This window comes from Pseudoselenomonas ruminantium (genome assembly GCF_900142515.1).
GTDB classification, from domain to species: domain Bacteria; phylum Bacillota; class Negativicutes; order Selenomonadales; family Selenomonadaceae; genus Selenomonas_A; species Selenomonas_A ruminantium_D.
On sequence record NZ_FRBC01000013.1, the window covers coordinates 1 to 57,671 of the forward strand.

General features: G+C 42.2%; 44 protein-coding genes. 1 reads left to right on the forward strand and 43 read right to left on the reverse strand.

Going from position 1 to position 57,671, the window contains the following annotated elements; all coding sequences use genetic code 11:
- Window positions 1–183: 183 nt before the first annotated feature.
- Complete coding sequence (locus BUB68_RS07735) at window positions 184–1,572, forward strand: IS3 family transposase (protein WP_073089751.1); 1,389 nt, start codon at window positions 184–186, stop codon at window positions 1,570–1,572.
- Window positions 1,573–2,281: 709 nt separating this feature from the next.
- Here the strand turns inward: BUB68_RS07735 and BUB68_RS07740 are convergent.
- The 43 genes from BUB68_RS07740 to BUB68_RS07950 form a co-directional block, all read right to left on the reverse strand.
- Window positions 2,282–2,797: a GNAT family N-acetyltransferase gene (locus BUB68_RS07740; protein WP_073089752.1), complete on the reverse strand. Its 516-nt coding sequence runs from the start codon at window positions 2,795–2,797 to the stop codon at window positions 2,282–2,284.
- A gap of 269 nt (window positions 2,798–3,066) precedes the next feature.
- The gene (locus tag BUB68_RS15805) at window positions 3,067–3,297 is read right to left on the reverse strand and encodes a transposase (RefSeq protein ID WP_081371908.1); all 231 of its coding nucleotides are present in this window, start codon (window positions 3,295–3,297) and stop codon (window positions 3,067–3,069) included.
- Between the two features lie 134 nt (window positions 3,298–3,431).
- Window positions 3,432–5,195 (reverse strand): sulfatase-like hydrolase/transferase, encoded by a 1,764-nt coding sequence (locus BUB68_RS07750; RefSeq protein ID WP_073089753.1) that lies wholly within the window; start codon window positions 5,193–5,195, stop codon window positions 3,432–3,434.
- Between the two features lie 591 nt (window positions 5,196–5,786).
- Entirely contained in the window at window positions 5,787–7,358 is a 1,572-nt protein-coding gene (locus BUB68_RS07755; protein WP_073089754.1) for a glycosyltransferase WbsX family protein, read from the reverse strand.
- A 23-nt stretch (window positions 7,359–7,381) separates the two neighbouring features.
- Window positions 7,382–8,314, reverse strand: a complete 933-nt coding sequence (locus BUB68_RS07760) for a TRM11 family methyltransferase (protein WP_073089755.1) — start codon at window positions 8,312–8,314, stop codon at window positions 7,382–7,384.
- A 90-nt stretch (window positions 8,315–8,404) separates the two neighbouring features.
- On the reverse strand, window positions 8,405–8,668 hold the full coding sequence (locus tag BUB68_RS07765) for a transposase (RefSeq protein ID WP_081371909.1): 264 nt from the start codon (window positions 8,666–8,668) through the stop codon (window positions 8,405–8,407).
- Between the two features lie 6 nt (window positions 8,669–8,674).
- Window positions 8,675–9,817: a DegT/DnrJ/EryC1/StrS family aminotransferase gene (locus BUB68_RS07770; protein ID WP_073089757.1), complete on the reverse strand. Its 1,143-nt coding sequence runs from the start codon at window positions 9,815–9,817 to the stop codon at window positions 8,675–8,677.
- The gene (locus BUB68_RS07775; protein ID WP_073089758.1) at window positions 9,795–10,826 is read right to left on the reverse strand and encodes a glycosyltransferase family 2 protein; all 1,032 of its coding nucleotides are present in this window, start codon (window positions 10,824–10,826) and stop codon (window positions 9,795–9,797) included. The genes BUB68_RS07770 and BUB68_RS07775 overlap by 23 nt, the downstream gene beginning before the upstream one ends.
- A gap of 2 nt (window positions 10,827–10,828) precedes the next feature.
- Window positions 10,829–11,938, reverse strand: a complete 1,110-nt coding sequence (locus tag BUB68_RS07780; protein ID WP_073089761.1) for a glycosyltransferase family 32 protein — start codon at window positions 11,936–11,938, stop codon at window positions 10,829–10,831.
- Between the two features lie 239 nt (window positions 11,939–12,177).
- Window positions 12,178–13,518, reverse strand: a complete 1,341-nt coding sequence (locus BUB68_RS07785; protein WP_073089762.1) for a glycosyltransferase family 2 protein — start codon at window positions 13,516–13,518, stop codon at window positions 12,178–12,180.
- Window positions 13,519–13,840: 322 nt separating this feature from the next.
- Window positions 13,841–14,665 carry a hypothetical protein gene (locus BUB68_RS07790; protein ID WP_073089764.1) on the reverse strand — a complete coding sequence of 275 codons (825 nt, stop codon included), beginning with the start codon at window positions 14,663–14,665 and terminating at the stop codon, window positions 13,841–13,843.
- 17 nt (window positions 14,666–14,682) lie between these two features.
- Window positions 14,683–15,117, reverse strand: a complete 435-nt coding sequence (locus BUB68_RS07795) for an SPASM domain-containing protein (RefSeq protein WP_073089767.1) — start codon at window positions 15,115–15,117, stop codon at window positions 14,683–14,685.
- Window positions 15,102–15,512 (reverse strand): radical SAM protein, encoded by a 411-nt coding sequence (locus BUB68_RS07800; protein WP_073089768.1) that lies wholly within the window; start codon window positions 15,510–15,512, stop codon window positions 15,102–15,104. Before BUB68_RS07800 ends, BUB68_RS07795 begins: the two co-directional genes overlap by 16 nt.
- Window positions 15,513–15,515: 3 nt before the next feature.
- Window positions 15,516–15,701, reverse strand: a complete 186-nt coding sequence (locus BUB68_RS15015; protein WP_143188118.1) for a hypothetical protein — start codon at window positions 15,699–15,701, stop codon at window positions 15,516–15,518.
- A gap of 506 nt (window positions 15,702–16,207) precedes the next feature.
- Window positions 16,208–16,489 (reverse strand): hypothetical protein, encoded by a 282-nt coding sequence (locus BUB68_RS07810; RefSeq protein WP_073089775.1) that lies wholly within the window; start codon window positions 16,487–16,489, stop codon window positions 16,208–16,210.
- 81 nt (window positions 16,490–16,570) lie between these two features.
- Window positions 16,571–17,713, reverse strand: coding sequence for an iron-containing alcohol dehydrogenase (locus BUB68_RS07815; protein WP_073089778.1), 1,143 nt, complete (start codon window positions 17,711–17,713; stop codon window positions 16,571–16,573).
- Between the two features lies 1 nt (window position 17,714).
- Window positions 17,715–18,551: a class II fructose-bisphosphate aldolase gene (locus tag BUB68_RS07820; protein ID WP_073089780.1), complete on the reverse strand. Its 837-nt coding sequence runs from the start codon at window positions 18,549–18,551 to the stop codon at window positions 17,715–17,717.
- Window positions 18,544–19,275, reverse strand: a complete 732-nt coding sequence (locus BUB68_RS07825) for a phosphocholine cytidylyltransferase family protein (RefSeq protein WP_218587682.1) — start codon at window positions 19,273–19,275, stop codon at window positions 18,544–18,546. Before BUB68_RS07825 ends, BUB68_RS07820 begins: the two co-directional genes overlap by 8 nt.
- A 29-nt stretch (window positions 19,276–19,304) precedes the next feature.
- Entirely contained in the window at window positions 19,305–20,840 is a 1,536-nt protein-coding gene (locus BUB68_RS07830) for a xylulokinase (protein ID WP_073089784.1), read from the reverse strand.
- A gap of 6 nt (window positions 20,841–20,846) precedes the next feature.
- Window positions 20,847–22,052, reverse strand: coding sequence for a CDP-glycerol glycerophosphotransferase family protein (locus BUB68_RS07835; protein ID WP_073089787.1), 1,206 nt, complete (start codon window positions 22,050–22,052; stop codon window positions 20,847–20,849).
- A 6-nt stretch (window positions 22,053–22,058) separates the two neighbouring features.
- On the reverse strand, window positions 22,059–22,793 hold the full coding sequence (locus BUB68_RS07840) for a glycerophosphodiester phosphodiesterase (protein ID WP_073089788.1): 735 nt from the start codon (window positions 22,791–22,793) through the stop codon (window positions 22,059–22,061).
- The gene (locus BUB68_RS07845) at window positions 22,786–24,156 is read right to left on the reverse strand and encodes a Gfo/Idh/MocA family oxidoreductase (protein ID WP_073089790.1); all 1,371 of its coding nucleotides are present in this window, start codon (window positions 24,154–24,156) and stop codon (window positions 22,786–22,788) included. Before BUB68_RS07845 ends, BUB68_RS07840 begins: the two co-directional genes overlap by 8 nt.
- Window positions 24,153–26,546 (reverse strand): hypothetical protein, encoded by a 2,394-nt coding sequence (locus BUB68_RS07850; RefSeq protein WP_073089791.1) that lies wholly within the window; start codon window positions 26,544–26,546, stop codon window positions 24,153–24,155. The genes BUB68_RS07845 and BUB68_RS07850 overlap by 4 nt, the downstream gene beginning before the upstream one ends.
- Before the next feature lie 95 nt (window positions 26,547–26,641).
- Window positions 26,642–27,760: a phosphonopyruvate decarboxylase gene (aepY, locus tag BUB68_RS07855; RefSeq protein ID WP_073089793.1), complete on the reverse strand. Its 1,119-nt coding sequence runs from the start codon at window positions 27,758–27,760 to the stop codon at window positions 26,642–26,644.
- Window positions 27,761–27,787: 27 nt separating this feature from the next.
- Window positions 27,788–29,227 carry a hypothetical protein gene (locus tag BUB68_RS14880; protein WP_081371912.1) on the reverse strand — a complete coding sequence of 480 codons (1,440 nt, stop codon included), beginning with the start codon at window positions 29,225–29,227 and terminating at the stop codon, window positions 27,788–27,790.
- A gap of 27 nt (window positions 29,228–29,254) precedes the next feature.
- Entirely contained in the window at window positions 29,255–30,346 is a 1,092-nt protein-coding gene (locus BUB68_RS07865) for a 2-aminoethylphosphonate aminotransferase (RefSeq protein ID WP_073089796.1), read from the reverse strand.
- Between the two features lie 42 nt (window positions 30,347–30,388).
- Complete coding sequence (locus tag BUB68_RS07870) at window positions 30,389–31,087, reverse strand: NTP transferase domain-containing protein (protein WP_073089799.1); 699 nt, start codon at window positions 31,085–31,087, stop codon at window positions 30,389–30,391.
- 9 nt (window positions 31,088–31,096) lie between these two features.
- A complete protein-coding gene (locus tag BUB68_RS07875) occupies window positions 31,097–33,151 on the reverse strand; it encodes a sulfatase-like hydrolase/transferase (protein WP_178139491.1) in 2,055 nt (684 codons plus the stop codon).
- Window positions 33,152–33,227: 76 nt separating this feature from the next.
- Window positions 33,228–35,321 carry a sulfatase-like hydrolase/transferase gene (locus BUB68_RS07880; RefSeq protein WP_073089804.1) on the reverse strand — a complete coding sequence of 698 codons (2,094 nt, stop codon included), beginning with the start codon at window positions 35,319–35,321 and terminating at the stop codon, window positions 33,228–33,230.
- A gap of 21 nt (window positions 35,322–35,342) precedes the next feature.
- Window positions 35,343–36,638, reverse strand: a complete 1,296-nt coding sequence (gene aepX, locus BUB68_RS07885; protein WP_073089807.1) for a phosphoenolpyruvate mutase — start codon at window positions 36,636–36,638, stop codon at window positions 35,343–35,345.
- Between the two features lie 12 nt (window positions 36,639–36,650).
- The gene (locus BUB68_RS07890) at window positions 36,651–38,690 is read right to left on the reverse strand and encodes a sulfatase-like hydrolase/transferase (protein WP_073089810.1); all 2,040 of its coding nucleotides are present in this window, start codon (window positions 38,688–38,690) and stop codon (window positions 36,651–36,653) included.
- Complete coding sequence (locus tag BUB68_RS07895; RefSeq protein ID WP_073089813.1) at window positions 38,683–39,669, reverse strand: tetratricopeptide repeat protein; 987 nt, start codon at window positions 39,667–39,669, stop codon at window positions 38,683–38,685. The genes BUB68_RS07890 and BUB68_RS07895 overlap by 8 nt, the downstream gene beginning before the upstream one ends.
- Window positions 39,670–39,716: 47 nt before the next feature.
- The gene (locus BUB68_RS07900; RefSeq protein WP_178139492.1) at window positions 39,717–40,910 is read right to left on the reverse strand and encodes a glycosyltransferase family protein; all 1,194 of its coding nucleotides are present in this window, start codon (window positions 40,908–40,910) and stop codon (window positions 39,717–39,719) included.
- A 48-nt stretch (window positions 40,911–40,958) separates the two neighbouring features.
- On the reverse strand, window positions 40,959–42,293 hold the full coding sequence (locus BUB68_RS07905) for a hypothetical protein (RefSeq protein WP_143188119.1): 1,335 nt from the start codon (window positions 42,291–42,293) through the stop codon (window positions 40,959–40,961).
- Window positions 42,294–42,310: 17 nt separating this feature from the next.
- Window positions 42,311–43,783: an O-linked N-acetylglucosamine transferase, SPINDLY family protein gene (locus tag BUB68_RS07910; protein WP_081371913.1), complete on the reverse strand. Its 1,473-nt coding sequence runs from the start codon at window positions 43,781–43,783 to the stop codon at window positions 42,311–42,313.
- Window positions 43,780–45,417, reverse strand: coding sequence for an O-linked N-acetylglucosamine transferase, SPINDLY family protein (locus BUB68_RS07915; RefSeq protein ID WP_073089820.1), 1,638 nt, complete (start codon window positions 45,415–45,417; stop codon window positions 43,780–43,782). The genes BUB68_RS07910 and BUB68_RS07915 overlap by 4 nt, the downstream gene beginning before the upstream one ends.
- Entirely contained in the window at window positions 45,410–47,971 is a 2,562-nt protein-coding gene (locus BUB68_RS07920; RefSeq protein ID WP_073089823.1) for a glycosyltransferase family 2 protein, read from the reverse strand. Before BUB68_RS07920 ends, BUB68_RS07915 begins: the two co-directional genes overlap by 8 nt.
- Before the next feature lie 36 nt (window positions 47,972–48,007).
- Entirely contained in the window at window positions 48,008–48,667 is a 660-nt protein-coding gene (locus tag BUB68_RS07925) for a glycosyltransferase family protein (RefSeq protein ID WP_218587683.1), read from the reverse strand.
- Window positions 48,667–50,397, reverse strand: a complete 1,731-nt coding sequence (locus BUB68_RS07930; RefSeq protein WP_073089829.1) for a glycosyltransferase family 2 protein — start codon at window positions 50,395–50,397, stop codon at window positions 48,667–48,669. The genes BUB68_RS07925 and BUB68_RS07930 overlap by 1 nt, the downstream gene beginning before the upstream one ends.
- A gap of 118 nt (window positions 50,398–50,515) precedes the next feature.
- Window positions 50,516–51,838, reverse strand: coding sequence for a flagellin N-terminal helical domain-containing protein (locus tag BUB68_RS07935; protein WP_073089832.1), 1,323 nt, complete (start codon window positions 51,836–51,838; stop codon window positions 50,516–50,518).
- A gap of 187 nt (window positions 51,839–52,025) precedes the next feature.
- A complete protein-coding gene (locus BUB68_RS07940; protein ID WP_073089836.1) occupies window positions 52,026–54,857 on the reverse strand; it encodes a glycosyltransferase family 2 protein in 2,832 nt (943 codons plus the stop codon).
- Entirely contained in the window at window positions 54,854–55,990 is a 1,137-nt protein-coding gene (locus BUB68_RS07945) for a glycosyltransferase family 2 protein (protein WP_073089839.1), read from the reverse strand. The genes BUB68_RS07940 and BUB68_RS07945 overlap by 4 nt, the downstream gene beginning before the upstream one ends.
- 167 nt (window positions 55,991–56,157) lie before the next feature.
- Complete coding sequence (locus BUB68_RS07950) at window positions 56,158–57,480, reverse strand: flagellin N-terminal helical domain-containing protein (RefSeq protein WP_073089842.1); 1,323 nt, start codon at window positions 57,478–57,480, stop codon at window positions 56,158–56,160.
- Window positions 57,481–57,671 lie beyond the last annotated feature (191 nt).

Sequence of the window (57,671 nt, forward strand, 5' to 3'; positions counted from 1 at the left end):
CCAAGAAATGGTCCATGCCCATCCGAAACTGGGGCAAAGTAAGGGGCGAACTGACCATTATGTACCCTGATAGATTACAACCGTAAAATACATCCATGCTGAAATCATAGAAGACCTTTTACAGACTTTTATTCACACCCGGGGCTGCGGACAAAAAGTTGGACTCTGATGGAGGAGATTAAGATGTCATTTTCATTAGAGCAGAAACAAAAAGCCTTGCAACTGTATGATGAAACGAAATCAGTAACCATGGTAATTGTTCGATTGGGATATCCAACACGTCAATGCCTGTATCGCTGGTTAAGAGAGAGAAACGCGCCTATAAAGTCTTTAAAAGTACGGAAGAAATTCATCAATACGGTAGAGCATCCTTTACATCCATCCGTGGAGACAAAATTAAATATCCTTCATCGTTGCTTTGAACTTGGAGAGAATGTACAATTAGTATCAGAAGAAACAGGTTATTCAAGAACCGCTATATACACATGGCGAAGACGATACATCAAGGAAGGACGATTGTCACTAATGAATTCGAAAGATATTCCCAGAGACAGCTTAAAAGAAAGCTCCCTAGAGACATCACAAAACGAATTGGATGCTTTGAAGCAAAAAATGCATGATATGCAACTGGAAATGGATATCTTAAAAGAAACGATTGCTGTATTAAAAAAAGACCCAGGCATCAATCTGGAACCGTTGAAAAATCGGGAAAAGGTAGTGATAATTGATGCCTTACAACAAAAATATTCACTACCAGAGCTTCTGCTAAAACTTGGCTTATCTAGAAGCAGTTATTATTACCAAAAGAAGATACAGAAACGTATTGACAAATATGCCAGCTTGAAAGAGAAAATTCGGAAAATATTTTTTGAGAACCGACAATGCTATGGATATCGTCGTATTTATGGAATCCTTCGCCGCGATGGGATTATCCTTTCCGAAAAGGTGATTCGGCGAATTATGTCCGAAGAAGGATTGAGAGTACCTGTTAAATCGCACAAAAGGTACTCTTCTTATCAAGGTGAAATAACTCCTTCCGTTGAAAATCTGCTAAATCGAGATTTTCATGCAGATGCACCGAATAAAAAATGGCTCACTGATATAACGGAATTATCCATAGCTGCCGGTAAGGTTTATTTGTCTGCTTTGGTAGATTGCTTTGATGGAATGATCGTTGCCTGGAAGTTGGGTACAAGTCCCAATGCCAATCTGGTGAACAGTATGTTGGAAGACGGTATTCGTCAACTTGGTCCTGGAGAACATCCTATTGTCCATACGGATCGAGGATGCCACTATCGCTGGCCCGGCTGGATTGAATGTATGGAAGCAGCCCATCTGACAAGGTCCATGTCAAAGAAGGGCTGCTCTCCTGATAATGCTGCTTGTGAAGGCTTTTGGGGCAGATTGAAAAACGAAATGTTTTATCCTGGATGTTGGACTGAAATCAGCATTGAAGAATTCATGAATGAGGTTGACTGCTATATTCGGTGGTATAATCAAGAGAGAATAAAAGAATCCCTTGGATATTTGAGTCCAAGGGAATATCGACAGAAATTAGGAATTATCGCATAATGATAGTCCAACTTTTTGTCCGCAGCCCCCCCTCGACTACTCTGCTCTCTTGCTTTGCCGTTTCCATACGTATATAATCAGCATTAAAGGTTAAATACGAAAACGGGAGGCGCAAAAAAAGCAACGCTGCAGAACCTTCAAACTCCCTGCAACGTGGCTGCCAAAATTAATCAGCATGGTTAGCATAACACGTTACAGGATTATTTTCAACAGATTTACACATATTGGTATTGGTATGTATAAAGAAGTTCTCGGTAAATTTTACCTGTATACAAACTCTTGTAATTCCATGGCCGTTTTCTTTTGCTTCATCATAATGCACATCCCGCCAAGAAAATTATTCCTTACTTGTATTATATCATACATAACTGGTTAGGATTTGTATACATTACGGTTTTGTACGGAAGAACCATTCGAGCCCGGAATATTCATGAGCCTAAGACATGGCCTTCCATACTGATGAATGATGAAGTTTCTTCCAACTCAATGATTGAGCGAAAATTAACGGATTAACTCTGGCCGTTGAGCTCCGCCGAGTGGCCGCTGGCAAACGCACCAGTGGCCGTTCGGCGACGCAAAGCGCAGAAAATCCATTTTTTAGAGATTGATTTTCAAAAAAGTCTACTCAACAAGCTGAAAATTGCAGATTAGTTAGCTGGATGAATAAACTGGAGTTAGATAATATATTAATTCACACCACAAACGTAACTTATTTCAACAACGCTAATCTAACAATACTGCGTAGCTTTCCATCAGCCATACATAATTCATCCTTAAAATAACCTTCCTGAATAAAACCAACGCTTACAAACAAAGCCAATTCATCTATACAATCAGCAAAAATATAGGCATATACTTTACGAAAGCCATGCTTCGAAAAAGCTTTTTCCACCAATAGCTTAACAGCATTTCTTTCCATGTTACCATTCCATTCGCTATCATAAGTAGGGAAAAAACCTAATTCACACTTCTTATTTATATAATCAAGATTTTTTAAATATCCTGTCGCAATCGGATACACACATTGTGGGAAATCATCATCATTTTTCTCTACCATGTATTGAAAACATTTCTTTGTTAATACATTATTTTCATAAAACACCAAATTAGATTCCATAGTTACCAAACTATCATCCATACAATGCCTACGAATATTATCATTATTACGCCAATCAACGATAAATTTTCCATCATCATATGTAATTTCTCTCAACCAGATAGACATAGCACATTCTCCTCATCATATATAATCATATATTATTCATCCAGCCGGCTAACCTGCAAATTTCAGCTTTTTGAGTAGACTTTTTTAAAATCATCTCTAAGAAACGGCTTTTCCGTTCAATCAGCACTTATGCATCATTAAAATAGGACAAACTTATTGTGTTGAATCTATTTTCCGCATTTTTTCAGATGTTAAAAAGTATTTTCAGTTGCACACTAAGCTACCGAACTCAACTGTAATATCCGCTTATGTATCAAATGGAATTCCTGCTAGTATGGGTAGGTGCTACAAAGACGGAAGCTTACACTGCCAACATGTTTTGTCAATCTGCCTGCTATCCTCATCAGACGTAAACGTAATTCATACGCTCGGAAAAACTGCCACTTCTGGCTCAAGCAGAGACGATAGAACAGGTTAAGAATACTGTAGGCCAGCAAGGCAATCTGTAGCCTATTGACATTCGTTCTGAATATTCCAGGCTCGAGTGATATATTCAGAATTCATATTGGAAACTCTCCTAACTAGATTTTTTAGGGCGCTTCGACGCCCTGGTATGTAATTCTAGTTTAGGGGAGTTTTCGTTATTTCTAAAACTTGGAATTTGTTCTTAACAGGAATGCTCCGTTTTTCTACACTACACCACTAATTTTCCGTATTCAATTACAGTTATCTCTCTTCTTACTACCATCATTAAATCTTTAATTTTATTATTGTCAAATAATTCATTGTCATTTAAATCATAAAGTTCTATATGTCCATCTGCATAAACAATCAATTTATATCCTTCAGGAAAAATAAACCCTTCAAAAGATTGTAATCTCTTTTCTTCGCCCAGTAGTTTATACAATCTTTGAAAATTCGGATTATATATTTGTGACCGACCAATTTTTATATAAGCCTTATCAAGTGGCTTGTATTCATTATTCTCCAAAAGAGAAATAATAACATCATTTATTGACATAATCGAATGAAGTATGTTGCAACTACCATTATTATGATATGACGATTTAACATAAAATGGAATGCGTATCCATTCCTCCCCACACTGTAAGTACTCTTTTTTTATATCTGTTAAAGTACTATTCACACTCATCAACAAGTTACCATGATCCGCATAAAATACAGCACTACATTTTATTTCTTTCAATAATGGGGCAATTACATCATCAATATACCGTAAAGCATCATCATGCTGTCTGACATAGTCCGTTCTTAACTTCCCCCCTCTCACCGGAAGCATATCAAATAGCAGTGCCGTACCTTCCGCTATCAAATTTCCCTTCGTATAAGGATTCGGAAAAGCAAAATGCGTTTCATACAAACCATGAATATAAAAAAGCCCATTTTTTACATTTTGTGCATCTAATATAAAATCCCAAAACTTCTGCGTAATAGTTCTAGATATTTCTGAATAGTGTATATTATTATGCTCAATATAATGAGCACCATCTGTGTAAAAAAATATATCTCTTTCTTGCCCCAATGCCGTTTGTATAAACCTGCAGTCATTTCCATCAACAAAACATTTGTCATAATATTTTGTCCGCATATCAGTGTTTTCGCTATAAGCGGGTATAAGGCTTTCATAGGTAGATGTAGAATACGAATATGTACTACTATAATTCATCCAATTATCAGCAAGATGTTTGCTTAATTTAGGTAACAAATCATTATTAACATCTCGAAATCTAAGGCCATCCATACACAGCATAAGCACGTTGTTTGGAGATATATTACTTGCACATTCTAACTCTAGGTTATATATCTCCTCAAAATCAATCATCATATATTTATAAGTCAGTTTTCCCGTAAAAGCGAAAGCCTCCTGACTATATTTGATGGCAGACTTAAAATCCTTAATATCCAAATATTTATTGATTATCTTAAAAAATATTTTATCTTTATCATCACTTATCTCCAATTCCTTCTGTAACCGATTTAATAAATGATAGTTATGAAAAGGGTGCGTTCCATAATAATAATTAGAGTGCAAATATATTCCTTGTTCACGAAGTTTTTCATATATATTTAACACCTTGATATCAGGATGATCTCTGTTAAGTTCATTAACTATCTGTTCCATATAATTATAGGATGATACCACGATAGCATCTATATTCTCTGACTTAATATCATCTTTATTTATAATCTTATAACCACTATCCATACCATCAATAAAATTATCAATAATAATGTTAATCTTTTTTAATTCAAAGACAAAATCTGATAACATTTTTTGGGTATGCGCACCATTACAATATATGGCTGGTTTTTTTACATCAACAAGAAACTTTTCTAATGAATCGCGAATTATTCTATTAATATTTCCCGATTCCAAGTTTTTTTTAAAACTATATTTGTTTAATATATAATAATAGTACTCTTCTAATTTGGTCATTAGATATCATCCTCCTACAATAGAATTATGAATTGGAAACGGATAGCTACCGTTCCTATCCACTTTATTGTCTAAGGTGGTAAAATAGTAAGTTAATGATAAACGGCATCACCATATAACTTACACGTCCCCGTGTCCCCCACAAAATATTGAATTAGCAATGAAGAGTATGGTCAATCATTGCAATTATATATTAAGGAGCTATGCAGATGTACACATTAAGAATTGATGTCTCTAAAAGCAGAAGTAAAGCAGCCGTGTTGGAACCGTTTGGTAAGACTGTACCCCCAATTTTACCAAGAACAGCTTGAACGACCTCGTAAACTATATAAATACATTATACAGCAAATGCCGCATTGTCTTGGAACACATAGCCAGTCCTATATAAAAGCATTTCAAATCACCACGTTATTGATAACATAGCATTATCATTTAGCCTGATTAGTTTTCTAATTTCCTTCCTAAATAAGTCATCTAACTTCCTTTTCTCGAGGGCAAATATCTGAGAACACCTAAGCATACTTAGTTGTATCTGTTATAGTTGATGGACCTAAATTAAGAAGTATATTTCTTTTATTGCTACCATTTAAATTAATGCTCCTTTACCGTTTCAAGTGCACTGCGTATAGCATTTAACCAAGCATAACCGTATCTCATATCTGGTTCAAGGTGTGATCCTTCTGCCCATTCATTCCAAGAACTGATAAAAATAAAGTCTTCTTCCATAGTGTGAATTTTTTTACTTTCTACCATTATATCCACGAGCCATACCTTTAAAATATCGGGCGTAATCCCCCAAATAATTCTAGCCCCTGTTTTTCCCTTTCGAGCTGTGTTGTCCCAACTAGTACAAGCACCACGAAAAAATTTTTTTGATATATGTTTGACAAAATATCTTTTTTCTGCAAAAAATTCCCTAGTATCAAGTATCGTTCCTCTGAAATGCGGATTGATATATCCTTTAGGATACAGCTTGTCAAAATAATTGAATTGGCACATATAATTAGGCTGATACTCAACCAATGCATCCCCCCCCCATTCATTAACATCTCCATCATAATAATTAGAACCTGTCGTAATAATAATATATAAGCCTTTATACCCCCTTTTAATTGCTTCTTTCTTCAACTTATCAATAAAAATCTTGAAAGCCGTACTGTCAAATATATTACAATTATATATTGATAAAACTGGCATATTATGAATCCTGATATATCTTTCATCTTCAAAGTATGGCTTAATCATATCAAAAAACGCACTGACATCTTTGGGTAAATCTTGTTTTATATGTGATTCAGCAAAGTCCCAATTACTAAAACTATCATCCCAAGTCATTCCCCAATCTTCAGTAGCCCAGTTGATAAAATAGTTAATCTCAATGTCCTTATGTTCCAGTATCAGCTTTATAGGTGTGTCTAGCATTTGTGTTTTTTCATTAAACCAATAGTAATGTATAGCAAAACCGTATATGCCATAAAATTTCGCAATTTCCGCCTGCCTTTTAATTGATTGATAATTTGATAAGTCATAATACCCCATATGATAAGGTATATGTGGTTGATAGTGACCGCAAAACTGAGGTAGAGCTTTACTGGAATTAGTCCATTCTGTAAACCCCATCCCGTGAAAACGATTATTGTAGTCTGTAACATAGTATTGAGGCAAATACCACGCAATTACCTTAGTATCTATATCAGTCCTTTTATAACCTTCTTGCAAAATACCAACATATTCTTTTTTTTCACCATATTGTATTTTGTCAATATATGAAACATATTCCTCATAGTCCTTGCTATCATATATTTTTTCATACATATCCATAATCAATATGGAATCATCACATAGTAAATCATTTATTCTACTTACAATTTCCTTATGATGCCATTCAGAGGCTACCAGTATTACATTCGTTTCTTTTACCACTTTATCCAGTTTTTCGACTATAATCCCATATTTTATTTTTCCAATCATCGGACTATCGTCTCTATCTACAAAAGAAACTAAATTATTTACGAGAGATCTATCAACTAGATATTCATATACCTTTTCTCCACATTCTCCAGTACCATATATTGATATTTTTTTTTCGTGAATTTGAGATACCATTCCCCATCTGTCTAAAATGTAATCAAAGTGTTCAAATTCAGTGTATAGATATTTCATAGTGAATCTCCAATAGAACCAAGTTATTCCATAGCGTAAATATTAATCCCTGGATATTCCATACAATTCGCTTCGATTTTTTTTATTAGAATAAACTTCCCATTTTTTCGGATAATATCATCACATTGTGGAGAGGCATAAATAATAATTATTTTTCTACTTCTTCTATTGTAACTATTCACTATATTATCTAGTACCATCTCAAACTGCTTACCCACAAATGGGTCGTAAAAGAAAAAATAATTATAGTCGTCAATTTCATATTTCAATTTGGTTGCATCGTCGTGGATTATCCTCGTAACATCCAAACCCATTTTTTCACAGTTTCTAACAGCTACGGAATATAAAACTTCATCATATTCTACACCACCAATTACATTAAACCCCACAAGAAACTTTAATAACAACAATACCCCCCCTTTTCCACAGCCATAATCAAATACAGCATCATCTTTTTTTATTAATAAAGAATCAAATGCTTCCATAAATTTATAATCATGGGAGCCCCAATGGAAATTATGGGACTCCTCACTAATTTTATTTGTCCCAGCTGTTGGTACGCTGGTAATATCTAACTCATAGGTATATTCAAGCCAGTTTTCAAATCCTAATACCTTTTGCTCTTTCCGCCCAAACCAAGTACCAATTTCATCATATTCTAGTCCACGTCTAAAACCATAAGATTCCAAAAATTTTTTCACATTTTCATCTGGAGGAAAAGACACTATAACTCTGGTATATCGGGGATTTAATGAACGAATAATATATGGTCTATAGGTGTATACACTATGATTCTTATCAACATTATAATCTACAATTTTGTTATTTCTTCTAAACACATAATTTATAAATTGTCCTGCAATACCTCCTCCCCAAACAACTACTGTATATCCATTACAAAAATCAAACATTTTTTCTGCTGCTTTGCAAAAATCATTTTTTATCTGATTATCCATTTCTGTACTCCTGCTCATGCTAAACCAGTGTCAAAAAAAACTATTTTTTACTAAAATACAGCTTTCATGAATATTCCAGGACCGAGTGGTTCATCCGCAAAAATCCGTTAGAAACGTAATTTCATCCCACCAATCTCCAATAAGCTTTTCCTTTAAGAGCGGCAATTTGCAGCGACCGTACATTACTCGCTTTACCATCTTAATCTTGTTATTGATCTCTTCAACAAAACCATTACTCAAATCGCTTACTATGGCATTGATCACAGCTTCTAAGTCTTGACTTAGGCCATCAGCCATAAAGTCCCCACTAAGCACATCTAAAAACACATTCTCCCGCTTAATGGTTAATAACAATATTTTTTACCCATATTTACGCACTAAATTAATAAGTGACTCAGCGATATATTCTCTATCCTCATCCGATACCCACCATCCAACAGGAATACATAAGTGGGTAGAATTAAATTTTTCCGCATTAGGTAATTCTGCCATAAAATCCGCAAACATTGAATGAGTATCATTTCTGGCGTGAACCTTCGAACTCATAATTCCAAGCTCATTAAGTTCATTCATAATCTTATCTCTATTATTAACATGAAGCGTATATAACCAATATGATGATTCACCCTTTTCATTTTCTGGCACTACTGTTATTTTATCATTTCCGGAGAATGCCCGATCGTAGAAATGCGCATTATCTCTTTGCCTGCCAACAATTTCATCTATGTGTGTAAAATTAGTCATCCCTATTACAGCCACGACATCATTCATGTGGAACTTATATCCAGCTTCAGCCACATCAATTTCACATCTTAAATCTATGCCTTCTCTTATAGTTCTATCGATTCCATACCATCTCAAAAGACATGCACGTTTATAATCGGCTTCACTCTTCATCATCAGAATACCACCATCTACACTTGTTATGCTCTTGATGGCCTGCAATGATATCGCGGTAAAATCACTATGATTTCCCACTCTTAACCCATCATATTTCATTCCCACTGCATGGGCAGCATCTTCAATTACTTTTATTCCATACTTTTTTCCTATTGTGTTAATTTCATTGACTTTGCAAGGATTTCCCCCCCAATGAACCATTACGATTGCTTTTGTCTTTTCTGTAATCTTATTTTCAATATCATGTGGATCAATATTTCCTGTTATTGGATCAACATCAGCCCACACTATCTTCGCACCATTTGCAATAATAGGAGTATTGGTCGCAGTACAAGTTATCGGTGTACTAATTACTTCATAATCACTACAAGTATCATAGCCCTTAGGCTCATTAGAATACAAACTCATATGATACGCCAAATGAAGTGCAGAAGTTCCATTGTTAAGGGTTGATACATACGGATTTCCGAAAAAATCTTTTAGTTTTTTCTCAAAAGCTTCAACTTTCGGACCTTCGCCTATCCAGCCGCTATGAATAACATCCAATAAAGGCTTATCTACTTCACTAGCCATATAAACTTTAAATAATGGAATCTTTTTCATTGTTATTACCCCCTAATACAAAATCATCCGTAAATATATTCATTCTATTCATTGCTCTATCTGCCAAAATTCTGGTGAGCGCAAACCGCAACTCTGGCAAGTAATCTATCTGCATCGCCTCACCTTGTACCATCATCTCCCTAAAGACTTTGTATAAATTGTTAACCTCATCTAGCGTACACTGTTCTCTAGGTAATTCTGTGACCACCTTACGTATTATATCAAATTGCAGTCCACTTAATTTAAAGCCACTACCTTTTATTGAATCCCGTTGAAATTCAGCATATCTTTGTGCTCTTTTTTCAGAGTTTTCCCGTCTCTGCACCTGGGTTACTTGTCCTTTATGTATTCTTTTTTTTATGAGAATTTCATCAATTCCCTTAATTGTGCCTTTTTTGGATGCATCCATATAAAATTTCATATCATGTATTCCATAACAATCTTCAAGATATCGTATTTTGTTTTTTATAACGAAATCTCGTTTATACATAACTGTGCAATCTGTAAAACATTTTTTTTGGAATAATTGGTACGCCTTTATCAATTTGGGATTTCTAAGCGGAGGTCCACTACACTGTATATAATCACTATTTTCATCTATTTCAATATCCGCACCACCCAAAACATCTATTTCAGGATGATGTTCAAGATAATCAACTTGAATCTTAAATCTATCCTTTAGAGCAACATCATCATCATCCAAAAGTGCAATATATTTTCCAGTACTTTTTTCTATACCTAAATTTGTGTTATAAGCTATCCCCCTGTTTCTAGTGTTTTGAATGAAATTTATCCTTTCATCGTTAAATGCATTTATAACCTCAACCGTTTTATCGGTAGAACAATCGTCTATTACAAACAACTCCCAGCAAGTATGTGTTTGGTCAATTATTGATTGTATTGCCTCTCCAATAAACCTTTCTCCATTATATGCTGGCATAATAACACTGACTTTTATATCATCATACATACCAATCACCCCAATCACCCCAATATTAATAATCAACACTTCTACAATTTCAAAAAACCATCCAAACGTGTTAAAATAATTTCTTTTACTCTCATAAAACTTTTTTCCTCTTCACTTGTTTTCCAAGTTCCACTTTCCCAATGAATAGATACTGTTTTATCAGAATAAAAGTCAGGTAATCCCTCTATTGTTTTAGGTGACATAACTTCACAAGGATATAAAACTACGCCCCCTTTCTTTTGATAATAATTTTCGATTTTAAATCCGTATTTTTTCATAACCGGATTAACAACTATGTTAAATGGTTTCTTTTCGGGCCTACCACTTGGCAATAAAAAGTGATTTTGGGACAGTGCGACCATCATATCTTTTACGACTGTACTTCCAGCAATAGCCCCAAAACCGCAACCTATATTTATTCTATCAGTACATCCCATATTAAAAAAAGCTTCATCATTTAAAAGTTTATCAAAACTAGCTATACATTCTACATCAGTATCAAGATATATACCTCCATGTTCAAAAACAATATCTAATCTCGCATAATTACTGGCAAAACTGTAGCACTTACTTTCATAAGCCTCTCTTACATAATCGCATTTCAAAAAATCATAATTACTTTCATTCCAACATATAATTTTGTAATCTGGATTATACTTTTTCCAGGTCTCAATATTGTCTTTAAATTCTTGAGGTAAAGGATTACCACCAATCCAGATATAATGGATTTTTTTAGGAATAATATGCTTACCATCAGAAAAAGAATAATTAGGAATATTTTCCTTAGTAGAACGAATAATAATTTGAAGAAAGCATTCCAAGCCATCTAATTCAGAATTTTTATCTAAATCAGCTACTATATCAGGACCATAAAATGATGAAGTGATCATCAGCAAGCTATTATCTACACCATACTTTGTCATATGCTGCAAAAGTAAATCCTTGCCTCCGATAAAAACCTCTTTATTATTATGCTGAATACTCTTCCCCCACAATCTCCTATTATTATCCAAAATTAGTTGTACATCTTGTCCCTCAAAATAAATATCCAAACAGCTTTCCAGTGCGCGACCTGCTCCCCATATATATATTTTTTTACCTCGGGCATATTTTCTAAATTCAACTGATCCAAAATTTTTTATACTTAACATATATCATAATCCCTCAACTTGATAACCTTTCACTTATATACGCCATTAATTTTAACAAAAAACTAAATCATCTTCGCTTTATTTCTTTGTCTACTTATTTATCACGACTATTTCTTTTTCCGTACAACATCTTATTTTACATATCTTGAGACATAGCACATCATTCAATATGTAATCATTCAACCGAGAATTATAAATATATTTGCAAGTACACAAACCTTTGCGTAAATATGCCCTTCCTACCAAAAGGCCACTATACTTTCCTCCCTCCATCCTAATTTTTTTAATTGCTTAACTATAGTATCTTCAGAATCTCTTATTGCAATGATAATCAAGACATTGTCATTAATAGATATACTCGCAGGCTGTTTAATCGGAACCCCCTGATAGTTATCTCCCCATTTATTTTTATCATTATCCAAAAAAGTATGTACTTTTATACCATTGTCTTTTAAAAATACGTATGCCCTCTTCCCTCTTGCTCCACCACCAAAAATCATACATAATTTATCGCAACATTGCTGGAGTAAATATTTTTTTTTACGTTCTTTATCATTATATTTAACCTTTACGTAATCTCTATACGATTCCAAAGAATGTATCGAGAGCAATAAAGCCCCCCACCATTCTTTTGGAAAAACACGTTCTGAAATCATATTTTTTTCTATAAACCTTCTTATCACCAGCCTAATTTTTTTATAGTAATCTATCCATGATGTATTAGTTATATCAAACCTTGTATTAACCAAAGACCGTTCCAATTCTGTTATAAATACATACGATATTCTATTTGCCACGTAATTCCGATACAATTTCCACTCTAATTTCCTTGATAATTCACTCATATGAAATAAAAACTCATATTCTTGATATATATTACGTAGCCAACTTGATTGATTTGATGACGACTCCATCCGGTCAGTACGATAATAATATAGCATAGCATCACTATATACTACACGCTTTGCCAAAAGATGTACCTGTTGTATAAATCCAATATCCTGATATGCCGCGCCTAGAGATTCATTCATAACTATGTTATTTTTAAGTAAAAATTCACGTTTATAAATTGCCCCCCACAAATATGAATCATATAAATGGATGTAGTTAGGTAAAGTATCATTACTCAAGCACATATGATATAGTTTATGTTCTTCATCATCAAATAAATGATTATCATAAAATACTTTTTCTCCACATTCATCGACCCAAAAGCCTTTATTATCAGCTTTATAAACATCTGCTCCGAATTTCTCAGCCTGACCATATAAATACGATAGCATTGAAGGATGTGTATAATCATCTGTTTCAACAATACTTATATATTTCCCAACAGCCTCACGAATACCACAATTAACTTGGTATCCATAACTTTTAATAGGTGAGTTAATAATTCTAATTCGTTTATCATTTTTTGCACATTCAAAAAGAATTTCTCGTGTTCCATCTGTCGAACCAGCATCGATACATATTATTTCAATATTCTTCATATCTTGATCGATTACAGACTTAATACATTCATAAATATAATCTGCAACATTAAATGACGGCATTACAACACTAACACTAATATTGGCCATATCCATCCTCACTCTTTTTCTATAAAGCACAACAGTCATCAATTGTAACAGATAATTCTTTTGTCAAATCACGACTAAAAATCTCCATACCAATTTACTCTACTTATATTTATTGTTTGAAATACAATTCATTTACTAAATCATCCTTATCTTTATTTTCAAAAACACACCATTAGGTAACATTCGAAATAAACTACTCCAAGAGCCTTACATACCGTTTCCCCGCCCCCCACATTCACTTCAAACATATATCAGTAATACTTAAATATTGTGAAAGAAATTAAATGAAATTTCGCAGAAGAAATGAACAGTTACAAATAAGTCATGTGTTTTTTAACTCATTTTCTATTTCTCTTATCATTTCTATTTCTTTTTGTTTATAATATCGAGGTAAATCTTCTTCTTGTATGAACACATTACCGCCTATACCTTCAATAGAATAAAAGCTCCCATTACCACGATAAACATCCGCATATAAGTACTTCTCCCCAAAATATTTAGCAAGCGTTAATCTGTGCATACCATCTATCAAGTTATTATTTTCAAATACTTTTATATTACAATCTTGACAAAAGCCTTTTTCTTGACATTCTTCAATCTTTCTACGAAAAATCTCCCACCTTTTCTTTGCTGTATCCCCTGTAGTATAATGGCTAGTCATTTTTATATATAAACTACCATCATATATATGATCTCGACAATACTCCTTTATTGTCAAATAATATATCGCTGCAGCGTATGATTTTGATAAATTATCAATTAAGTCTTTTATCGTCACTTTCCTATTTCTCTCTATTGGTGCTCCCAACTCTAATTCTATCAGATAAGGATATATCCATACATAGTTAGAAACCCCTATGCTCTCCAGCACTTTTCTCATTTCTGTTGCAACCGATTCATGCGCAGCAATAAAGACGAAGCTATTCTTAGATATTTCATATATAGATTTTAATCCATCTTTTCTCGAATTGCTATTCTCTTCCAAGTTTGTTACAACAACTGAAGAAATCTGATTTTTACAGTTCATTCGTTCAATTTGTTTTATAAAGCGCTTCCCAATGAATCCATTTCCATAAATCACATATTCCTTTGTTTTTATTAAATTTATAACATCTTTTATTTGGATTGTATCTTGTATGTCATACATATGCTAACAACCCCCATTTAAATACCAGATTCAAATCTTCTCAAAATATCCTCAGCCCATGGATACAACAAATCCGCTCCATTAGTAATATCATTAGCTAGCACACAGTCTTTACAAACCGGATGATTAAAACGTTTTCCTTGCAACTGTATTTTTAGAAACCCAATTCGCTTAATGCCATTCCACAACTCCACCAATCCCTGCTCCATAATATTGCCATAACGTATATCATGAGACTGATCACAGCAATTCGCCGTTACTTCACCATTGGCGGTTACACGCAAACGATAAACCGGACGATGACATACTTTGTGGATTTCATTTTGCACTACATTACCACGACCATTCATTGCATTATCCAATATCGTCTGATCAAGGCTAGCGTAATCAACATCATGATAAATAGGCAAAATATGTTCCACAAACAAACTATCTGCTATATTTCCAAACATTTCTCAAATCTTTTTTCCCCATCTGGGATATCCTTCAAAGCAACATCTGCGATTTTCATGCGAATCTTACACTTCCCCCTATGTTCGTACAGGTAACAAAGGTTATTCAAGAATTTCTCGAATCTAACATTCACACCACACATCTCATCATACATTTCCGCACTTAGCCCCTGCAAGGATATACGAATAGTATCCACACCTGCCACCATCAACGCATCTACACGCTTTGGCGTAAAAAGCAAACCATTAGTGGTAAAATTGATTTTCTCCGCTATTTCTTCCTGTCGAATAATGGCAATCATTTCCTCCAAATGCGGATTACAAAGAGGCTCACCAAAGGAATAGGTCTCTATAAGCCGAATTTTCCTAGGAAAACGATGAATTTCCTCGATCACTTTTTAAAAAAGATCCATAGTCATATTGCCTTCATAAACACCATGGTCGTTTCTTGAGTGGGCGCAATAGACACATCTCGCATTGCAAAGTGAGGACACCTCTATGCCAATGTTATATGGTGTATCTAAGGGAATAACATCTTTAAGCGCCGTTCTATTTTCTTCTCTCCAATATCTACGCTCTGCCATAAATATATCTCCCATTAGTTGCTTTCACTGTACAGCGTTAATCGATTCATCAATAAAACATCTAGCTACTTCAATATACTATTCTTTTTTGAAATAAAATCCAAAATACTAAAACCAATTTACTAACGCCTAATCCATGTATATCACTTAATTTATTAATATTATATTTATATAAACCAGTCCATATCTAATAAGTCCATAAACCGCTCTAAGCTGAATAGTAAGAGCTTCTGCTCTCCTGTCAGCCCCTCTGCGCATTTTGGTAAGAATTCCCCTCTATGCGACCCTTTCCAATCTTTCATCCATGCATCTGCCGGACGGGACATGAGGAGTTTTTCTGGGACTTCCATATTTGGGTAGCGCATCCGGAATAGTTCACGGATTAGGTATTTGCTGTCACCGCTTCTAACTCTTACGAGGTCAAGCATCTCTTCTATTTATATACTGTAACTGAGGCTATGAATAACTGATAAAATACAAATTTATATATGAAATATATATTTTTATCAATCCATAATCTCTATTATATATTCTTTCCCATCTTCGCTTATTGAGCATTCCACCAATCTAGCACAAAGGTTGTCACTCGTTCCGAACTCTTTGATTCTCGCTTTAATATAAACCATTTCTTCTTTATTTTCTCCGACTAATTCACGCCACGCATCTATAAACAGCTTAGATGAAACACCTAAATTATCAGAAGTTATTTCATATCTTTTTTCTTTATTTTCAACTTCATGTTTATAAATTTCATATAACATCCGCTCAGCTAAATTACTTAATTTCATAGTCATCATCTCTATTACACAAAATCATATTTTGCTTATCATTAGGTAGATTTTCCCTTATTAAATAATCTTATTTAAAATTCAAGTTAATGATTCTAAATAAATATATTCTGTTATATCCGTCTTCACTGCTATAGCATCGCTACTTAAATCACCTTTAATTTTTTGTATCATTAAACCGATATCTTTAGTTTCTACCCCCATTCCACTTAATGGCTCATAGATCTGTATTCTCATTATGAAATCCTTAATTATTTTTTTTACATCATTCGCATCTTTAGGCTTATTCAACTCTAATAATTCAAACAAACGAATAATCTTTTCACTACATACCTTATATTCTTCTTTCATCCAACTTGGATATAATGCAGCCAATCCTGCCGCATGACTTGTGCCCGTCAAAGCTCCTATGGGATATTGCATTCTATGTGGCAGGCAGTTCCCTACATTATACAGATTCATGCCCATCAACATACTGGCATAACTCATTTTTTCTCTAGCTTCATGATCATCCAGATTTTCATTAAGCTTACGAAGATTTTCGCCTATAATTTTTATTGCCTGCAAGGACAGGTTTTCGCTGTGCCTATTTGCCTTTAGGCTGATATAGCTTTCTATCGCATGGGCCAATGCATCAAAACCGGTTTCCATTGTTAATTGCTTTGGCATACTCCAAGTAAAGGCAGCATCCACTATGGCTACTTTAGGTGCCTGACTTTTTCCTCTTATACCGCTTTTAATTGCCAAATTTTTATCGGAAAGGATTGCACCTTTACTAAGCTCACTGCCAGTTCCTGCTGTTGTAGGCATGGCGATTATAGGCAACAGATTCTCTGGTGCTGGTATTCCTTTAACCAAATAATCACTAAGGCTTATGTCACTAGCTGCCGCTACTGCAGCACCTTTTGCCAGGTCAATAGCACTGCCGCCACCGAACCCCACAATCAAGTTAAGCTTGTTTTCCCGGACAATCCTGCCAGCTTCCTCGGCTTCACATATTTCCGGATTAGAGCCATGACCACCATAAGTAGTAACCATAGCACAACCGTTTTCTTCCAATAATCCCTTGACCTTGTCTAATGTCCCATTATCCTGCAAGGTATGTCCTGTAAAAACCAGTAAGGCTCGACGATTAAAAAGTATTTCCTTTTCCTTGCTTAATGCCTCTGCACATATATTAGTACCAAAATGTATGCGTGTAGGGACTTCCCATGTAAAGTTCATCTTATCTGTCACCCTCTAACATCAGCATTTTTTCCTCTGCTTTTTGCTTAACTGCCATATATATGCATTGCTGAACTCTGACTGGCTGAAATCCATTTTTTTCCATCCAGCCCTTGCTTGCCGCCTCTTGATATCCCTGATGCGCAGCCAGTTTTAGTTCCGTCGATATGTTTATCTTACGAACACCGTCAATACTTGCCAGTTTTTTTACATCCTGTCCCGTTAAGCCACTAGCACCATGTACTACAAAAGGTTTTCCCGATTTTTTTACTGCATACTCTACTAACTCATAATGAAGCTGCGGCTTGGTTTTATAATTTCCATGTGCATTGCCAAAGGATACTGCCAAGGCATCAAAATGCGCTTTTTTTATAAATTCATCTATATCTGCCTGCGAAGCAATCTTACTTTCAATCGCTTCAATATCATCCTCTGCCCCTTGTAATACGCCAACTTCAGCTTCTATATATGTAGGATACTTTTTTATATTTACATAATCATTTAAACGATTCACTGCCTCAATATTTTGAGACAGTCCCATCTGCGACATATCAAGCATCACAGAATCCCAACCTTTATCCACAGCATCTCTAACCAGTTCTTCATTTCGACAATGATCCAAATTAAGCCATGCGGTAATGCCTAATCTTTTTGCATAGCTGGTTACAAAACGCCTTAATTCACACGGTGGCAGACTTTGGTATATATTGGTAGATGTCTGCAGAATAACATTTTCCCCCACATTTTTCGCAGCATCCATCACTGCTTGTGCAGAAGAAAAATCCCAAATATTAAATGCAAAGTGAACGCTAGTCCCATCATACATTTTTTCAAGCATCTTTATGTTTCTCCGCTATCTGCCATAATGTATCCGGCAAATTATCTTGTACATATTGGTAATCTTCAGCAAAATCTACTTCACCCCAGAAGCGATTATGTGTCGGCATAGCTGACACATAGTATTTGCCTTCATGAATCACTTCCTGAATTGCGCCTTCAAAGTACGATTTCAAGCAACCATCACGCATCAGCTTTTTACTGGCACTCTTGATTGCCGGCATGACCTTGCTGCTTAACTTTGCCATACCGATAAATTCCCCTTCCGAATCTTCCTCTACTATTTCTTTACTGACCTTGATGATCTGCCCAGCCCTAGTTGTCACTTTCATTGCCTCTCTATCGCATGGCTTAAAATCCACTGGCATTACAATGTCACCCTTGCCCTGTATCATATCCTGGAAAATCCCTGTATCACAAAGAGTATCTGCATGAAGATAAATCGTATCTTCATCGGATAGTTTATCCTGTGCCATAAAGAATGAACCAAGTACATTGCAATATTCATAAAAAGGATTATATATACAAGTTACTCCTGCATGCGTTTGGGCTAGTTCTTCATAAAGGCCTGCTTTATACCCTGTAACAATCTTTATATCTTTAATTCCGTATTCACGCAACAAAGCTACGTTATAATCTATCAGCCTGTATCCTCTAGCCTTCAAAAATGCCTTGGGTATATCATCTGTTAAATTTCCTAACCTGCTGCCCCTGCCTGCTGCCATTATAATTGCCTGCACCTTTGATTCCCCCATTAAAGGTTTTCTATCTTTACTTCCCTATTATTGCGAATTGCTTCCAGCATTTGAATTCTTTTCTTATATTGCGGTTTTAACACTTCATAAGTCGACTTATACAAATTGTAAATATACCTGTACTTGCGATGATTATCCATATCCGGCTTTATAATCATACGCACCTTAACAAAATCATTCGCTGCCTCACGTACATTTTGGAAATGGCCTAAACCTATCAACGCCAACATTGCAGCCCCTGTAGATGTGGTTTCAAATTCGCTCAATACGAGTACATCAAGACCTAATATATCGGCTTTAATCTGTGCAATAAGGTTCAGCCTGGCTAATCCGCCTGAAAATCTAATCCTTTTCACCTCAATACCAGTATCTTCTATAGCTGATTTCATATCCATATCAATAAAACCCGTACTTTCAAAAACAGCTCTGGTCATATCCTTACGCGTATGCATTCTTTCCAGCCCAAAGAAAACACCTCTAGCCTCATCGTTCCATATAGGAGCCCTCTCACCAAGCAGATAAGGCAGAAAAATAAGTCCATTCGCACCAATCTCCGATTCAGCAGCTTCTTTTTCCATCACTTCATAAGGATAGGCCTCATTTTGATAATAACACTGTTTAGCCCACTCAATGAGTCCTCCGCCAAGATTGTTAGATCCTCCAACAATACGTGCGCCTTCCGGCTCATAAAGGTTTTCATAAACTTTCGCATTTTGACCAATCGTATTGTTCCTATAACTCATCGTCCGAAATACCGTTACTGTACCGGAAACATCACTGGCTTCGCCTTCCTCTACTGCTCCACTGCCGAAGAATGAACAAATTGCATCATACGATGATACAACAACATCTGCCCTCCTCGAGAGGACAAGTCTTTTAGATAAAGGCTCTGACAAAACTCCGATTTTACTGCCTATATCCACTACTTGAGGAAGAGCATTTAATTCTATCCCCAAAGCTTGCAATAATTTTTCCGGATATTTTCGTGTATCCTGATAATAATGAAATTTACTTGCATCCAATACATCTGTCACTGGACGTCCACACAGCCGATACAATAGATACGCATTGGGCGAAAGAAAATATACTGTTTTACGAAAAACTTTCTCTGCGTGATTCTTTATCCATAAAATTTTGGGTAGCAACAAGCTGGAAGACATCTCTAACCTTGTTTGTTCCCTAACTTCTACAAACCCCGGCATTTTGGAAATGTTTTCGGCTTCCTCCTGTGCTCTCTTATCAGACACCATCATGACAGGCAGTAATGGTTTTCCATCCTTGTCCAAACAAACCAGGCAAGACGCTGATGAAGTAACCGTGATTGCTGCCAAATGGGTAATTCTGGCATCATGTATTGATTTTTGCATGACAGCTACAGCCTTTTCCCACCACTCGGAAGCATCCTGTTCCACACACTTTTCGTTAATAGCGGAAGTCAAGGGCAAGGCAGCTTGAGCAATCTTTCTTCCATCTTCGCCAAAAATGATACTTCTTATGCTTTTCATCCCCATATTCAGCACCAAAACTGCCTTCATTCTGTCTCACCTACTTCCCATGTGTAATTCAATAATATCTGCTACACGCTTTGAAGCGTTGCCATCTTCCAAAATTTCCAAGTCTGATAAAAATTTAGAAACGTCCTTTTCATATAACTCTGCATTAAACTGCGAAATAGCACTAAACAGCGCATCATCATTCTTTGCCTTGATAAATGGCAAATCTTCCAAATTCCACATCAGACCGCCACGTTCAGCAATATATTCACGAAGATCATCCACATACAGAAAAACAGGCAAATGCATATAAGCTGCATCAAAACTCATTGCCGAATAATCGGTAAGCAAGATATCACAAGCCCCTAATACCTCGCTCATATCATCTTCCTTACTGGCATCGATAATAAAACTGCTCTTTTCTGATATACTAGCTTCAATATGCCGAGCTGTCAGCTGCGGATGCAGGCGTAACACAATAGTCCAATTACCGCCAAATTTCTTTATCAAGGAGTCCTTTAATCTAAAAAAATCAGGCATTTTATTTTGCTTATCCACGCTTCTTTTTGTTCCCTGACTTCCATTTCTAAACGTAGGAGCATAAAGCAGTAATTTACTATCCGCAGATAGGCCATATTTCGTTCTAAATTTCTCCCTGCATGCTTGTCGATCTTTCAACAGTACATCTACTCTAGGCGACCCCGTTCTGCAAGTTTGCCCAGTATATACCACGTTTCTTGGCGCATTTTTCTCCATCCATGGCGAATTGGTAATAAGAATATTCACCATGTTGGAATCGTGGCAACTCACCAAATTGGCAATCTTCGAAAAAGATGCTCCTCTATCAAGACCTGTTGGTTTAATATGCAAGCTCGCGTGCCATGTCTGCAAGTAAAACTGCCCCGGTCTTTTCCGGCATTCCAGCTGCTTGCGGCTGTTATCTACCCAAACGGCTGCTGTAGAAAGTTCATAGGCCCGATTTTTCAGGGTATTTTTCACTTTGCGGATGCCTGCCGGAAATTCCTTGCTCATGTCATCCACGAGCCATACAAGATCTAAATTCTGTCTGCGCCGCAACAGTTCCAGAGCAATATATTTCGGATTGCAGGAAAATCCTGTTGTGCCTTCAATCGTGGTAAAGACAATTTTCTTAGGGTTGATAGGATATTTACGGCAGTAGTAAAATTCCCGTGCCTGTTTTCTGGCCTGCCGCAAGCGGCGGCGTATGTAGCGATCTTCTTTTGTCAAGTGCATGGTGAATCATCCTTCTACAGCTTTTCTTCCTCTGTCTGGGCAATCTGTAATAAATGCATCTATTCCCATAGCGATAAGTTCTCTTATTCTTTCCGGTCTGTTCACAGCCCATGTATTGACCTTTACTCCCCAGTCATGCCATTTTTTTACGTTTTCTGCTGTTACCAGTTGTTCCCACGGGTGAATGGCTATGGCTTGCAGGGCCTCGATATCTTCCTGCAGGACAAAATCTGTGCTGCAGAGAATGGCAATTTGCGCGTCCTTGTCACACTGCCGGAGTTTTTTTAGGGAGGCATAGCCAAATGATGAGTAGATTACCCGGTCATTGAGGCCGTATTCCTTAACCAGTTTGCTTGCAGCTTCTTCCAAGCCCGGGTAGTCGTAGTTGCTGGTCTTTAGCTCGATATTCAGCTGGAAGTCTTTGTCTTGCATAAAATCCAGCACTTCCCGCAAGGTGGGGATTTCCACAAAGCCGAATTCCGAGTGAACGCTGCAGAAGTTGAATTGCTTCAGTTCCTTTAGCGTGTATGCCCGGACGGCGCCAACGCCGTTACTGGTTCTATCGATGGTTTCATCATGGCAGATGACGATTTCGCCGTCTTTGGAGAACTGTACATCCAGTTCTATGCCATCCGCGCCCATTTCGATGGCCTTTTCAAAGGCCATCATGGTGTTTTCCGGAGCGTACTGCTTATCCCAGCCACCGGCCCCTCTATGTGCCCATATTTTTACGTCAGACAATGACCATCCCCTCCTTTATTGGAGTATTCTTTCGCCACTCCAGAAATTTTTCCATAATTTCGGCACAGGCGATGGATTCATTGCGAGTCAGTTTGAAATCGCCCCGGGGATTACCATTGATAGCAGAAATGAAATCACTAAGTTCGTAGCGCAGACCGTCACCTAAATATTTGGTAAAAAACTTTTCGTTTTGGTTGAAATCCTCGTAACAAATTTCAAATTCTGTGGTTTTCCACCATGGAGCTGCCACCATAATATAGCCTTTGGTGCCAGAGATAAGCAGGTGTCCGTCGGATTTGACCTTCAAGCCTGTTTTTGCGGTGGCCATGCTGTGCTGATAATTGAAATATACCTTGGTATACAGGTCAATGCCATTGCCAGCCTTGAAGCATTCGAAGCGGATATCCGTATAGTTGCTGCCCAAAAGCTTGATTATGGGCAGCAACGTGTAACTGCCATATTCGGTGAAGCAACCACCATATTCTGCATCGGTCATTTCACGGAAAGAATCGTTGGGAAATATCCTCGTAAAACAGGACTCTACATCGCGAATTTCGCCAATAACACCGCTTTGCACCATAGACAGGAGCCGGATGAATCCAGGTGTATAGGCAGTTTTAATCGCCTCCATCAAGATCAAGCCCTTTTCCTTGGCTAGATTGAAGAGTTCCTCCGCTTGCGCTTTTTGAAGGGCCATCGGTTTCTCACAAAGCACATGCTTGCCGTGTTCCAAGGCCCGCTTAGTGTACTCATAGTGATATTGATGAGGCGTGCAGATATCCACGGCATCCACATGCTGGTAAAATTCTTCCTCATTATCGGTGAAGAATTCCAAATCCTGCTGATGAGCAAATTTCTCAGCGCTTTCCCGACGAGGATTGTAAACGCCGGTCAGTTCCATACCGCTGACAAAGTGAGATTCGGGTATAAAGCGTTTGGCAATGCGGCCATTGCCGATAAGTCCTATGCGGACGATTTTGTGGTTGCTGGCACGTTTCAATGTGGAGGATATCCCCCGTGTTCGTTCCAGATATCTTACCTCGCAGAAATCTTTGAGGTAATCGAATTTTCCTTCCCAATCGGATCCCAAAACGAAGATATCTACACCGTATTTTTGAATATCTTCCACCTTTTGGCCGATATGGTCTTCCACGATAACTTCATCGGCAAAGCCAGTTTTTTTGACATTTTCAACACGGGTCATAAGGCTGTCCACTACATTGAGCTTGCCACGAGCCTGGTCGAAGCTTTCGGTAGTAACCCCCACGATTAAGTAATCGCCCAATGCTTTAGCTCTCTCCAGCAAGCGGTAGTGACCTTCGTGGAACAAATCGTATGTACCGTAGGTAATAACTTTCTTCAAGGGTCATTGCCTCCTTTGCGACTTAGCTGCTCACAGGCAAAGAGATGGATTTTCTCCCCGGCTGAGCCGTCATTATTGGCGGCGATTTCGCCAAAGGCCTTTAAATTTTCCTTATAATCAAAATCATGTCCGTGAATTTCACCTTTGATAAAACCATCAAGTGTATTAAAGACGTCCTCACAGCAGCCATAGCGCAGCCATGGTGACAAGCGGGCAAATCCTGCGGAAATCTGATCAATTGCTTCACCACTGAATTCGATATTGATCCGCTTCGCTTTGCCAGTAGCTAATTCTATGGCATATATACATCTTTCCGGAGTGTACAGATAGTGCCATATCCCCGGGCTTGCCTCTTGGAGGAAATATCCAGGATAATTGGTGCTGTAATACCCCCCAAAAATCTGCTTTGTTTCCGGGATATCCAACTGCCAGCTGATTATTTCCCCTGTGGCCTTATTTAGGCGCAGGAACTGATTACCCCAAGCGGGTGAAAGATACAGAAATTGTTCCGTAATAGCGGCGTTGCTGAAGGGAAAGTCTTCACAAGGAACGCCATTGACAATATTGCAACAAACAAAATCAGCAGGAAATTCTGTATATTCCTGCAATATATTGCTCTTAGGCTGCCAGCGCAGGATACATTTTCCAATCATGGGCAGGAGCCATATATCTTCGCCATCCGGCAGCATGGTCATACAACCTTGCTGCTGATGTTTTGGCAACTCTGCTATGGTATTTTCCAAAGTCTCGCAGTCAATCATCAGCACCTGCCTGCCGTTGGCCGCCACAGTCAATAACTTCCCTCGCCAAATGCAGGCACCGCCCCGCCGCCAGCAAGTCTGTACACGGCTGAGGAATGCCTCCATATTGCCTTCCACATAAGCCACATTATCCGTAACGGTATCATAGCGGACAATGGCGGGATATAATGTGGGCAACAGGAATAGATATCTGCCAGCCTGCAATGCGCCAGCAAAAGCTTCTGGTTTGCTGATAAATTCTTTCAGTTGAATACGACGTTCCAATTTCTTTTCTGCCTTATCCAGTACCAGAATTTCCTGTGCATTATGGGGCGTTATGTAGACTTTATCTCCTATAGAAAAAGCTTGCCAATAATAGCCGCTGCCAATATATTCATGCAACTCCCCTGCATATTCATATTTGTAATCATCATTAGCACTGTAAAAAAGCCTGTTTGAGCCTAAAACCATCCATGAAAGAATCTGCGGTGACATTGTACAGGAAATAAATGAGCTGTCCAGGATCATTGAATGCCAATCTTCAGGCTTTGGCAAACTATGCAAGGTATTATTGAACAAGAATAACGGCTTGCCAGCCACGCCAAACAGCGCTGTAACACTTGTCCCGCTATCACCGAGATAAACATCACTGTAAGCAATAGACGGCTCAATCTCTGGCGTATCGTCATAGATACCCAGATCATGCTCAATAAAGTAATCCCGCAGGGCCTCATACTCAGCCACAAAAGGCTTCCTTATGGAATCCAACGTGGCCATGGTCAGCGGGTGAGGGCGCCAAAGCAGGCATACTTCCGGGTGCTGGGCGAAGGTGCGGAACACATAGCGCATCTTTTGGAAAAATACTGCTGTGTTTTCCAGCATGCCAGCCAGGCTGGTGTTGTAGAAATACACCTTTTTCCCGGCCATTTTCTCCTGCCAGTCCTTCGGGATTGGCGGGGGATTCTTGCACATGTTAATTACTTTGTCAGCTTTGGGCGAGCCAAGGCCCACGATTTTGCTCAAGGGCACCCGTTTATCAAAGAAATGCCGCAGGCTCTCGGACTGCACGACAATGTAATCGGCATGTTCGTAAACCGGGCACATAGCTTGGCCTTCGCCCATGGCGCCCGAGGTAATATAATATGGTATATATACTAAAAGTTTGCAAAAAGATTTCAACTTATCGGAATAATAAGCTGGGTCTATGCTGGTTACATAGTTGGCATAGTCATAGGGATTATGAATGTAGATAATATCCGGGCACACCGCCTGCAAATCCACTTGTCGATAGTCGGTGATAGGAATGTCCTTGGGGAACTGGCCCCCCTCGTAGTGCATTGTGCCCAAAGAGGTATCCGGATTCCGATCATAGTAAGGTATCGGCATCACATAGGGTTCACAGGCCGGGTCGTCTTTAGCAGCCAGATAGACGCTTTCCAGACTATCCCACATGGAAGATTTATAAGGGAGGAAGTAGATGACTGTCTTGCGGCCCGATTCTTCCTGCAAGGTCTTTGCCAAAGCCTGCAGCTGTGGCAGGATGGACTGCACTATATTCATTTGCTGAGGCTGGTCCCATTTCGTTTGCGATAAGACCATCTGCACATCGCCCAACATTTCAGCCAGGTCTTTTTGGATGTCGCGCTCCACTTTGCTCCCCTCCCCACGATAAACATTCACTTGCTATTGTTTATAGATATTCCACAAAAGTTTCTTTTATCCTCTATATTTATCGATAGATTCGCTTATTCCTTAAGATTTGTCATAAAATCCGTTTTATTTGCCTTTGGTGTCGTGGTCGGACGGCCTAGGTCTTTGCGGGCACCAATGGCGGATTGGGCAATCAGAATGCGTAATCCATGATCTTTTGTCATCGCAACCAGAGATTTTTTCAGTTCGTCCATGGTGGTGGCAGTGTAGATATGGTCGTAGCCGCAGCCTTGGGCGATTTGAGCGAAATCGATATTCTTTGCCGCTGTTGGCATGCCGCCTACGGATTCGTGGGCGTGGTTGTCGATAATGACGTGGATAAGATTTTTGGGATGCACACTGCCGATAACGGCCATGGCGCCCATATGCATCAGGGTGGCACCGTCGCCATCGATGCACCAGATTGTCTGCCCGGGCTTTTGCAGGGCAATGCCTAAGGCAATGGATGAGCTATGGCCCATGGAGCCTACGGTCAGGAAGTCATGGGCGTGCCCCTGCCCTTTTGCTTCGCGATACTCAAAAAGTTCCCGGCTAGCTTTGCCAGTGGTGGAGATGATGGGACTGTTGCCTGCGGCGTCGGCAATAGCCTGAATGATCTCCTCCCGAGTCAGGAAATTTTCGTTGGCGTGCTTTACTTTTTCTGCATTCTCCAAGGCATCCTTGCGGATGACCAAAGCGGCCTGCCTGCCTGCATGGATGGCCTGCCACAAAGACTGCATCTGGACTTGCAATTCTGCGGCGGTCATTTCCTTGTCTACCACTACATAGGGCATGCCCATCGTTTCCAACAGGCTCAAAGTAACTTTTCCCTGATGGACATGCTGAGGCTCATCATGGATGCCAGGTTCGCCACGCCAGCCGATGATGAACAAGGACGGTATGGCATAAACGTCCTCGCTAAGCAAAGACAGCAGCGGATTGATGATATTGCCTTCGCCGCTGTTTTGCAGATAAATGACAGGGATTTTGCCCGTGGCCAGATGATAGCCGGCCCCTATCGCAACAGCATTACCTTCATTGGCAGCAACGATATGGTGTTTAGGATCTAAGCCGTATTGCATATAGATATAGTCACACAGCGGGCGCAATAGGGAATCCGGGACACCTGTGTAGAAATCAGCGTTTAGAAGTTTTGTGAATTCCTGTATTTGCATCGGTTATTCTCCCTCGTATTCAAAAAATCATTGGAAAGCGTTGTTTTTCTTTTTCAGCGCGGTGATCAGGCTGGCCGATGCGTTAGCATGCTGCGCATAGTAAAGCTCATCGGGTGGCAAATTCGTATAGTCATAATGCCATGGAAGATGCCATGCCATCAATTTACCTGTGGTGCGGGCAGCTACATATAAATGGTAGTGACGATAATTGCGGTAAAGGGCAAAGGTCGTATCCACCGGGCTAAAATAAAGATTTGGTTCCATTTCATGGATATAGTAACGCCGTTCCACGTTCAGTACCTCTTCTGCATTATCGCAGGTAATGCCATCGGTCTTCAGTCCCAGTCCCACCTTTTTCAGGAGCGGATAACGCCAGAGAATATCCATAAACTGCTGCAGGAAATCCTTGGGGCATTCAGCCACTGGCATGACATCTGAATCGGTATAAACATAAGGGCTTTCCACTGACAGACTTTCCAGTATGCCGCTTTTCCACAGTGCCGTATGGCCAAAATTTCTCCCTAATCGCAAAACCTGCACCGCCGATTCCCGTATCTCCAGCTGACGATAGTATTCCAGCAGCGGCGGATAAGATGAGTCATTGTCCAGAATATAGATATTCCGATACCCCGCTTCTACCAGCCAGTTTACCAACTTCTGCAGGCAGCTCAGGCGATTGAAATTGTTGATAAAAATGGGAATTGTCCATATATCCACCTCAGCCGGTAAGGCCAATGTTTGCACAAAAGGACTGTCCTGCCATTTCAGGCATATTTTATCCGCAGGGAGCAATACCGTGCCGGTAATTTTATACTCCAAAATACTGGTATTATCCTTTACTTCCTGAAAATTCGCATGTCCTTGGAGGGCCGTAATATATTCATCCACTGTTTCCGGATATCTGCCTAGATAATAAAGTGTATTCCCCCTATAAAAATGAGCAATTTCATCCTCAGGCACTGCGGAAATATAGGTATGGAAATCGCCTTCCGCTTTTTCATAATCCTGCAATCCATACCACGCAAGCCCTCGATAAAAATAAAGATGCGGATATGATGAAAAGATGATATCGCTGAAGCTATCGTAAATCAAAAGGCTGCGGAGTGCCTCCCGCCAATCATGATTTTGCAGGGCGATAAGCGCCCGCAAAAAGTAACGATTCAACTCATCTGTGGAAGTCTGCGGAAGAGGAAGGTTCCGCTCTTCCATCATCCGCAAACAGGCTTCCACGCCCAGATCAGCAATCTGCTGAATTTTTGTCTGTGAATGCAACGCATCCTCACTTTGATAAAAAGGAACTTCTTTCAGATCATTCAGCGTCTGCATGATTTCTGCCGGACTGCAGGCAGGATTATAAAAAGCAGGCAAAGAAAAATGTTTCTCGGCGTATCGATTGAGAAAATCTCCTGCCAGCGAAAAGTGTTCCCGCTCCCCCGTATTCAGTATCCTGACAATCTCATTCCACATAATTTCCCCCTGAGTATGGAACAGCATTTATGCACGCAAAGCCTGTTGAAATACCGCAAAGAAAGCCTTGATATCGTCCGCAGTGATGGCTCCTAACACACAGAGTCGGAAGGTTCCCTGATTCTGCATTTTGCCGGGGTAGATGGTAAAGCCGCGCTCGTAGCAATAGTCATGGACTCTGTCGAAGTCCCATTGCGGGGTATCTGGATAGGCTACAGCAGCTACCAGACCGGATTGGATTTCCAAGGGAATCACTTCCCGCAAGCCTAATTCCTGCAGGCCTTTGTGGATTTCGGCCATGGCCGCTTGATGGCGCTGCCATTTAACCTGCTCACCTTCAGCAAAATATTCCTTTAACGCCTGCTGCACGGAATAAATCGTCTGCACCGGCGGAGTAAAGTGCATTTGTCCGTTTTTACGAAAGTAGTCATATTGCAAATAAAGATTGCAATAATAGGAACGGACAGGATAGTCCCTGGACTCTTCAATAATCGCCGTACGTCCGATTACATAGGACAGACCGGTCATGGCCTGTATACCCTTTTGCGCCGAAGCCATGCAGAAATCGATATTCTCCGATTCGATATCTATGGGAAGCATAGCCAGCGTGGAAGTGGTATCTACAATAAAGACAGCCCCGTGATTATGAGCTAAAGCACCGATTTCCCGGATGGGATTCAGAATGCCTGTGCCGGTTTCCTGATGGGTGGTGTAGACCACGGCAATATCCGACTCACGCTCCAGCACATCTGCCACTTTCGCTAAATCCGGCAAGCCATCTACCGGAAAATTCAGGTCGATATAATCCAGCCCATAGGCTTTGGCGATATCCACGGCTCTTGAGGAATAGGCACCATTATTGACGAACAAGATTTTCTTTCCCTGAGGTACCAGGGAATTTACACAGACATCCATGCAGAGGGTCCCTGAACCACAGAAAAGAACTGCAGAATATTCTTTGGGGTCGGCATGGACGATTTTCAGCAGATCATGGGAGATATCGGCCATAATTTGACCGAATTCCTGTTCCCGTGGGCAGATATCCGGCACCACCTGGGCTTGTTTGACCGTGTCTGTGGTAGTGGCGGGGCCGGGGTTCAATAGGATATTTCGCTTCATGTTGACACCTCTCGCTTCCAAAGGGTAAGGCTTTTCGACTTCTTATCGATAAGAACTATCTATAAGCTGCAACTCTGCTAATGTATCGATTTCGATAACGTCTTCCTGTTGACATTGACGCACCCGGATCGTAAATTCTGGCAGATATCGGGACAGAGCAATCTCATCCCAGTACAGCTGGTGGTTGGCAGGATCGGCATAGAGCTCTTTTGCCCGTCGGGCAAGCCGTGCGCCATCTTCAGCTGTCCAATAGGATATCCCCACCATCTGCTGACAATTTTCGCCACCTACGGCCATTTTTCTGATACAACCTGCTTCATCGGTGTAAAAACACCAATCATCAGACTTCTCCTTGGGAATGGCAAGATAATTGCTTTCCTCCTGTTCTGCCGGTATCAATGCCGGATTACTCAGCAACAGATCACTTTCGATGATATAGGCATTCTCCAGATAATCCGCTGCAGCTACAATGGAGGAAATATTATTGGCCTTTTCATAGTCGGGATTATCGATAAATCTTATTTGCGGATAATCCGCTAGCAAACAATCAAATTTTTCACCTAAATAGCCACGCACGATATATATTTCTTCAATGCCTGCCGCCTGCACGGCCTCCAGCAAAGTCAAGATAATCGGCTTGCCATGCACTTTTACCAACGGCTTGGGAAGGATATCGGTCAACGGGGCCATCCGAGTACCTTTACCGGCAGCCAGGAATACTGCTCTTTTTACTTTTAGCATAATACGTTCTTACTCCTTCTGTTCAAACCATTCTGGCCTTGCTGCTTTCATATCCGGCCATTGCGTGCCATTATTGTCAATCTCCTTGCATTCCTGTTGCAGGATATACATAAAATAATCTTTTATCGAGGAACTTTCCACCTTGGCACCATTATCCCGCCGATAGATATCCATCTTCATTTCCGTCAGATCTGCTCTGCCATCTTCATCAATACACCCATATGATGCAGCCTGACACTCATACTCCTCCGTTCTTAGGCAAATCGTATAAGGAGACGGCGGATACATGGACATACTGACTGTATAATCCCGCTTTTGACCGCCCAATACCTCTGGCAGATTACCATCCACTTTATCAAATTCAAAGCCCAGGCATGCACCAATGGCTGGATATAGATCCACTGCACTGGTCAATTCTTCCACCAACCCCAGCTGGGGCACATTATGCCCCCGCATCATGAATGCCGCACTATTCTGATGCTCACTGAGCAGGTAGCCTGAATTCCCATAAATAGGACTGCCATGATCTGAATACAAGGTCAGCAGATATTCGTCTTCTGCATAGTTTTGTTTCAAATAAGCAAGCAAACGCGCTATATTCGTATCACAGTTCTTGATTCCCTGCTCATTCCAATGACGATATATATCCCTTTGCTGCAAGTGCACACTGGTATTCTCTTTTTCATCCCGCAACGAACGCTGCTGCAGATCAAGTTTGACCTGTGTAGCCAAAGGCAACTGATAATTATGCGCTGACCACAGATGCGTATCCGAGGCATGCAAGAAAATAAATTGATCGGTTTCGGAAAAGGCCTCCAAATGATTGATTATCCTCTCTATCCCAACATATAAAGGAGTCCCTCCACAACAGTTCACAATCATCCTGTCGTATCCCCGCATAGTTCCATTATAGCCACCGGCACTATCCCCCATAATATTGACACAATAATACCCCAAATCATGCATCCGTTCCGAAATTGTTTTGACCTCCCTATTCAAGGTATGGTAGACCTTATCATTGAAAATCTGGGAATGCTGAGGGTATAAACCGGTTTCAATCGTTGCCAAAGATGGATAAGTATACTCTGACACAGAATAATGATTGTTGAAAATTATCCCCTGACGAAAGAATTCCATAAGGTTGGGGACCAGTTCATAATCCCGCTCCTGTACAGCCCGCCAGCATAAACCATCCAATAATACGTTGATCACGGCCTTGCAGCGTTTAGGACTATGCTGCAGGCGGATAGGGGCCGTACATAATAACGGCTTTGTAGAAGAAACCTCCGTTGTTTCCTCACACCGGAAGAAACTATTGGCCCACAAGCCTAAATAGGTTGTCGCCGTTCCCTGTTTACAGGAAAAATCAACCTGCTGATGTTCTTCACTGCCTACTAAGCCGATGACTACCGGTACATCCTCAATATCTACTTGGAAAGAATTGCCTCTATCAGCCAGCTTTATAAGGTCATAAGTGAAATCGCCGCCACTGATAAAGGACATTTCCGGACTGTCCTTCATAAAGGATAAAAGTTTTCCTTTATCATCCTGCAATTCTGTCTCAACATAAGCTGCCGAAAACAAATGGTATTCATCGTCAGTGCCTAAAGTCGGCAAAAACTCGCCAGCAAAAATAGCCCGGTCTCCGGTCATCCCCTGCGACGTGATACGCATTCTCGTATAAGCCACAGGTGCATAAATACCACGCCCCATCCCTAAGGACAACGCATTCAACGCTTTATCCAGCCGATCTTGTGGTATATCCAGATTCACAGGCTCATTGTAAAGTTTGTCTGCCTTAGCCGCGAAAAGTGCGGCCATCTCTATATTCCCTGATGCATAATAGCAATCACGCAAAAGACACCACAACGTCCAATTTATCTTCCGTTTGGCATAGGCTTTCAATGCATATTCCAATGCTACTTCATAATTGCCATGAGCTTTCGCATACATTGCATAGAATATATTGCCTTCTGTTTCATTCTCAGGCAAGAGCTGCCAAAATTCGATCAACAACTGCAAAAAATCGTCATCATATTTATTGCCCGCTGCATAATCTAACAAGCTACAGAATATCTCCCTGTTTTTCTTTCGCAGTGCCATATCCATCTGTAAAATCCTCTTTTGTCTCAATCGTCCTTTATTTTTCAGCAAACCAAGCCTTTCTGGCCTGCCGCATTTGCGGCCATTGTGTCCCCCAATTATCTATCATCCGCGTTTCCCTGCGTAAAATATCGCGAAAATACCGCTCTAAGGTCTCTTGCTGAATGGTTTCCCCTGTATCCCGACGGCATATTGAGATTTTCATATCCGCCAGATCCACGCGACCATCTTCATCCGTGATTTCCCGCGACTCTGCCCGGCATTCATATTCGGAAGTACGTATACAGATCATATACGGACTGCGGGGAAATATTGACATGCTGACTACATATTCGCGCTCTTTTCCTCCCAAAACTGCGGGCAAGTTGCCATCAATACCATCACAGGAAAAATCCAGGCACTTCCCCAAGGAAGAATAGATATCCAGAGCACTGGTAAGTTCATACACTGCCCCCACAGACGGTACACCATGCCCACGCATCATAAAAGCAGCCCCAGTCTGATGCTCGCTTAGGATATAATTTTTTTCATCATATATGGGAACGCCATGATCAGAATATACCGAAACCAGGAATTCATCATCATTGTAATTTTCCTCAAGGAAAGCAAAGAGTGTTTCCAACGCCCTGTCGCAATCTTTGATGCCCTGACTATTCCAATGATGATATATAGGGCGGCTGGGCAGATATACACTTGTTCTGGGCTTTTCCTCCTTCATGGAACGCTCTGCCAGCGCAAATGCGGTTTGAGTTGTAAGCGGTAATTGGAATTTATGTGCGCCCCAAGGGTGTGTATCCGCAGCATGCAAGAAAATGAATTGGTCTGTACCGCTAAAAGCCTCTATATGATGAATCGTTCTCTCCACACCCTGATAGACACGATTATCGTAAGCATTGACAATCAACCGGTCATAGCCGCGCATGGTGCCATTATAAACACCCGTACCATCCCCCATGATATTCACACAATAATAGCCCAGCTCGTGCATACGCTCCGAAATACTCAAATATTCTCTATTCAATGAATGGGATGCCTTCGCATTGAATATCTGGGAATGATATGGATAAAGCCCTGTTTCTATTGTAGCCAATGAAGGGAACGTATATTCAGATACAGAATAATGATTGTTGAATATTACCCCTTTGCTGAAAAAGCGCAGGATATTCGGCACAAGTTCAAAATCCTTCTCCTGTACCGCCCGCCAGCAAAAACCATCCAGCAAAATGTTCAGAACCACTTTGCATCTTCGGGCATCATGCTTCAAAAATACTGGTGCCGTGCAAAGCAGGCGATTTTCCGACACCAATGTCGTTGCATCCTCAAGCGCAAAAAAGCTGACCGCCCACTTGCCAAGATAATCCAGTGTACTCTCATTCTTGTTATAAAATTCCACGCGCTGATGTTCCCTGCTGCCCACCAATCCTATCAAAGCCTGTTCTCCGTTCAAATAAACTTCATGCTGTTTTCCACAATCCGCAACTTTTACCAGATCATAAACAAAATCTGCACCGCTGATCATGGCCATATCCGGCACATCTTTGATAAACTCCAGTAAACGCCCTTTATTATCCAGCATTTCCTGTTCCACATAAGCACCTGCGAATAAACGATACTTATCGTCTGGAATCTCCTGCGGCAGAAATTCACCGGCAAAGATTGACTCTTGCGCTTCAATCCCTTTTTCTGTCATACGCATACGCGATGTAGCTACCGGGGCATAATTGCCGACTCCCATTGCCAATGAAAAAATATCCAAGGCTTTCTCCAGTCTGTATCTTGGTATGTCAAACAGCACAGGTTCTTTATAAAACTTATCCGCACACCCTGCATAAAATAACGCTTCTTCCCACTTCCCCAATCCATAGCAGACATCACGTAATATCTGCCATAATCTCCAATTTATCTTCCGTTTGGCATAGGCCTTGTACGCATACTCATAAGCAACAGCATGATTTTTATAATGCAGTGCATATTGGGCATAAAAAATATTGCCTTCTGTTTCATTCTCCGGCAGAAGCTGCCAAAACTCAATCAAGGTCTGCAGATAGTCATCGGTAAACTCGTTTCTGGCAGCATAGGACAACAATCTATGGAACAGTACCTTATTCTTTTCTCTTATTTCCCGTTCCATAAATCGACCCCTCCCTTTGGCTTATAAAGTATCAATCAAGGAAATAATGTTCCTGATTGGCATGAGATGCTGATCAGCCTCATAAGCCCGATGATGTGTCAGAATGCTTTTGGCGGTTGCTTCCATAGCCGGAAAAGCACTTCGCGTCAACTGATTCGCATAAATGACCACGTTTACCCCATGTCCGGCAAGTTCAGCCTCTGTTACCTGATTATAGGAAGTTGGCACCGCCACCAAAGGAACACGTTCAAAATCCAACCGGAATCTGTCACAAAAAGCAAAAACCTCGGCTGGATCCTGCTTACGAGAATGGATCATGATAGCATCTGCTCCGGCCTCAACATAGGCCTGCGCTCTTGCTATAGCATCTTCCATGCCCTTTTCCAGTATCAGGCTCTCTATACGGGCAATGATCATGAAATCATCTGTACGCTGCGCCTTCTTGCCCGCCCTCAATTTGGCACAGAAATGTTCCACCGAGTCCTGTTTTTGCTCAACCTCCGTACCAAAAAGAGAATTCTTTTTTAGACCAGTCTTGTCCTCCACGATAATAGCCGATACCCCCATGCGCTCCAAAGTGCGGACATTATAGACAAAATGTTCGATAAGGCCACCGGTATCCGCATCCAGAATAATCGGCTTCGTGGTGACATCCAGGACATCATCAATGGTTCGAATACGCGAAGACATATCTACCAGCTCTATATCCGGCTTGCCCTTGGCGGTAGAATCGCACAGACTGGAAATCCACATCGCATCGAACTGATCCAGACCACCATCATGCTCCACTACGGTTTTTTCTGCAATAAGCCCTGTCAGTCCGCTATGTACTTCAATGGTTTTGACAATGGGAACAATCCCCAACAACTTCTTCAATCTCCCCCGGCGGAATTCTGGCATAGCCAGCTTATCCCGCATACGGTCATCGATTTTCTTGATTTCATCATTATAAGTATAGGGGACTTCAATAAGCTTGCCGCCATATTTTGCCAGATTGATTGCCACATTGGCACGGATAGCAGATTCCGGCCCCCCCTGCCAATTATCTCCATGAATAACATAATCCGGCTGCAATTCCGTCAGAATATTATCATACATGATGTCCTCTTGCACTACGACCCGGGAAATCTCCGGAACCGCTTCGAGCATCGCTATCCTTTGCTCGATACTGACCGTAGGGAAGCGGTTATAACGCACCATCTCCCGGTCACATAGGACACCGGCAATAACATCACCGTATTCCGCTGCTTTTTTTATGAGATTGTAATGTCCTTCATGGATGACATCTGTACAAAAGCAAGCATATACTGTGCTCATTAAGCACCCCTCCTAGTCAAACAACACAAACGATTTTATCTGGTTCCACGCCTCTGACAGAAATCGCTCTCTTATCCCCTGGTCAAATATTTCCTGACCATCCGTGCGCCGATAAATATGGACATAATAATCCCGCATATCTACCAGACCTTCCAGCTGGGTAAGCGCTGCACTTTCCAAGCGGAATTCATACTCTCTATCCCGCAGGCACAACTTGAAGGTCTGCCCCGGATAAATAGACATACTCACAGCATACTTGCGTCCCGGACCGCCGAAAGCCACCGGCAGACAGCCATCAATTTCATAAGGCAGCGAAAATCCTAAAACCTCAGCTAATACAGGATAAAAATCCACCACACTGGTAAGTTCCTCCACCAGCCCTGCTGATGGGATTCCCGCGCCTCTCAGCATCATAGCTGCTCCACTCTGATTTTCACTTAAAAGATATGGCTCATCATCATAAATGGAAACACCATGATCAGAATACAGGCTGACTACGTATTCATCTTTGCGATAATGCGCTTCGATATATTCAAACAACTGCCCCAAAACCCGATCCATATGTCTTATATCATATTGATTGCTGCTCATATTCAATACGCTTTTTTTCTTAAAGACCGAATTGCTATACTCCTCCAAGATCCTGTCTTTCCATGAAAGCCTGGTCTGGCTTGGCGCAGCTATTTGAATATACGAATTGAAGGGATGGGCATCGGATATATGCATATAGAGGTAGTTATCCGTTTCACCAAAGGCATCCAAGTGTTCCATACAGCGATTCACCGCCTCATAGCAAGGATTGGTGAAATTATGTATGATATTTCTGTCAAAGCCTCTCAGCACACCATTATATATTCCGGCAGCATCACTCATCACATTGACACAATAATACCCCAAGGCTTTCATCTGTTCCGATATAACTGGCATTTTCTTGGACAGTTGGGTCTGTACCAGATCATGAAAGACCTGCGTATGATAGGTATAACATCCTGTTTCGATAGTAGGCAAGGATGGATATGTATGCTCAGCCACTGAAAAATTATTGTCAAAGATGATTCCTTTTGAAAAAAAGCGCATGATATTGGGTACATCCTTGTATCCTTGTTTTTTCAAGACCTGCCAGGCAAGACCATCCGCCAAAATGTTCAACACCAACTTTTTCCGTTTTTTGCTATGCCGTAATAAAACAGGCTCCGCAACTTGAAAAGGTGCAGAAGAGCGAATCATTGTGCTGCCCTTCTCCAGACGATAATACGAAAATTCCCAGCGTCCACAGCTTATCTGACGTTTTGTATCCGCATCGCAAAACTCGATAACCTGATTCCTCTCCTGCGGAGCTATGGGCAAAATGCAGTCATGTTCCGTCACATCTACCTTCATTTCTGTTCTGGTAATGCATTTCATGATTTCAAAAGGCATATCACAATATATTTGCGGCGCATGATGCTGTCCATCCAGACAAACGGCCATATCACTGCGCATATTGATCCACCCATAGGGATTGTACACGCCACAATAATCCTGATAATCCCCATCATCATCATAACGCAGATATTGGCCTGCTACATTGCCATAATCCCCCTTCAGCCGCCCTTCCTCAAAATAATATTTTTTGCTGAAGGGGGCCTGGCCAGGATTGACCATGGCCTGACCAATGGCCCGCATAAGTTTCTCATCATCCAGCGGAATGACAAACTCAGACTTATTTTTTTTATGTGCCCAGAGCAACGCCTCATAATAATACTTACCGGCAAGATTCCCTTTTTTCTCCTGAACCATGCCCATCAATTCCCAATATCGGAAGTCAATGGCCCGGAAGTCAATGGCCTCCTGTATCTCCTTTTCTGCCAGATCATACTGCTCTCTGGCATAATACATCCTTGCCTTCAGATAAGATAACAAGGATTTGTCAGCCGCCAGCTGCTGCAAAGCAGTCAGACCCTGCATAAAATCATGGTCATAAAGCTCTGCCTCTGCCAGTTCCAACAATACACCATACAATTCTCGGGCCGTTCTCTGTTCCTGAACCGATTGTTTCCAGCACTCATCCATTGGCCTGCTGCTCCTTCAGTATATACAACAGTGCCAGATCTGCCTGTGGCAGTTTGGCGGCAAAAGCCTGTGCCCGGCTCAAATCTCCCATGGCTGCCTGAATCACCGCCATATTCCGCAGACTCTGCGCATCCTCTGCATCAATCTGCAGCGCAGCTTTAAGATATTTTTCGGCACATTCATAGTCATCGGCAGCATATTGGCCCGCAGCAAACTGATTCAGGATGCGTATCTTATCCCGCAGGGAACACTGCTGCGCTCTAACTTCAGCAATCTGTTGTTCTGCCTGAGCTGTTATTTCGGTCGCCTCTGCTGCCTTATCCTGTGTCTCCTCTGTTGCAGCTTCAGTTTTTGCAGGCTCTGTACAGCTACCATCTACCTGCGCAGCCTTCAGTTTTGCCTTTAACCGCTGCAATGCAGACAAAGCATCCTGCCCCTTCATCTTATTGTCTGCACCAGCAGCTTGTACCGGGATATTTTCTGCCGCCGGCATTACCTGCAGGAAATCTGCCAACGCAGGATAAGCCTGTCGTATTTTTTCGCCCTCACGGCGCACACAGTATTCCGTGCTATCCATGATCTGATCCTTTTGTTCCTGACTCATAGCTGCACGATAATTCTTTACCAGAAAATCATACAGTGCCAACCCTTCATCATGACGATCCTGAATAAAGCACAACCTTGCCAGCAAAATACGGGCATCCACATGATGGTTATCATAGCTCAACGTATTATTGATCCACTGAGCTGCCCGTTCATAGTCTCCCAACATAAAATAGCTGTAAGCGCCCTTATATAACAGATCTGGCTTGATATAACCTGCCTGTATCAGTTCTGCCAATATTTCCAATACCTTGGAATAATCTTCATGCACGAAGCATTCTTCCAGTTCAGCTACCTTAGGTTGGCACTGTTGCAAATTACGCTCTGCAGCATTCTTCTGTGCCTGTCGTTTCATTTTCTTGCTAGCTTTCCCCATCGCAATTGCCTCCTTTTATTCCCAATATATAAAGTATTCGCTAAATACTAAATTTTACCTGCCCGCATATCTCGACTAAATTTCGTGAGTTCTGCCGCTTCCAGCAACCGTTCCGCTCTATGCCGCCAGGTATGCCTGTTTATCGTCCTGCCATAGGCGCTGCAGACTATGCCTTCCCGATAGCCATCATCTGACAGTAAATGCGGTATTACCTGCAACTGTTCTCCTATATCCTGCCAGCCAAACATGAAGATGTCCCGGTTCTGAACAAATTCCTCGGCTAAATATGCAGAGTATTCACTTACCACCACAGCTCCATTAAGCATTGCGGTAAACACTCTGTCATGGGCCCCATCATTGAAAACTGCCTCATCATTCACGACCACTTTCGCCTCAGCCATAACCTGCAGCATACCTTCATAAGCGATTGCCCCATGCAGCTTGGCCCCATGCGGTAGATCTGCCACCTCCCAACCATCGCCAAAAATATCCAAGGCAATCCCATTCCGCAAAAGCTCCGCAACCAATTTTCGACGCCGCCAGCCCTTGATATAGCAAAGAATAGCTGGAAAATAATAGGCAGCTGCCTGAAAATAATTGTCTTCTGCCATCCCTCTGGCAGCAAGCACCTTATCGGCAGCCGCAACCACACTCAAAGGTTCATTCTGTAGTAGATACACGATATCTTCCAACATATTCAACATATAATGTGACGGCAGGACACCAAACTTCTCCCATTCAGGCCCTTGCCGTATATCACCAAAAGCGCCGGCACTGAATACGACTTCATAGGACGATTGCTTCTTTCTTTCCAGTAATTCCTCTAACGAAAGGCCGCTGACAGTTCCCCCTAAAGGCATGAACATCTTATATTTATCAACAGATAGATCCATCCGAGAAAAATATTCCTTATCCGTGCGATCCAAATAAGTGACGATATGATATCTGGCTGCATCAGCATACCCATTGCAATATGGATTAAAGGGTTCATCAAGCAAGATTGATATATGCGGCACATCCAAATCGGCATATACGTCCACTATCTGGTCATCGCTATACTTTATATGCATTCCCATAGCATTTACGCCAATGCTTAAATCAATGATCTGATTCTCCCGCAATAAAGAAAGCGCTGCCCTTATTTCCTCTGGTTCTGCCGTATTGCAGGTTATGACATTGTGTCCCATATCTGCAATCCCCGCCGCCAGACTCTGCATATTGGGATATATAGCCGGATGCATGTCTTTATTTCCCAGCCAAACCAATATATTCACGTTCATCACCAGCCACTATACTAAAAATACATCTTCGTTCCTTACTTCCGGCAACTGCTGCAACAACAGCTTGGTACTATTGCCATTATCTTTTACATAAATTTTATGTATGCGTCCTTCCATATATAGAAAATTAGCATCTGCACAGGTCAAAATCTCTATCTTATCCCGGTCTGGAATCAGCAAGTACCTTCTTCCTTTTTCCGTAAAAATCAGGCTTGAGGAAAATCCTGTCTGAGCCAACCTGTCATCAATGATAAATTGCAGCTTATAGGAATCTTCCATATCCAGCAAAGCGCTAACTATATCCAACCCATAACCTCTCTCGTCGTTCAGTACCGCACTGTACTGCAAGCAGGTCATGTTTTCCATCTCAAAAGCCGCCAATAATTCTTTACGGAAATTTTCCTTTTCTAATTTTATATGCTTTCGATAATCAGCCTGCCGCTTGTAAGCTGTCAAAAAATCTGCCAGAATTTCATCTATTTTCTCCAGTATACCCTTAAAATCATCATCATGTATCTTGAAATCATCGGGAATATCGATATCGACATCATTTGCCGCAGCCCCTTTCCGTCCGGTTATGACCACACACCCAGACAAAGCCGCCTCCCGGGGAATCCTGTCCTTGCCGGGATGATGGCCGAAATCAATATATACTTTGGCCACTAGCAACAGCTCACGAACCTGCTGCGGCGTCATATTCTGAATCGGTTTCCAGTTTATATCCGGCCGCTGTGCCATGATTTTCATGGTAGTTTCCATGCCTTTCTTCGGATTAAAAACCACCATATCTTTTTTACTTATCAGATTCACATTACCAAGCAAAAATTTATTCTCCAAATAATCCCCTACCATAAGGATATCCTTTTCCTGTACACCGTTGCAGCGAATGAACTGCCTCGCATATTCAGACTGACACCAGTGCATGATATGTTCATCATCATCGAAATAAAAAAATCTTGGCAAGGGTTTAGTGGTAATCCGGGAAAGATCTAAACGATTCAGGATTTCCTGCACTCTGAAAATGTAGTTATCTACACTAAGCCACCAAATTATTTTTCGAATCTTACTGTTGGATAATGACGTAAAGGGAAAGGCTTCAAAAAAAATCAAAATACTTTTTTCATCATCAGGAATCGGTATAGTTGTCCAATCCAAATGGTATTTTTTATATTCCTCGGCAACTGGACTGACCTGATTCGTTCCTGACTGCGATAAATAAACCATTTTCGCCTGGATTCCCATAGAAGTCAACTGCGATGCTAACTGATGAAGCAATGTTGGCCCTCCCGTGAATATATTAGCAGGGCATAAAATGTACACTGTAGTATCGGAAAATACTTTCATTGAAACACCTCCATAGGTTATCCTTGTACAAGCCATTCATGATATATCTTTTCATAGCCCGCCTGAATGTCTCCCAAATAATTCTTTACATCCATTATAGGGGAAAATTGCATCATCTTGCGCAAATTTTCGTGTAGGCCTTGCAATAAATCCTGCGATCCAGCCAAAGCAACGGCCGTTTCCACGTATTTATCTGGGGTTGGCACAGTCAGTTCTTCCAACCCCATGTTTTTCAGCAGACTGTAACCAAAACGGGAACCATGCCGGCTGCCATACATGCTTATAACTGGCACCCCCATATAAATGGCTTCGCAGGTAGTCCCCCCACCAGGGTAGGGAAAGGGATCCAACGCAATATCCATATCCTGATATTCGTCCAGATAATATTGTGATGCAGGCCGCAATTCCACCCTGTTTAGCGGAAAGCCCAACGCCTGAAGCCGTCTTTTCATGATTTTCAGTTCTTTTTTATCACGCCGCACATTCTTAAGCAACAACCTGCTTTTCGGTACACGTTCCAGTATCTGACGCCAAACTGTCAAGATCGCATCATTGAGCTTCAGGAAATTGCTGAAAGAACCAAAAACCACGGGAGTGTGCAATTGCCATTTTTTCTGGCAGCGCAGTACGCTCTCCGATGGAGTAAAACAAAAATGGCTGCGGGGCAAGCGCAGGAGCGTCTCCGTAAAAAAACGCTCATTGCCCGGTGGATCGCACCAGGCATCCGTAAGATAATAATCTACGGCAGGCAGCCCCGTGGTATCAAAATAGCCAATACCAGACAACTGTACAGGTGCCGGCTTATACGCCATAATCTGCAGGGTACGGCCTTTTTGAGTATGACCGGCCAAATCCACCAAAAGGTCAATCTCGTCTGCATGGATACGAGCGGCTGCCTCCGCCGGCGAAAGCCCCTGCAAATCATGCCAGCCATCCACCATCTCCTGCAACCAGCCTGTAACCTCATTGCGATTGTTGCCAATATCGTATAAATGCACTTCAAAAATGCTTTTATCATAGGCAGCATAAAGCTGTACAGCAAAATTGGTCACGATATGTTCATAGAAATCCGGAGAAATATAGCCTACCTTGATCTTTTTTCTTCCCTGACGCGTTTCAGGATCATGCCTATAAGGCTGCACCTCTGCAAACAAACTGCCATACAGGCAATGCATCCTGAACAGCATTTCATCCGGCAAATCCGGAACCAGATGCATCCAGGTCAGTGCCTCACTGAAAAAACTACGCCTTTCTGCCAGCAGCTCATCATCCAGTTGAATAGCAGCAGCCCGTTCCAAATGTTTGCAGGCTTCCTGCCAATGCCCGCCCCGAATCAAGATCTTATGCATGGCTTCATGATAATAATATCTTTGTACAGAGGTAAGCATCAGCGTACGTGCTGTAAGCTCCCCTATCTCTGCAGCCTGCTCATACTGCCCTGCATCATAGGCTTTGCACATTTTCTCAAACATTTGGACAAAGCGACTCATTGTCTTTCCTCCATAATATTTCTGTAAAAATTCTCCATTGATTGTAAATATAATTTTCTATCCATCAAGGGAGAGCGCTGCATCATCATGCGCAGATTCGTCTGCAGCATCTGTAAAAGTTCTGAATCACCAGCCAGCATAACAGCTCTCTCTATATATTCTGTCTCTGTATGCGCAACTAGTTCTCCCAATCCCAGATTCATCAACAGACTGAAACCAAATCTTTCTCCATGACTTCTGCCTGCCAATGTAATCAACGGTCTCCCCATATAAAGAGCATCGCAGCTGGTTCCTCCTCCAGGATAGGGAAAGGAATCTAATGCAATATCCATATCGCCATATTCCAACAGATAATCCTCACTGAGCCCCCGGCATTCTACTCGCTCCATAGGCAGCCCCGCATGAGCCAATCTTTTCCGCGTATATTCTTCCGCTTCACCGCCGTCAAAAACCGCTGCCTTCAACAATAAATGACTGTCAGGCACCGCCATAAGAATTTTGCACCATATAGCCAATACCTGGTCCGTTACTTTAGCAAAATTATTAAAGCTGCCGAAAGTCACATAACCTTTACGCCGGAATGCTGGCGCCCTTACTTCAGCTGACCTCAATGGCCGGTAACAAAAATGACTATATGGCAGTATAACCAGCTTTTCCACAAATTCCCGCTGTGTTTGTTCATCATCCAAATAAACATCCCCCAAAAAGTAGTCAACAACCGGCAGCCCCGTAGATGCAAAATAGCCAATACCAGATACCTGTATCGGCGCAGGCTTATAGGCCATGACAGGCAGGCCATTCCCCTTGGTGTGCCCTGCCAGGTCTACTAAAATATCGATTTCATCTGCATAGATCATCTTCGCCATTTCTTGTGACGGCAATCCACGCAAATTTCGCCAACCTGTTACCTGACTCTTTACTTTTTGGCTGTATTCATCCTCCGGCCCCAACATATAAACATAAACAGCAAACTTTTCATGGTCATAGGCGGTCAATAGATCATAGCAAAAGCAAAGCATCACATGTCGACGAACATCCGGTGACAGATAACCAATCCGCCATGGTCCTTTCCCCCGCCGCCCAGACGGATGCGCAAAAAAATTTCTCTTCCCTAGTACGTCAGAAAATCCTCTGGCTGCCTGCCGTAAAAAATCCGCACTGTGTCCTCCACCATAATGCAGATTAAAAAGATAATTGCTATACTCCAAAGCCTGTAAATCTGTTTCCATCGCAGTTGCCGCAGCTTTGCGATATGCCTCAGCAGCTTCTTTATTTTTTCCCAGTATGCGGCAGCACTGTCCCAAAAGATTACTTATCTTTTCACCATAACCTTGTTGTTTATCCACTGGAAGCTGTATCTTCAGCAGCTCCCGATATGCACTGACATATCGCCCGTCCATAAACAAGATTCTGGCATGCAGGAATTGCGTATAAAAATCCGTTGGTAGCAGGTCATGCAATTTCTCCCAGGCTGCTGACGCAGCCTGAACATCCCCCTGCTCAATATACAGGCTGACCATGAGATAAGCTGCTTCCTGCGGATCCAGAATGGCCAATTTTTCAATATGCGCTCTGGCTGCTGCGTAATCCCTCCTGTCCAAGCTGTCATATACATTCTCATATAACTTATCCATCTTGCTCCTCCAGCCAGGATTGTATGCGTTCTGTCCGTCTTGCCAACCGTCTTTCCGCCAAAGTCTTAAGCTGCCCAGTAATTACCGAGCGATAAGCCGTGGGCATGAGTCCCCCCAGCTTCTGCATCGCAGAGTCCCCATGACTAAGGCCCCTGATGCCCATCTGCCATAACGCCGATACGTCTTCTGTTACCGCAGCGCCGGCTGCCTCCAGCCTTCCTGCCAGCATATATGACTCTGCCGGCTTCACCTCTGTCTTCAATCGTTGCTGATAATAAAGACGCACCTTGTCCCGATTCTGGCGCGGCAACTTTTCCAGCAAAAATTCCGCATCCTGTTCTCTGTCATAGATGCTGTTGATAGCCTCTATCCATTCCACGTCCGTCCTGCCAGCCAAAAATTTCAGCAACAAAATAAAAGCTTTGTGACAATATTTATTGACAGCCAATGATTTTTGCAGATAATCCCATGCTTCTAAATCCTTTCCCTGCCAGAAGAACAGTCGGGAAAGATTTGCATACATGACAGACATATCACTACCTACTTCATCCGTCAGCAGACGCTGGCGCAATAAATCATGTTCCTGTGCATAAGCATACATCCGCTCTGCCTCCAGATAACACTCTTCCGCACCGATATAATCCCCTTTATCCTCCCGAAAATATCCCTCCATAATCTTAAAATCAGCCATATAGGGGAATTTTTCCAATGCCTGCCGTATCACCGCTGTGATTTCTTCTAAAGGGTGCTCCAACAGGAATAGGGACTGAATCAAAATCGTATAGGGACGATTTTCTGCCGCCTCCGAATCTGCCATCATCTCCACATATGCCCGGGCATGAATAATTGCCTGTTCATATTCCTTGAGCCCGTAATAACAGTCAGCCAGATACATCTCATCCATCACGGAACGACCGTACTTTTCTGCTGACAACTGCAAAAGCCGTAAATTCCGTCTGAGCTTTTCCGGCATGCGGACAGTTGAGTAACCTGTATGATAGATGCGAAAATCCTTCACTAGCGGCATCGATGTATTTTCTGTACCAGTATATTGCAAATTCTCATGAATCATGCGGATATAACGTAATTCTGGCAGCTTCCTGAACACCCGGATCTGATACCCTTTACTTATGCAGGCATTATTGCGATCCTTGTCCACATTTATCCAATCACAAGCTAAGCCAATCACACTGCTATCCTTATCATAGCGGTCAATGGCCCGGCGCACTCCTGCATAATCCTCCGGCCGGATATATTCATCAGCATCCAGCAGCAGTATCCACTCGCCATGCGTCTGGTCAATGGCAAAATTCTTAGCCGCCGCAAAATCATCGATCCAATCAAAATGCACCACCCGTGCTCCCGCATTCTGAGCAATCTCCACAGTCCTATCCGTAGAGCCTGTATCCACCACGATGATTTCTTCTGCCAAATGAAGCATACACTCCAGCCAGATTGGCAGGTTTTCTTCCTCATTTTTGACGATTACAGCTGCAGATATCTTATAATTTATTTTTTCCTGCACACTGTCTTCAACCAACAGTGCCTCTATCTGCGGCAAAAATCCCAGCATCTCATCCGTATAAGAAGCCGTCGCATCCCCCCGATGTGCCAAAAATTCCTGATAAATTTCCTTGCTTTGTACAAAAAGATGCTTCGCGTCCTCCCTATCTCCCTGCTGCCAGGCCGCGAACCCCAGAATCGCTCGAAAATCCGGCACATAGGGAAATTCCTGTTCTGCCTCTTGCAGCAGGGGAAGCATTTCCCGCCAATGATCTCCCAATATGGATTGGCATTGGAGCAAAGTGCTATACATCCGGGTCTCACGGCCCGGTAGTATTACCTTTTTCTTTATCGCCATTCGGGCATAATCTGCCGCTCTGGCATAATCCTTCAGACTATAATAACAGTCAGCTATATAGCATAGATCCCAATCACTTCCATTTCCTGCCGCCTGCTGCGCCAACAGGATATCCAAATTCCTGCGGGACTTGCTTTCATCTGTACTGGCTGAATAACCGGTATGATATATTACTGCATCAGGCAAAAGAGTCATCTCCTTCTGCCCCTCCCCATGATAGACGAGCTGTTCATGGACAGCTCCAACATACCGGAGCTTAGGCAGATTGCGGAAAATACGGATATACAGATTTTCATTCTGCACACGATTGCCATTATCCTTATCGATATTCAGACGGCGGCAAACAAAGCCGATTATCTTCTCCTGCTTGTCGTAACGCTGTAATATCTGCTTCACAATACCGTAGTCCTTTGGCTCCCAGTATTCGTCCGCATCCAAAAAGATTATCCAGCGTCCACGTGCCTGTTCAATCGCATAGTTCTTCGCCTTGCCAAAGTCATTTATCCAAGGAAAAGAAAAAACTCTCGCACCAGCTGCTTCAGCCAGCGCCACGGTATTATCCTCGGATCCGGTATCCACCACCACCAATTCATTGGCCAACTCCTTCATACAGGTCAGCCAACGAGGCAGATTTTCCGCTTCATTGCGCACAATCACACAAGCTGAAACTTTTATCTCTTTGTTCCCCACCACTGAACCAGCCCCTTTTGCGTTCCGTTTTCCCCATCTTCAATAAAATCTTCTATACGCCTGCAAGAAAATCTGCCTCTGTTCCTCGTAATCTTCCCCAGCCATACTATGCTTAGTCTGATGAATAATCCAGGGTTCATCCTGCCGCGGCAACATCACCTCATACCCTTGGCCTCTGTATTCCTGACTGATGGAGATATCGTAAAAGTGCCAGCCAGTCAATAAATCAGCCCGCCAAGGGATATCATACTGCGTTGCCAACAGTACGCCGTCAACAGCCTGTACCCGGCATTTTGGCACATTTTCAGAAGGAACGCTAATATGCTCCGCTCGCAAAGCGTGGGCAACCTTATTATGAAGCCCCTGCCCGTCCCACCAGATGCCACTGGGCGGCAACTGCTCACAGCCAGCCAGACCGATCAGCCCTACTCTGGGGTCAGCAAACAGCTGCAACAGCTCCTCTATCAGATTTTTCCGTATGACCAGAACATCCTGATGCATATAGACTTTATACTTTGCATCTGCCGCAGCCAGTCGTCCCTGTTCATAACCGGCACACATAGAGCTGGCACCGCCAATTGGAAGTATTTCTGCTGTCATACCTGAAGGAATCCACAGATGACGTAAATACAACACTGCTTCGCGAAATTGCGCCTCATCATTCACACACATGATAAATGTGATTTTATGCGGATCCATCATTGTGCCTCCTCTAGCGACACAGCTAAAAGCTGCAATACACGCTCATAGTAAATAAGACTATGCTGCATGAATGTCTGCAAATATTCAAAATCAATCCCTTCTCTTGCACAGAGCGCCCAAAGCCTGTTGATATTTTCACGGCTGTCAATACCATTCTCTATCCGCCGCAAAAGCCTGACCAGTTCCCATCGGACAGACTCTGTATACCTCGATCTGAGAAATACACCTGTTTCATCAAGGCGACTGGCCGTTATAAAACAATAATGGTCATGGAAATCCTCTTCCACCAATAATTGTTCATAACCGCTGCAGGAAAACCAATTGGCTACATTATGGATATCTCCCAGCAGGAACCACGCTTTGCCGCTATCCGCCAGCATTTTGCGGATCCCTGTCAAGAACACTTCCGGCGCATCTGTTTTTTCCAGTAAACAGCCAGCATAGATATAATCATATGTCTGATTGCTTTTCTCCAACTTACCACGCAAAAAGTTTTCCTGCTTATCCTCAGTCCAAATCGTCAGTGAAATTCCGGGGAATTTTTTCCCCACTGCCTCACGAAATGCAGGAATATTTTCACATAACAGTACCTTTTGCCCGTTTTTTGCTTTCTGGATAGCAGCTAAGATCTTATCCATGATTTGTCTGGATACCAACCAATCATTGTCTTCCCTCTTTATCTCCTGTTTGACTCCCAGCCGTTGCTGTAATTTTTTCAACCTTTCCCGCATTTCAGGCATCGCACTGCCAGCCTCATCCGACTGCAAGGTTCCCCTGCCTTGCTCTTTTCCCCGAGCATATAGCTGTTCAGCCTCCTCGTAACAGCGGATTGCACCGGTTTCGTCACCAGCATACTCTCGTGCATAACCTTCCATGATTTTGAACTCTGAACCATAAGGAAACTCCCGCAGAGCACGCTTGACCCAGTCCAAAATTTCCGGTAGTGGGTAATCCAAAAAAATCATGGATTGGAGCAACACACCATATGGACGATTCTCTTCCCCCCGGACTCGTTCCGCCGCGTCCAGATAAGCTTTTGCATGCTGGATTGCCTGCTCATATTGCTGCAAGCCATAATAACAGTCTGCAAAATAAAAATCATCAATGAGCCGTTTGCCATATTTCTTTACGGATACTTCCAGCATTTGCAGATTGCGCTTATATTTTTCCGGCATCAGATGACGGGAATATCCAGTATGATAGATTGCATAATCATCCACAAGCGGCATATTCTTCTGCCCCTGACCCGAATAACGCAATATTTCATGGATAGCTCCTACATAACGCAGCTGCGGTAAATTTCGGAATACTCGTATCTGATGGATTGTGCTTATATAGGCATTATTCCTGCCCTTATCCACATTAATCAAAGGACTGACAAAACCAATGACATTTTTATCTTTATCATAGCGCTGGATAGCGGCCCGGACACCAGCGCAATCCTGCAGCCTTATATATTCATCCGCATCCAGCATCAATATCCACTGTCCCTGACACTTTTCCAGCGCATAATTCTTAGCTGCCGCAAAATCGTCAATCCAAGGAAACTTTTCGACCCGTGCTCCGGCAGCCGTGGCTATTTCTATCGTAGCATCCAGTGAGCCGGTGTCCACCACTACCATTTCATCTGCCAAAGATGACATAGATTCCAGCCAGCAAGGCAGATTTTCCTCTTCATTGCACACAATCACACAAGCTGAAATTTTTATAATTCCTTTATCAGCCATTTCCCTATCCCCCTCTGTCTACATATAGATTCGTCAAATCCCGCATAAAAACCTGCATAAAAAAACCGCCCCGAAAGGCGGTTTTTGGTAGTTTCGTTTATTAACGAAAGACTGTCGATTACTGGAGCAGGCTGAGAACCGAGCTGCTGCTCTGGTTGGCCTGTGCCAGCATAGACTGGGCGGCCTGCAGAAGAACATTGTTCTTCGTGTAGTTCGTCATTTCCTTCGCCATGTCGGCATCGCGAATCGTGGATTCGGAAGCCTGGACGTTTTCGGAAGCCGTGGTCAAGTTGCTGCTGGTGTAGCTCAAACGGGATTCAACGGAACCAATGGTGGTCTGCTGATCGAGAGCTTTCTGGATAGCATTGTCCAGAACATTGATAGCAGCATTTGCCTTAACCTGCGTGGATACGTTCAAGGTTTCGCCATCGTCACCCTTGAGGCCAAGAGCCGTGGAGCGCATATCCGTCAAACCAACTTTGATAGCCTGATTAGCCTTCGTGCCAACCTGGAATACCATAGCGTTGTCTTCAGACTTGTTCTGAGCGCGGATGGATTCCGTAAAGTTATCCAGTACAGCATTTGCAGACTTGTTGATAGCTCCCTTGTTATTGGTAATGCTGATGGTGAAACCGGAAATCTGACTGGAAACACCAGACGTATAAGCCGTCAGGGTCACGGCACATCCTTTGTCTGCCGTATAAACCTTATTGGCAGAACCATCTTTACCAATCAAAGAGGTCTTAGCCGAAATCTTCAGCGTCTGGGAAATCTTGTCATCCTTACCATTATAGGCGGTCTTAGCCAAAATGGTGGTCAAATCTTCTGTACCAACGCTGAAGGTAGTGGTATACGTACGCCCCTGCTTTACATAGGAAATCGTTACATTATCCGTGCTATGGATGTTCAGGCTTTCACCAGTACGGCTCTTCAAAGCTGTCAACTTGGAAGTAGCAATCGTGCTTGCATCCATGCTTTCATTGGTCATCGCCGTAGTCGTGGCATTAGTCTTGTTGTTGTGGGAACCATCGACAAGGTACTTGCCGTTGTAGGTGATGTTGGCGTTATCATCGATCTGGTCGATGGACTGATCCAATTCTTTCTGGATGGTCTGACGGTCGCTGTCGGTGTTGGTATCATTGGCTGCGTTGATGACTTTCTCTTTCAGAGTCTTCAGGATATCAACCGTGGAGCTTACAGCACCTTCAGCAACTTTCATCATGGCGTTGCCGTTCTGGGTGTTGCTGTTAGCCTGATCGAGACCACGGATCTGAACGCGCATACGCTCGGATATAGCGTAACCAGAAGCGTCATCAGCCGCGCCATTGATCTTCATACCGGAAGATACTTTCTCCAGACTCTTAGCCAAAGCGCTGGAGTTCTTATTCAGCGTGTTCAGGGTCGAGATTGCCGACATATTGTTCTTTACTACCATTGACATGATGTTTTCCTCCTTGAATATAGAAAATATTTATCTTGATAACAGCCATCCCTGACTGTCGAAGACTTTATAATATGCAAATCTCCACATAAGCACGCAGCTGCTAGCTGACTGCCTGCTCTCCCTGTATTGATCCGCAGATTATCTTTTGCCTTACACTTTATATATCGGTATAAAACCAAAAGACTTAAGCATTTTTTTTATTTTTTTCCAGCCATTTTTGATAGGATTTCATCAGCAGGGTATTTCCACCAGCTTCACGAGCATGGTCAAAAGCTTCCCACGCCCCGGAATATTCCCCCAGATGATACAGGCACTGCCCGGCCGCCTGCCAAAAAGCACCATCAGCCTCCTCCTGCGGCACCTGAGACAAAAGTGCAAACGCGGACTGCCATTTTTCCTGCCGCATCATATCCCTGGTCAACTGCAGCCACAAATCTTTATTCGTCCGAGAAAATCCAGCAAAATCCACAATCTGTTCATCTGTACCATATGTCAGAACATAGTTCCACAGAATTTTATATACCGACCAATCACGAACATCTTCCCCCTTTGACAACTGCTGCCAGCATTCCTGCAGAGCCTGTGGCAACAGGCCAAACAACTGCTGCTCCACCTGTCTGATCATATGGCCGCGCCGGCCTTGCAGGCGCAGCAACAGCGCAATCATCAATTCTACATCAGCAGCCAGGCCTGCTTGTAGTTTTTCCACCAGCTGCGACCACTCACCGGATTGTAAGAGTTCATAATATTCCTGCCGCAATGGTTCTTGCTGTCCCTTTTCCTGTAACCGTCTGTGATAATACATATACAATGGCCCAAAGCCATTCCGTTCGCTGAAACGAGCTAAAAACCATAAATCCTGCACGGTATCTGTAAAATATGCCTGCAATTCTTCTATGAGGCAGGAACTATCCCCTGCCTGCCGCAGTTCGCAAAAAATCTCCAGCGCCACCTCCTCGCGGGGATCTAATCCCATCGCCGTCCTGCTGTCCTGCAAGGCCATTTCCCACTTGCCCTGTTTCCTCTCACAATCTGCCTTGACAGCATAGACCATAGCCTGTATATCACCGAAAGCCGAAGATTCACGCCCCTCATCATGCTGTGACAGATGACAGGCCCTTTCCAATAGTTCAACCGCCCTGTCATATTGTTCCAACTCATAGTACAACAGTCCCTGAACAGCTGCAAAATCCGGTATAGAAGGGAATTTCTTGCTTGCAGCTACTGCAAAATCCAATCTGTCCTGCAGAGGATCAGACAATGCCTTCATGCACAAAAGCACCATATAATACATATCCCCTTGAGTTCCCTTTCCCTGCAAAGGTGCCTCTATTGCCTGCAAAGCGTAAAATTCCGCCTGCTGATATTCTCCCAAGGTATAATAGCAATCTGCCAGATAACGGAAATGCTCCGGCTGCATCCCCCGTTCGTCCTTATCCTGAAGCAGCAATGCCAAATTGCGCTCCGTTTTTTCCAGAATTACGCTGCTGGAATACCCTGTATGAATAACCTCCATACCAGGTTCTTCCCATGCAGTCAAGGATTTCCCCGTTATATCAAACAGATTCTCATGGACACGTCCCCGATAGCGTAATGTTGCTTTGTTGCGAAACAGGCGAACATTGCAAAAGTGCGAGATCTCCCGATAGCCATCATCCGCATCCACATTGGTTATGGTAACCCGCACCGCCTCTGCCTCAGGGTGCGTAACCTCACAATAGGCCAGAAAACCACGCACCTGTTCCGGATGCGAAAAATATTCATCTGCATCCAAAAAAGCCACCCAGTCCCCCCGAACATATTGCAAAGCTTCATTCCTGGCAGCAGCAAAATCTTCCTGCCATATATAATGATGCAGTTCTGCCTCTACCGCAAACTCGCAAGTCCTGTCTGTCGAACCGGTATCCAGCACAATCCGCTGGCTGGCATATTTTCCCGCATTCACTAGCCAGCTGGAAATATTTTGCTCTTCATTCCGGACAATCACACAAGCTGTAATCGACAGTTGCTCCCCTATTTCTGCCAGCCTGGAAAACTGCGCGCCCCGCTCTTGCCATTTTGCAGCCAGTTCCTCTGAAAAGACGGACGGTTCCATACCATGATAATCTTGCCCCAACATACCCGCACGCTTCATCTCTTTGGCTGCTTCCACATATTGCCAGCCTGCTGCCAGACTTTCTGCCAATTCTGCATGGAACTCCGGCAGTTCAGGAAAATCCCGGATTGCCAATTTCGCGATTCGCTGCCGCTCCCGACAATCCCGTTTATTTTCAGCCAGTTTTTCCAATAGCAGACGATAGGAACGGCTGGCATAAGTTTCGGCCTGTCGGCCTCTGGCAATATCCAAATAAGCATATTTCATAGCATTTCCGATATCTTCCATCCCATCGTAGGCTTCAGCCAGATAACCATAATAAGACTCCGGATGTGAACTTTTTTCCATAGATTTCTGCAACATATCCAGATTACGACGTGCCTTAGCTGGGCCTAATTCTCCCGCATAACCAGTATGTACAAGCAGCAACTCCTGTTCTGCCACACACGCCACCCCCTGAACTACCGCCCCAGCTTGTCGCAGTTCTTCATGAATAGCTCCCGTATACCGAAGATCTGTACGAATACGGAAAATACGAGGTACATATAGTGCCATCATCACATGGTTCGCTGCATCTACATCCTGCCTGCGCACCAACAGCAGATTCGTATTCTCTGGCTGCCTCATGATGAGCGGCCGTAAGTTCATTACCGTGTCTGCATGAAAATATTCGTCCGCATCTAAAAATATAACCCAATCCCCTTGCAACTTGTCCAATGCAAAATTACGAGCAGCAGCAAAATCATCCCGCCAGGAAAAATGATAGACCTTCGCATTGGCCGCCCTTGCAATCTCTAAGGTATTATCCTGTGAACCAGTATCCACGATTACGATTTCATCTGTCTGCCCTTTTATGCTATCCAGTGAACGTTGCAACGCTTCTGCTTCATCTCTGACAATATAACAACCAACTATTTTCATGGCTCAAGCCCTTTCTCAGCTGCCCACTGCCGATATTTTTGATATTTCATCAATACCACTTCACTATTGTCACAATAAGTCATAGCCTGCCTGAACCAAAACGCGGCTTCCTCTTCATCCTCATAATGCATGGCAATCTCCCCCAGCCTTGCCGCTACCTTAGCCGCAACCACAGGAGAAAAATATCCGTCCAACTGTCCCTTTGCCTGTCTTTCCTCATAACGAAGCAAAGCATCAATCAGCAACTGCCTAGCCTGTATCAACTGCCCCATGCCACAGAGAATCATCCCCTGTTCGCCGTAGAATTCCGGTATATCCGGATATTCCCGGCAGGCTTCCTGGGCAAAAGGCAGCATATCCTCATCTGGTCTGTGCAGAAAACGCATACATTCCAGTATCATGTGATAAACATGCACCATGCCACCATAAACATAGCAATCTCCCCGTAAAAGAGACATTCCATGCTGCAACGCTTTCTCATATTCCTGCAAGCCGTAATAACAATCCATCAAATATAGATCATAGCCTGGTTGCCACCCCTCTTCTCTTATGGATTGTTGAAGCAATCGCAGATTCCGCTGCGCCTTTGCTTCATTCAATTCTTTCTTATATCCCGTATGGTAAAGATACCATTCCGTCGGTGCATAAGCTACCTGTAATTCTCCATTGTGTCTGGCTATATTTTCGTGTATCCTCCCCTTATACCGCAGATATGGCACATTGCGGAAAATACGCAGACACCAGTCTGTGCGCCAATCCTTTCTTTCTTTATCATTTTCAATATTATACCTCAAGAGTAAAATAGCATCCTTCTCTTTCTGTCCAGCCAAATAACACAATAATTTATCTTTATTCAGCGCAGAAGGAAAATATTCATCGGCATCCAGAAACAATATCCATTCGCCCTGCGCTTGCTCAATGGCATAATTACGTGGTGCAGAAAAATCATCCTGCCAAGGAAAGTCGTAGACTCTGGCACCAATAGCTGCGGCAATCTCTTTCGTATTATCCTGGGAACCAGTATCCACGACCACCACCTCATCAGCAGCATCTTTTATGCTTGCCAAAGATACAGGCAGATTTTCTGCTTCATTTTTTACCATATAACAAACAGATAACTCTATTTTTTGCAAAATGCTCCCCCCTTCCCCTGTATATTTCGCCAATATTATGAAAAATACCTTCCACCTCATCCGCCAACCCTATGGTCTGGTACCTTTGTCTCAAGAGGACGACTATATAAAAAACCGCCCCGAAGGGCGGTTTTTGGTAGTTTCGTTTATTAACGAAAGACTGTCGATTACTGGAGCAGGCTGAGAACCGAGCTGCTGCTCTGGTTGGCCTGTGCCAGCATAGACTGAGCGGCCTGCAGAAGAACGTTGTTCTTCGTGTAGTTCGTCATTTCCTTCGCCATGTCGGCATCACGAATCGTGGATTCGGAAGCCTGAACGTTTTCGGAAGCCGTGGTCAAGTTGCTGCTGGTGTAGCTCAAACGAGATTCAACGGAACCAATGGTGGTCTGCTGGTCAAGAGCTTTCTGGATAGCATTGTCCAGAACGTTGATAGCAGCGTTTGCTTTAACCTGCGTGGATACGTTCAGCGTTTCGCCATCGTCCCCCTTGAGGCCAAGAGCCGTGGAGCGCATATCCGTCAGGCCAACTTTGATAGCCTGGTTAGCCTTCGTGCCAACCTGGAATACCATGGCGTTGTCTTCAGACTTGTTCTGGGCACGGATGGACTCCGTAAAGTTATCCAGTACAGCATTAGCAGACTTGTTGATAGCTCCCTTGTTGTTGGTGATGCTGATGGTGAAGCCGGAAATCTGGCTGGATACACCAGCAGTCTTAGCCGTCAAGGTCATTGCACAGCCCTTATCAGCCGTATAGATCTTATTCTTGGAACCATCATAACCGATAAGAGAAGTCTTGTTAGCATTCAGTTCCAAAGCGTCCTTGAGCGTCTCTTTACCATTGTAAGCCGTCTTGCTCAAAATATCGCTCAACGACTGAGCACCAACACTGAAGGTAGTCGTGTAGGTCTTGCCCTGCTTCACATAAGAAATCGTTACATTATCCGTGCTATGAATGTTCAGGTTTTCACCAGTACGACTCTTCAAGTTTGTCAGAGCAGAACCTTTAACCGTCCTAGCATCAAGGCTTTCATTCGTCATCGCCGTAGTCGTAGCGTTGGTCTTGTTGTTGTGAGAACCATCAACAAGATACTTGCCGTTGTAGGTGATGTTGGCGTTGTCATCGATCTGGTCGATGGACTGATCCAGCTCTTTCTGGATGGTCTGGCGGTCGCTGTCGGTGTTGGTATCGTTGGCTGCGTTGATGACTTTCTCTTTCAGGGTCTTCAGGATATCAACCGTGGAGCTTACAGCACCTTCGGCAACTTTCATCATGGCGTTGCCGTTCTGGGTGTTGCTGTTAGCCTGATCGAGACCACGGATCTGGACGCGCATACGCTCGGATATTGCGTAACCGGAAGCGTCATCAGCTGCGCCATTGATCTTCATACCGGAAGATACTTTCTCCAGGCTCTTGGCCAGTGCGCTGGAGTTCTTGTTCAGCGTGTTCAGGGTCGAGATTGCCGACATGTTGTTCTTTACTACCATAGACATGATATTTTCCTCCTTGAATGTAGAAAAAATACTATTGATAACAGCCATCCCTGACTGTCGAAAACAATATAATTAGCAAATCGTAACGTTTGTCCCTGGCTGCTAGCTGACCAGGAATCTCCTTGTTTTGACTTGCTGATTACCTGTTCCTTACACTAAAGTTATCGTAGAAAAAACGTAAAACTTAAGCA

Bases quoted from the DNA above. Each gene is read 5' to 3' on its own strand.
- BUB68_RS07735 (WP_073089751.1), top strand. From the start codon at position 184: ATGTCATTTTCATTAGAGCAGAAACAAAAAGCCTTGCAACTGTATGAT.
- BUB68_RS07740 (WP_073089752.1), bottom strand. From the start codon at position 2,797: ATGTCTATCTGGTTGAGAGAAATTACATATGATGATGGAAAATTTATC.
- BUB68_RS07750 (WP_073089753.1), bottom strand. From the start codon at position 5,195: ATGACCAAATTAGAAGAGTACTATTATTATATATTAAACAAATATAGT.
- BUB68_RS07755 (WP_073089754.1), bottom strand. From the start codon at position 7,358: ATGAAATATCTATACACTGAATTTGAACACTTTGATTACATTTTAGAC.
- BUB68_RS07760 (WP_073089755.1), bottom strand. From the start codon at position 8,314: ATGGATAATCAGATAAAAAATGATTTTTGCAAAGCAGCAGAAAAAATG.
- BUB68_RS07770 (WP_073089757.1), bottom strand. From the start codon at position 9,817: ATGAAAAAGATTCCATTATTTAAAGTTTATATGGCTAGTGAAGTAGAT.
- BUB68_RS07780 (WP_073089761.1), bottom strand. From the start codon at position 11,938: ATGTTAAGTATAAAAAATTTTGGATCAGTTGAATTTAGAAAATATGCC.
- BUB68_RS07785 (WP_073089762.1), bottom strand. From the start codon at position 13,518: ATGGCCAATATTAGTGTTAGTGTTGTAATGCCGTCATTTAATGTTGCA.
- BUB68_RS07790 (WP_073089764.1), bottom strand. From the start codon at position 14,665: ATGTATGACATACAAGATACAATCCAAATAAAAGATGTTATAAATTTA.
- BUB68_RS07795 (WP_073089767.1), bottom strand. From the start codon at position 15,117: ATGTTTGGAAATATAGCAGATAGTTTGTTTGTGGAACATATTTTGCCT.
- BUB68_RS15015 (WP_143188118.1), bottom strand. From the start codon at position 15,701: ATGGCAGAGCGTAGATATTGGAGAGAAGAAAATAGAACGGCGCTTAAA.
- BUB68_RS07810 (WP_073089775.1), bottom strand. From the start codon at position 16,489: ATGAAATTAAGTAATTTAGCTGAGCGGATGTTATATGAAATTTATAAA.
- BUB68_RS07815 (WP_073089778.1), bottom strand. From the start codon at position 17,713: ATGAACTTTACATGGGAAGTCCCTACACGCATACATTTTGGTACTAAT.
- BUB68_RS07820 (WP_073089780.1), bottom strand. From the start codon at position 18,551: ATGCTTGAAAAAATGTATGATGGGACTAGCGTTCACTTTGCATTTAAT.
- BUB68_RS07825 (WP_218587682.1), bottom strand. From the start codon at position 19,275: ATGGCAGCAGGCAGGGGCAGCAGGTTAGGAAATTTAACAGATGATATA.
- BUB68_RS07830 (WP_073089784.1), bottom strand. From the start codon at position 20,840: ATGAAGGCAGTTTTGGTGCTGAATATGGGGATGAAAAGCATAAGAAGT.
- BUB68_RS07835 (WP_073089787.1), bottom strand. From the start codon at position 22,052: ATGCACTTGACAAAAGAAGATCGCTACATACGCCGCCGCTTGCGGCAG.
- aepY (WP_073089793.1), bottom strand. From the start codon at position 27,760: ATGCAAATACAGGAATTCACAAAACTTCTAAACGCTGATTTCTACACA.
- BUB68_RS14880 (WP_081371912.1), bottom strand. From the start codon at position 29,227: ATGTGGAATGAGATTGTCAGGATACTGAATACGGGGGAGCGGGAACAC.
- BUB68_RS07865 (WP_073089796.1), bottom strand. From the start codon at position 30,346: ATGAAGCGAAATATCCTATTGAACCCCGGCCCCGCCACTACCACAGAC.
- BUB68_RS07870 (WP_073089799.1), bottom strand. From the start codon at position 31,087: ATGCTAAAAGTAAAAAGAGCAGTATTCCTGGCTGCCGGTAAAGGTACT.
- BUB68_RS07880 (WP_073089804.1), bottom strand. From the start codon at position 35,321: ATGGAACGGGAAATAAGAGAAAAGAATAAGGTACTGTTCCATAGATTG.
- aepX (WP_073089807.1), bottom strand. From the start codon at position 36,638: ATGAGCACAGTATATGCTTGCTTTTGTACAGATGTCATCCATGAAGGA.
- BUB68_RS07890 (WP_073089810.1), bottom strand. From the start codon at position 38,690: ATGGATGAGTGCTGGAAACAATCGGTTCAGGAACAGAGAACGGCCCGA.
- BUB68_RS07895 (WP_073089813.1), bottom strand. From the start codon at position 39,669: ATGGGGAAAGCTAGCAAGAAAATGAAACGACAGGCACAGAAGAATGCT.
- BUB68_RS07900 (WP_178139492.1), bottom strand. From the start codon at position 40,910: ATGCATCCGGCTATATATCCCAATATGCAGAGTCTGGCGGCGGGGATT.
- BUB68_RS07905 (WP_143188119.1), bottom strand. From the start codon at position 42,293: ATGAAAGTATTTTCCGATACTACAGTGTACATTTTATGCCCTGCTAAT.
- BUB68_RS07910 (WP_081371913.1), bottom strand. From the start codon at position 43,783: ATGAGTCGCTTTGTCCAAATGTTTGAGAAAATGTGCAAAGCCTATGAT.
- BUB68_RS07915 (WP_073089820.1), bottom strand. From the start codon at position 45,417: ATGGATAAGTTATATGAGAATGTATATGACAGCTTGGACAGGAGGGAT.
- BUB68_RS07925 (WP_218587683.1), bottom strand. From the start codon at position 48,667: ATGGATCCGCATAAAATCACATTTATCATGTGTGTGAATGATGAGGCG.
- BUB68_RS07930 (WP_073089829.1), bottom strand. From the start codon at position 50,397: ATGGCTGATAAAGGAATTATAAAAATTTCAGCTTGTGTGATTGTGTGC.
- BUB68_RS07935 (WP_073089832.1), bottom strand. From the start codon at position 51,838: ATGTCAATGGTAGTAAAGAACAATATGTCGGCAATCTCGACCCTGAAC.
- BUB68_RS07940 (WP_073089836.1), bottom strand. From the start codon at position 54,857: ATGAAAATAGTTGGTTGTTATATTGTCAGAGATGAAGCAGAAGCGTTG.
- BUB68_RS07950 (WP_073089842.1), bottom strand. From the start codon at position 57,480: ATGTCTATGGTAGTAAAGAACAACATGTCGGCAATCTCGACCCTGAAC.